The sequence below is a fragment of the Pseudomonas sp. SCPG-7 genome (genome assembly GCF_002156405.1).
GTDB classification, from domain to species: Bacteria; Pseudomonadota; Gammaproteobacteria; order Pseudomonadales; family Pseudomonadaceae; genus Aquipseudomonas; species Aquipseudomonas parakoreensis.
The window spans coordinates 57,429-113,169 of record NZ_MVOO01000003.1 but is presented as its reverse complement, the minus strand read 5'-3'; the positions used below and the strand labels follow the sequence as shown (position 1 = coordinate 113,169).

Below are 55,741 nucleotides of genomic sequence, written 5' to 3'. Positions count from 1 at the left end.
ATCTGGTTATCCAGGGTGACTGGAGAGCCGCCGATACGGACCCCAATGTTCCCGGTGATCAGCTTTCCTACGATGACTTGGGTAACGTTGTGCTGTTGCCAAATGTAAAACAGAGGAATAAGGCCGACGCACTTTACGGATCGCCCAAAGACGACGTCCTCCTTGGGCTTGGCGGCTCCGATCGACTGTTCGGACAAGCTGGAAACGATCGATTGTTTGGAGACAAACAGTCAACCCTGGAAAAAGCTCTGGCTGATGGTGTCGCCAAGGGGAAGGTCGGTCGTGGCGATTGGCTGGATGGTGGGCAGGGCGATGATCTGCTGGTGGGGACTGCCTCTGGAGACGTGCTGCTCGGTGGCAACGGTCGAGACACACTGGCTGGGGGGGCGGGTGATGACTTCTTGCACGGCGACGATACGACTGGGGTACTGGAGCAAAACTGGAAATATAAACGACATGAAGTCGTTCTTGCCCAAGGCGTCATCAGCTTGCGCACCACCTTCGACAAATCCTCCGTGACAGATGCATTGGAAGGAGGCAACGACGTTCTGTACGGCCAAGGCGGGAGAGATGTTCTCACGGGCGGTTGGGGCGAGGACGTGTTGGATGGCGGAACTGAAGATGATCAGCTGGGCGGCGACGGGGGCGATGACACCCTGACGGGTGGCAGCGGCAATGACACATTGTTCGGAGACAACCTTGATTGGGGTGGAGGACTCCCAAGCAAACACCATGGCAACGATCTGCTGGAGGGAGGCAGTGGCGACGACGCTCTCGCTGGCAACGGCGGTAGCGACGTCTTGTATGGCGGCTCCGGCAATGATGCCCTGAAGGGGGATGACGAGGTATTGGATGGTGTGGCGGGTGACGCTAGCCATTTCTTCGGACGTGACTTTCTGGACGGTGGTGCGGGCGATGACACCCTTTGGGGCGGCGGTGCTGATGATTTGCTGTTTGGTGGGGCAGGAAATGACGAGTTGGTTGGCGATTACTACGACCATCCGATTCGCCACCACGGTGATGATTTCCTTGATGGCGGTATGGGTGACGACACGCTTCAAGGATTGGGTGGCTCCGACACACTCATAGGCGGGCCGGGCGCTGATGCTCTGGATGGCGACCAGCCAAACTTGCCATCCGGCGGCACCAACGATGACCTCGTTCGAGGCGATGCCGGAAACGACACCCTTTGGGGGGGCTTGGGCGCCGATACGCTTTACGGCGGTGCTGACGATGACTTGATGTCTGGCGACTACGAGCAGACGCCTGAAGGCGAACAGGGTGCAGATTATCTGGACGGTGGTTCAGGCAATGACACGTTGCTGGGCGGCGGTGGAAACGACACGTTATTTGGCGGGGAGGGTGTGGACTACCTGCGCGGTGACTCAGGAAATAATGTGTTTGAGGGCGGAGCCGGTAACGACTACCTGGAAGCGGGGGACGGGGATGATATTTACTATTTCGGAGCCGGTGATGGGCTTGATGTAGTTGTAGACGCCGGTGGCAACAATGTCATGAAGTTTGGAGCCGGTTTTTTTGCGGATAATCTGAAAGTTGAAATTATCGATATTGAAATGGGTTTGGTATTGCGGCTGGCCAACGGAGTAGGTGACGCCGTTCTGATAAAAAATCACGAGACGTGGCGAGACTCAACTTTCAGTTTCAGTGATGGAGTGGTCTTGAGCTACCAGGATGTCATCAAGAAAATGCTTGCTCCGGTAGTTGTGATGGAACCGCCGGTAATGGAAGTGGTGGACAAGGCAGACATGGAAGAAACAGAAGACACGGGTGAAGACAGCGGTATTGCAAGCGTTCCCGTCCTGTCAGCCATTGATGTTTCGAGCGAAGGAAATGAGGCGGAATCGGGCAATGGCATTGAAGGGGTGGAAAAATTCCTTGGGGAAATTCAAGGAAGGCGTTCGAAAAACAGGCAAGCCACGGGGTTCACCCTCAATGATCAAGGTGTCTGGGTCAGAAATCAGATTGTCACGACTGATACGGGTTACATCACTTATACCGACTTGATTGATGAAAGCATCGAAAACGGATCCTTGTCTGACACCCCGCAGTGGATGAACGCTCCATCTGGCAGAGCTGTGTACAGCGACAGGCAGACGAGCTCTGCATCACACTCCTATTTCAAAAATACAAAGGCTGAGGGGGCAGCAAACCCATCGAACCACAAACCTCAATATTATCGATCTGGTTCGGGTGGCGGGTTTTCGTTTAAAGCAGGAGACGTGCTGGTAGAGGATAGAAACAAGTCAGGGACTATCGAAGGTTGGTACATCTATCCTGCAGCAAGCTTCAACGCTGGCGAAACTGTTCGTAAAGAATTTCGCCGAGATGTAAAGACCGAAACCATCAAGCACAAGACTGTGCAAGGTGACGCCGGCGGCGGACGAGTGAACCTGGAAGTTGGAAATACCTTTCATGGCGGTAAGGGTGATGACCTGATAGTCACTTATGCACGCTCACTGCTTGACTATGGCTCAGTGAATGACCGGATTCCTGGTGCTGTTTTATCGGCTGGGGCAGGCAACGATACACTGCTCGGATCCGAGGGGGCCGATTATTTAATCAGCGGTTCAGGGATTGATTGGCTCTACGGTGAAAATGGTGCCGACACCTACACTGTCCAAGCACACGCTGACGCAACGACCATTATTGCGGATGTACTGAGTCCTGTTTTTCACCGCCCGGAAGTGGGTGTGACGGGGTGGAAAGACGAGTATGGGCTGATTGATCAAGATGTTGTCATTCTTCCAGACGGGGCAAGGCTGGACGAGCTGCAATTAAGTTGGGGGGCGGCGTTGATTGAAACAGTCAATATCGAATTGGCCCCCAATCCGTCACGTGACAACTATCGCTACCCACCTCGGGCGAAGATGCTCTATTCGACCCTCGATATTAAATGGGGGACTCAGCAGGTTCGTATCGTTTTACCCAATGCAGGGAATCTCCAGGGCTCCGGGATCGAAGTCATAAGGTTTGCCGACGGCACAAGCGTCAGCCTTAAGACTCTTCTGGAGTCTAGTCAACTGGGCCCTGCCCCGGATACTTACCACAATGCCGTCGTCATTGATGATGCAACTACCGCCCAATCTCTTCGAGATGCTCAAACGCTGCCACTGGTGGGCGGTCACGGTAATGATTTGCTAACGGGTAGCTCTGGCGAGGATGTGCTGCTGGGTGGCCGAGGTAATGACACGTTGTCCGGCGGTGCGGGCGATGATGTTTATAAATATGATGGTCTTGGCAGGGACGTGATTGATAACTCGGGCGGCGGTATTGATGGTATCGATTTTTCAGATGTTGACTTGAATATCGGGCAATTGAAATTCCATCGCGAAGGTGATGATCTGGTAATCGTTGTGAATTACGGTATTTCACCGAAGGTGCGGGTTTCCAATCATTTTTCTGGAGGGGAAAGCGCCATCGGCTATATAAGAGTTAGAGGCGGAGGTAAAGCGACTCAGGACTATACTGCCACTGAAATTGCTGAACGTTTGCATCCTCTACCTCCGTTAAGGGATGTGGAGGATATCTTGATTAAGAATAACGAGGAATCGTCAATCGCTATTGCGGAAATAGTAAAGTTTTACGAGTTGAATAGTTAGGTTTAATAAGGTCAGTTAAAGCTCGCCCGCGACAGGCGACAAGCGGGGCTATCGCGGGCAGTTGCCAATTAATACTGCGACAGATCCGCCAACGGATGCCGACCTTCCCACACCTTGTGAAAATGCGCCTCGACCACCGCCTCCGGGACGTTATTGATGTCCGGCCAATGCCAGTGCGGCTTCTGATCCTTGTCGATCAGTCGCGCGCGAACCCCTTCACTGAACTCCGGATGCCGGCAGCAGTTGAGGCTCAGGGTGTATTCCATCTGAAAGACTTCGGCCAGCGACAGGTAGCGGGCGCGGAGGATCTGTTCCCAGACCAGATGCGCGGTCAGCGGCGAGCCTTCGCTCAGGGTTTTCGCGGCGCGGGCGATCAGCGGGTCGTTGCTGTCGCGTTGCAGGCTGATGGCTTTCCAGGCGCAGGTGACGTCGCTGACGTCGAGCAGTTCGTCGATCTGCTGGCGGCGCGGCAACCACTGCGCCTCGGGCATCTGCCCGACGGCTTCCTGTTGCAGGGCCTTGAGCAGACTGTTGAGTTGCATGTCGGTTTGCTCCTGCCAGTTGAGTTGCAGCAGGCCTTCGATCAGTTGCGGTTGCTGCTCTTCAAGCAGAAAGCGGTCGGCCAGATCCAGATCGATCGCATCACGCCCGTTCATGTGCGCACCGGTCAGACCGAGGAACAAGCCGAGCTTGCCCGGCAACCGGGAGAGAAACCAACTGGCCCCGACGTCCGGATACAGACCGATGGTGATCTCCGGCATCGCCAGGCGACTGCTTGGCGTAACGATCCGCGTGCTGGCGCCTTGCAACAGGCCCATGCCGCCGCCGAGCACGTAACCGTGGCCCCAGCAGATCAGCGGTTTGGGGTAGGTGTGCAGGCTGTAGTCCAGGCGGTATTCGGCGGCGAAAAACTGCGCGGCCAGTGGCGGGACTTCGCCGGGATGGGCGCGGCAGGCTTCCACCAGGCTGCGTACTTCGCCGCCGGCGCAGAATGCCTTGGCGCCATTGCCGCGCAATAGCACGCAGACGATTTGCGGATCCTTGGCCCAGGCGTTCAGTTTGTCGCTCAGGGCGTTGATCATCGGCAGGGACAGCGCGTTGAGCGACTTTTCAGCATCCAGGCTGGCGATACCGAGGCGGGCGCCGTCAGTGCCGGTGAGTTCTTCGAAGTGCAGATTCATCGTGACCTCGATCGGGAATTTGAACGATCAGTATGATCGCTGTGTGGGAAAGTGCCGGATCTGTGTCAGATCAATTGACAAGCGTGGTCGGCTTTCCTAGGGTTCGCCCCATTGTTTTTGCCGGGTATGACCATGACTGCTGACGACCGTATCAAACTCGAACCGAGCTGGAAGGAGGCACTGCGTGCTGAATTCGACCAGCCTTACATGGCAGAGTTGCGCAATTTTCTGCAGCAGGAGCGGGCGGCCGGCAAGGAGATCTATCCGCCGGGACCGCTGATTTTCAACGCGCTGAATTCGACGCCGCTGGATAAAGTCAAAGTGGTGATCCTCGGCCAGGACCCGTACCACGGCCCGGGCCAGGCCCATGGCTTGTGCTTCTCGGTGCAGCCGGGCGTGCCGGCGCCGCCATCGCTGGTTAACATCTACAAGGAGTTGAAACGCGACCTGAACATCGACATCCCCAATCACGGTTACCTGCAGAGTTGGGCCGATCAGGGCGTGTTGATGCTCAACACCACCATGACCGTCGAGCGCGCCAATGCCAATGCGCACAAGGACAAAGGCTGGCAGTTCTTCACCGACCGGATCATTGAGGTGGTCAGCGAACGTCAGCCGCATCTGGTGTTCATGCTGTGGGGCGCGCATGCGCAGAGCAAACAGAAGCTGATTGATGCGACCAAGCACCTGGTGCTGACCTCGGTGCACCCGTCGCCGTTATCGGCGTATCGTGGCTTCCTGGGCTGTGGGCATTTCAGCCGGACCAACAAGTTTCTTGAGCAGAATGGTGAAGCGCCGATCGAGTGGCGGTTGCCGCCGGTTTGACTGGCTGAGTAAATCTGTGGCGAGGGAGCTTGCTCCCGCTGGGCTGCGCAGCAGCCGCAAAACCTGTGATTTCGGTGTGCCGGAAGTACGCGGCTCAAGGATCTCGGGTCTGCTGCGCAGCCCAGCGGGAGCAAGCTCCCTCGCCACAGTGACTCGGTATCACTCGGGATTACGATTCCAATACTTGAACAACGGCTCCGCCAGAAACAGCACAAACAACAGCCGCATCACTTGCATCGCCGTCACCAGCGGCACAGACAGTTGCAGGGTTTCCGCCGTCAGACTCATTTCGGCAATGCCGCCGGGCATCATGCCCAACGTCAGCGAACGCAGATCCAGATGGGTCAGCGCACTCAAGCCCAGTGCCGCCAGGGTGGCGATCAACATGGTCAACGCCGTGCCGATCAACGTACGCCCCATGAATGACGGCGCGCGCCGGAAGAACTGCCGATTGAAGTGACAGCCCAGTCCGCTGCCGATCAGCCATTGGCCGATCTGGCTGCCTCCGTCCGGCAGGCCAATGTGCAAATCCCAGGTAATGCTCACCGTGGCACTGACCAGCAACGGGCCGAACAGCCACGGATTGGGCTGACGCAAACGCTGCCAGAGCCAGGCGAGCAGGGCGCCTGTGGGAAACAGAATCGCCAGCCAGCGCCAATCGACGCTGCCGGCGTGGGAAATCGGCGTGCCGTCACCCAGCAGATACTTGAACGCCGCCGGCACGCACAGCACCACCACCAGCACCCGCAGACTCTGCCCGGCCGCGACATGGCTGAGCAACGCACCATTGCGCGCGCCGAGATTGACCATCTCTCCGGACCCGCCGGGCATGCTCGAGAAAAACGCCGTGGCGCGATCTTCGCCGGTGCGGCGCATCAGCCACACGCCGACCACCGCCGACAGGCTGGTGACCAGCGCACCGAAGAAGATCAAACCGAAATGACTCAGCACCTGCTCCATCACCAGCGGGGTGAAGTGCAGGCCGATGCCGATGCCGACAATCCATTGGCCGCATTTGCGCCCGCCGGGGATTTCCGTAAGTTGCCACGGGGTCAGGCAGCGCACCAGGATGATCGCCAGCAACGAGCCGACCATCCACGGTAGCGGCCAGCCGATCTGGCTGGCGATAAAACCGCCAAGCAGACCGACCAGCGGGGTGGCCCACCAGCTTCTGAGGGACGTGCGATCAGACATCGGCGATGGCGCGTTGCGCTGCCGCACGTTTGCGCCAGATGCGGATGATCGGCATCAGCAGCATGATCCCTGTCAGTACCCAGACGCCGAGCGTGATCGGGCTCGACCAGAGGATTTCCAGCGCACCGTTGGAGATCGACAGGGCGCGACGCAGGTTCTGCTCCATCAGTTCGCCAAGAATGAAGCCCAGCAACAGCGGCGACAGCGGGAAGTCCAGCTTGCGCAGGATGTAGCCGAAGATGCCGATACCGATCATCAGGAACAGGTCGAACGTGGTGGCATGCACGGCATACACGCCAATCCCGGTGATGATGGCGATGACGGGCACCAACGCCCAGTTCGGCACGGCGAGGATGCGGGTGAAGATGCGGATCATCGGGATGTTGAGGATCACCAGCATGACGTTGGCGATGAACAACGAAGCGATCAGGCCCCAGACGATGTCCGGTTGCTGTTGGAACAGCAGCGGCCCCGGAGTGATGTTGTACAGCGACAGGGCGCCGATCATCACCGCCGTGGTGCCCGAACCGGGAACGCCGAGGGTCAGCATCGGCACCAGCGCACCGCAGGCCGCACCGCCAATAGCCGTTTCCGGCGCGGCGAGGCCTCGGGCATCACCTTCACCAAATTTGCCGCTGGTGCCGGCGATGCGTTTCTCGGTCATGTAGGCCACGGCACTGGCGAGGGTCGCGCCGGCACCCGGCAACACGCCCATGATGAAACCCAGCACGCCGCAGCGGACGTTGACCACGAATACCGAAGCCGCCTCCTTGAAGTTGAACATCATCCGGCCGGTGGCTTTCACCGCTTCCTGGCCGTGGTGGGTTTTTTCCAGCAGGAGGAGAATTTCGCTGATGGAAAACAGGCCCAGCACCAGCACCACGAACTGAATGCCGTCGGTCAGGTGAATGTTGTCGCCAGTGAAACGGTACACACCGCTGTTGGCGTCGATGCCCACGGTCGACAGGAACAGGCCGATCAACGCTGCTATAAACGTCTTCAGCGGACGATCACCGGCCATGCCGCCAAGGCAGACAATCGCGAACACCATCAGTACGAAGTATTCCGCCGGGCCGAAAGCAATCGCCCATTTCGCCAGCAGCGGGGCGAACAGCACCATGCCGCAGGTGGCAATGAATGCACCGATGAACGAACTCCATGCCGACAGCGACAGCGCCACACCGGCCAGACCTTTACGGGCCATCGGGTAACCATCGAGGGTGGTCATCACGGTGGAGGCTTCGCCTGGAATGTTCAGCAGGATCGAGCTGATCCGCCCGCCGTATTCGCAGCCCAGATACACCGCCGCCAACAGAATCAGCGCCGACTCCGGTGGCAGGCCGAGGGCGAATGCGATCGGGATCAGCAGTGCCACACCGTTGATCGGACCCAGGCCCGGCAACAGGCCGACAACAGTGCCGATCAATGTGCCGCACAGCGCGGTTACCAGGTTGTAGGGGCTCAGCGCAACGCCAAAACCCTGACCCAAATAGCCAAGAGTATCCATATCAGTTCTCCAGAACGCTGAGCAGGCCAAGGGGCAGCGGAACGTCCATCAAACGGTCGAACAGCAGGTAAAGACCGATGGCCATCAGGCTGATGATCGCCACGCTGGGCAACCAGCGACCGCCGTACAGGCGTGCCATCGGGATGCCGGTGATGACGCTGGCGATGATGAAACCCAGCGATTCAAATGTGCCGGCGAACACCAGCAGCAGGACGACGCAGATGCCGATCTTGATCAGGGTTTCGCGATCCAGCGGCGGTTCGTCCGCGCTGTGTTTGATGGGGGCCGGGCGGAACACCATGTACAGCAGCGCCAGGCCCATCAGGCCGAGCATCAGCAAGGGAAAGGCACGCGGGCCGACCGGTTCATAAGAAAAAGCCGCTTGATACGGCCACGCCATGAGCGCCAGGCCGACGCAGGCCAGCAACAGCACCGAGGCGAAAATGCGTTGTAAGAGCATGGGAAACTCCTGTGCCGAGGCCTCGATGCGCGAGGCCGCAGCCGCTAGACAGAGGCGATCACTGAATCAGGCCGAACTCTTTGGCCAGCACCTTGTAGTCCGCCACCTGCTTCTTCACGTAGGTGTCCAGCTCCGGGCCGGTCATGGCGAACGGGAACAGTTCACGCTGATCGCGCAGCTTGGCGAAGTCGTCCGAGGCCAGCAGTTTGTCGAAAGCGTCTTTCCACCAGGCGTAGTCTTCGTCGCTGACTTTTGGCCCGAGGTAGAAACCGCGAACCACTGGCCAGACGATGTCGTAACCCTGCTCGCGGGCGGTCGGGATGTCTTTCATTTCCGGCTCGTCGAGGCGTTTGTCGGCGAATACTGCCAACAGGCGCATGTCACCGCTCTGGATGTGCGGCATGGAGTCGGAAATGTCGGTGCTGCCGACCTGGATGTGCCCGCCAAGCAGCGCGGTGGCAATTTCGCCGCCACCTTCGAGGGCGACGTAACGCAGGTCACGCGGGTTGATCCCGGCAGCCTTGGCGATCAGGGCGGTTTGCATCCAGTCCTGGCTGCCGACGGTGCCGCCGGAGCCGATAACCACCGAGCTCGGATCTTTCTTCAAGGCTTTGACCAGATCGTCGAGGGTCTTGTAGGGCGAATCGCTTTTCACCGCGATGGCGCCGTAGCTGGTGCCGACGGCCGCGAGCCAGCGCACATTGGTCTCGTCGAAACGACCGAACTTGCCTTGCGCCAGATTCAGCAGCGAACCGCTAGACCACGCCACCAGCGTGCCCGCATCGGCCGGACGCTGAGCGACGACCGCGTTGTACGCCACCGCGCCGACACCGCCGGGCATGTAGGTCACACGCATCGGCTTGGTCAGCAGTTTTTCATTGACCAGCGCGCTCTGCGCCAGTTTGCAGGTCAGGTCGAAACCGCCGCCGGGGGAGGCCGGGGCGATGCATTCCGGGCGCTTCGGTTCGGCCATCAGTTGGCCGGCGAACAGCATGACGCCAGCGGCCAGAGCAACTTTACGCAGTGATAAGTTCATTGGTTTCTCCACGGTCTTCTTGTTGTAGGGCTTTTTGCAGGAGCTGCCGCAGGCTGCGATCTTTTGATCTTCCAACCCGCAGCATTTCAATCAATTACCAAAGGGCAACGCTATAGCTCACCAGCAGACGCACTTCATCGGCATCGCGAGCGGAGTAGTTGGAACGGTAGGTGGCATTACGCAGGCGTACGGCAACGTCCTTCAAGGCGCCGCTTTGTACTACATATTTGATCTCGGTGTTGCGCTCCCACTCTTTGCCTTCATCGCCATTCTTGAGCTTGATGTTGTCACCGCTCAGGTACCGACTCATGAACGACAGGCCGGGGATGCCGAGGCGCGCAAAGTCGAAGTCGTAACGCGCCTGCCACGAGCGTTCCTCGGCGCCGGCGAAGTCGTTGATCTGCACGAAGTTGACCAGGTACGGGTCGCTGCCATCGACATACGGGAAGGCGCTGTCGCCGGACATGTGCTGATAACCGGCGGTGAACTTGTGGCCGCTCAGGGCATAGCTGACCAGGCCATTGAGCGAGCGGTTGTCGATCTCGCCACCACGGGCCGCGCCCTGATCGTCACTGACGGCAAAGCGCAGGTCGGTGGCGAAGGTGCCCGGGCCCATCGGCCGCGAGGCGACCAGACCGAAGAAGTGCTGGTTATAGACTTCGTCGAGTTGGGCGAAATGGTAGCTGCCGGTGATCTTGTCGGTGAACTTGTAGTCCACGCCGGCAAAATCGAAATGCTTGCCGGCCACGGTGCCAGCGAAACGGCTGTTCTTGTTGTTGAGGGCAATGTCCTCGAAATCGGTGCTGTCGCGATCCTTGGCTTTCTCCAGACGCCCGCCGGTGAAGGTCAGGTTCTTGATCTCTTTGGAGGTCAGCAAACCGCCCTCGAAGGTCTGCGGCAGGATGCGCCCGTCGTTCGGTTTGAGGATCGGCAATTCAGGCATCAGGCTGCCGATTTTCAGTTCGGTGGCAGAGATTTTCACTTTGCCGGTCAGGCCGACCTTGGAATATTCGTCAGCGGCGCGCCCGTCATCGTGGGTCGGCAGCAGGCCGGTGCCGGTGCGATCCGGGCTCGAATCAAGTTTGACCCCCAACATGCCCAGCGCATCGACACCGAACCCCACGGTGCCGTCTGTGTAACCCGATTGCAGGTTGAGCATGAACCCTTGGGCCCATTCATCCCGCTTGCTTTGCTGGGCACTGGTGCCGTCGCGAAAGTCGCGGTTGAAGTACATGTTGCGGGTTTCGAAGGTGGCGGAACTGTCTTTGATGAAGTCGGCGTAGCTCAGCGGTGAAAAACCGGCGAGGGCGGCGGCACTGACGAGGGCGGTGTGGCTGAAACGCGAAGGGCGAGCGGGCGTGAAAGCCCTGGTCTGCAAGGACGGCATGCGCGGTGTACTCCGTTTATTGTTCTTATTGGTCGAAAACGCTTCGTGGCGTTTTTCGTAGCGCTGTGTGGCAGCAGCGACGGCAGTCGAAACTGTCCGTGACCGGACTCTAACGGCCCAACCTTTCGCTAACCTTTCAGCTGGATTTCGCGGTTTTCGGGCTTCACAGTGGCGGTTGCGGCTGTAAACTCCGCGGCAAAGAATGGCGTCGGCCATCCCTGAATGAGGTAAAGATCCATGCGTGTTCTGCTCGTCGAAGACCATTTGCAGTTGGCCGAAAGCGTCGCCCAGGCGCTCAAGAGCACCGGTCTGACCGTGGACGTGCTGCACGATGGCGTAGCCGCCGACCTGGCGCTGGGCAGCGAGGAATACGCGATGGCGATCCTCGATGTCGGCCTGCCGCGCATGGACGGGTTCGAGGTGCTGGCGCGCCTGCGCGCACGCGGCAAGAACCTGCCGGTGTTGATGCTGACGGCGCGCAGCGATGTGAAGGACCGCGTACACGGCTTGAATCTCGGCGCTGACGATTACCTCGCCAAACCGTTCGAACTGAGCGAGCTCGAAGCGCGGGTCAAAGCCCTGCTGCGACGCAGTGTGCTCGGCGGCGAACGCCAGCAGCGTTGCGGCGTGCTGGCCTATGATCTCGACACCCGACGTTTCAGCCTTGGCGAAGAATTGCTGACCCTGACCTCTCGCGAACAGGCCGTGCTCGAAGCATTGATCGCCCGCCCGGGACGGGTGATGAGCAAGGAGCAACTCGCCGCGCAAGTGTTCGGTCTCGACGAAGAAGCCAGCCCCGACGCCATCGAAATCTACGTGCATCGCCTGCGCAAGAAACTCGACGGCCAGCCTGTGGCGATCGTGACTTTCCGTGGCCTCGGTTACCTGCTGGAAAGCCGCGATGCATAAGCCCAGCAGCCTGCGCTGGCGGTTGCTGTGGAACCTCGCGTTGCTGCTGGTGGTGTTGATGCTCGCCAGTGGTCTGAGCGCGTACTGGAATGGTCGCGAAGCCGCCGACACGGCTTACGATCGAACCCTGCTGGCCTCGGCGCGAACCATCGCCGCCGGCCTCTCGCAGCGCGACGGCACGCTCAGCGCCGACGTGCCCTACGTAGCCCTGGACACCTTCGCTTACGACAGTGCCGGGCGGATTTACTACCAAGTCAACGACATCCACCAGAAGCTGATTTCCGGCTACGAAAACCTGCCCGGGCCGCCACCCGGTACGCCAAGAACCGACGATTACCCGGCGCTCGCGCGCTTCTACAACGCGACCTATCGCGGGCAGAACGTGCGCGTGGTCAGCCTGCTCAAAGCGGTCACCGAGCCGAACATGAACGGCATGGCGGAAATCCGCGTCGCCGAAACCGATGAGGCGCGCGTCGCTATGGCGCGCAGTCTGGCGGCCGATACGCTGTTGCGTCTGGGCATGCTCGCCATCGGCGCGTTGTTGCTGGTGTGGTTCGCGGTGAGTGCTGCGCTGCGCCCGCTGGAGCGTCTGCGCACGGCGGTGGAGGAGCGCCAGCCCGATGATTTGCGGCCGCTGCCGCTGGTGGAGGTGCAACATGAATTGTGGCCACTGGTGCGCGCGCTCAATCACTTCACCGAGCGCCTGCGTGGGCAGTTCGAGCGGCAGGCGCAGTTCATCGCCGATGCCGCTCACGAACTGCGCACGCCACTGGCAGCATTGAAGGCGCGGCTGGAGTTGGGGCTGCGTTCGAGCGAACCGGAAACCTGGCGCACAACCCTGGAGTCGTCGGCGCAAAGCACCGATCGCCTGACCCACCTGGCCAATCAACTGCTGTCGCTGGCACGGGTGGAAAACGGTGCCCGGGCGATTGCCGAGGGCGGCGCGCAATTATTGGATCTGAGTCAGTTGGCCCGCGAACTGGGCATGGCCATGGCGCCTCTGGCCCACGCGCGCGGCGTCGCACTGGCGCTGGAGGCGGATGAACCGGTGTGGCTGCGCGGTGAGCCGACGTTGCTCAATGAACTGTTGAGCAATCTGGTGGACAACGCACTGGCGCATACGCCACCGGGCGGCAACGTGATTCTGCGGGTCGCGGCACCGGCGGTGCTTGAGGTTGAAGATGACGGGCCGGGGATTCCGCTGGAGGAGCGTGATCGGGTGTTTGAACGCTTTTATCGGCGCAATCAGCAGGTCGCGGGGTCAGGGTTGGGTCTGGCGATTGTCGGAGAAATCTGCCGGGCGCATCTGGCGCAGATCACCTTGCATGATGGTGAGCAGGCCGGTTTGAAGGTTCGGGTGAGTTTTATTGCCGGATAGCAGCCGAGAGGGCTTTTGTGGCGAGGGCGCTTGCTCCCGCTCGGCTGCGCAGCAGTCGTGATCCCTGAGTGCAAGGTTTGTCTGATGAAGGGATGCCGTCTGGTTTGGGGCCGCTACGCAACCCAGCGGGAGCAAGCTCCCTCGCCACGGGTGTCAGTAAAACATCGTCCGCGATTCTTCCAGATCTGCGCACAATTGCTTGTTCTCCGGATCGATCCCAAGCTTTCTGAATGCCGGCACACTGAGCGGGTCAATCCGTGAAATCGGATGATCGCTGTCTTTGTGGCAGTACAGGCTCGCGACCTGCACCAGATCGACGTAATCGATCTGTGCCGAGTCGCGCTTGAAATCCAGGTACAGCCCAGGCAGCTCCACCAGTTGCTCGGGAAATTCCCAAACCCGCAACAGCTTGTCGCCCAGCAGCGGGTGAATGTGGTCGATCACATGATTGAGGCTGACCGGATCCGACAGCAGTTCGTAGTGATCTTCGGCGTAAGTCAGGATCGGCAGCACGCCGATCTGATGCACCAGTCCGCCCAGCGCTGCCTGATCAGGTTTGAGTTGGGTGTGGCGGCGGCACAGGGCGTAGCTGACGCCGGCGATTTCCAGGCTCTTGCGCCAGACTTCGCGCATCTTCTGTTCGACCACGTCGGAGCGGGCGTGGAAGATCTGTTCCATCACCAGCCCGATCGCCAGGTTGCTGCTGTAGTTCACCCCCAGCCGGGTGATCGCGGTGTGCAGGTCGGTGACTTCCTGGGTTGCACGCAGCAACGGGCTGTTGACTACTTTGATCAGGCGCGCCGACAGCGCCGTGTCGCGGCCAATGACTTTGCTCAGATCGCTGACGCTGATCTCCGGATCTTCGGCGGCCTTGCGAATTTGCAGGGCCACTTCCGGTAACGTTGGCAGAACCAGGTCATCGTTATCGATGGCCTCAACCAAATCCTGTTGGACCTTATCCGCCAGCTCGCTCATGTAGATTCTCTAGGGTGTTGCAACAAAAGCTGCGATCAGCGCTGGATTTCGCGGTCGCGATCCAGTTCGTAGGGCAGGTCGAGCAAATGCAGGGCTGGCCCTTCGAGGGTGCCCAGGTGCAGATCACCCGCTTCGGCAGCTTCGGCCTGCAACACCGCCAGCAGTTCAATCTTTTCTGCGGCGCGGGCGGCAATCACCACTTCGCCGATGGCGCTGCTGTGGCTTGGGGCGAACAGCGGGGTCCCCGGCTCCGGCAATTCGCTCGCGTCCAGTTGCACGCGATAGAGACGACGCTTGAGCTTGCCCAGGTACTGCATGCGCGCGACGATTTCCTGTCCGGTGTAACAACCTTTCTTGAAACTCACGCCGCCGACGGCCTGCAGGTTGAGCATCTGCGGGATGAACAGCTCGCGGGTGGTCGGCATGACCTGACCGATACCGGCGCGAATCTGCCCCAGCAGCCATTGGTTCAGCTCGCCTTCCGGCAGGGAGGCGACGAGTTTGGCCTTGATGGCATTGGCTTGATCGGCCGGTGTCCAGAGCTCGGCGCGATCCGCCGAGACGCGAATCGCGATCAGGCCTGCGTTGCGCACCACGCTGTCGGTTTCGCGCGGCAGGTCCAGACCCAGGCTGGCCAATGCGGCGTCGCCGTGCTCCAGGCCAAAACGCACCCAGGCGGCGCTTTCGTCGGTCAACTTGGATTTGGAGAATACTGCGTACTTTTTCAGATCTGCCAGTTGCGGCTCCAGCAGTTCGCTGGCCATCGCCAGCAGCACGCCATCACCTTCGAGCAGAATGCGGAAGCTTGACTGCATCCGGCCTTTTTGCGTGCAGCGTGCGCCAAGGCTGGCCTGGCTGTCGCTGAGGTAATTGATGTTGCAGGTCAATTGGCCTTGCAGGAATTTGCCGGCATCCGCGCCGCGAACCGCGAGTACGCCTTCATGAGACAGGGTGCAGAAAAAAGCAGAATCGGCCATGGTTCATCGCAGGGTAAAAAGTCTGGGGCACATCATAAGGGCGCGTTGTTGAAATGGGTAGTTGATAAAGGATCGGTGGTGCCCGACCAAAGCCGACTGTGCGACCCGCGCCGGGGCTGTATACTGCGCGCCTATTTGAGGAGGGCTCCATGGTCGAACAAGTTGAACTCAATCGCCTCTTCTGGCACAGCCGCCGCGGCATGCTGGAACTTGACGTGCTGCTGGTGCCGTTCGTGCAGGAGGTCTATCCGCACCTCAACCAGGTCGATCGCGACTTGTATGTCCGACTGCTGACCTGTGAAGACCAGGACATGTTCGGCTGGTTCATGGAGCGCAGCGAATCCGAAGACCCGGAACTGCAGCGCATGGTCCGGATGATCCTGGACCGTGTTCAGCCCAAGTAACACCTTCGAATGCCGCTGGCATGCCTCACGGCAGTTGCTGGCGGCGTATCTGTTGGCCCAGGCGTTCGCACTGGGTGTGTTGTTTCTCCTGTCGATTCCACTCTGGGCCTGTCTGCTCGGGGCTTTCGCCTGTCTGCTGCACGCCGCGTGGGTGTTGCCACGGCAGATTCTGCTGAAGCATCCGCAGGCTTTTTGCCGATTGCGCCGCGACGCCGATGGCTGGCAGTTGTGGAATCAGGCGGGCGGCTGGCAAGCGGCGCAGCTGCGGCCCGATAGCCTGGCGTCGCCGTTGATCGTGGTGTTGCGCTTTCGTCTGCGTGGGGAACGGCGAGTGCGTTCGATCTGCGTACCGCGAGACTCGCAGGCGGCGGATGTGCACCGACGCCTGCGAGTGCGGCTTAAATTCAGCCGGCGTAGGTGGGCGGCACCAGAATAGTGTCGAGCGCTTCGGGCAGCAGGTTCGGATAGTCGAGGGTGTAATGCAGGCCGCGACTTTCCTTGCGCTCCATGGCTGAGCAGATCATCAGCTCGGCGACTTGCGCGAGATTACGCAGCTCGATCAGGTCGCGGCTGACTTTATAGTTGCTGTAGAACTCGTCGATCTCGTCCAGCAGCAGGCGTACGCGGTGCTGCGCCCGTTGCAGGCGCTTGTTGGTGCGCACGATCCCCACGTAGTCCCACATAAAGCGGCGCAGCTCATCCCAGTTGTGGGCGATGATCACGTCTTCGTCGGAATCGGTTACCTGGCTGGCGTCCCACTCGGGCAGGGCGTTTGGCGCGGTGACGGCATCCAGTTGCGCAAGAATGTCCGCTGCCGCCGAGCGGGCATAAACGAAGCATTCGAGCAGCGAGTTGCTGGCCATGCGGTTGGCCCCGTGCAAACCCGTGAAGCTGGTTTCGCCGATGGCGTACAGCCCCGGCACGTCGGTGCGACCGTGTTGATCGACCATCACGCCACCACAGGTGTAGTGCGCCGCGGGTACGACCGGGATCGGTTGCCTGGTGATGTCGATGCCGAAACCCAGGCAGCGCTCATAAACTGTCGGGAAGTGGCTTTTGATGAAGGCTTCAGGCTTGTGGCTGATATCGAGATAGACGCAGTCGACACCCAGGCGCTTCATTTCATGGTCGATGGCACGGGCGACGATGTCGCGTGGTGCCAGTTCGGCACGTTTGTCGAAACGCGGCATGAACCGTTCGCCATTGGGCAGCTTCAGGTGCGCACCCTCGCCACGCAAGGCTTCAGTGATCAGGAAACTCTTGGCTTGCGGGTGATACAGGCAAGTGGGGTGGAACTGATTGAATTCCAGGTTTGCCACCCGGCAGCCCGAGCGCCAGGCCATGGCAATGCCATCACCGCAGGCGCCATCGGGGTTGCTGGTATAGAGGTAAACCTTGGCGGCGCCGCCGGACGCGAGGATCACGAAACGCGCGCCGTAGGTATCGACTTCGCCGGTCGCGCGATTCAGCACGTAGGCACCGAGGCAACGCTCGCCATCCAGACCCAGACGACGCTCGGTGATCAGATCAACGGCAACCCGTTGTTCCAGCAGCTCTATATTGCTGCGCTCTCTGGCCTGGGCGAGCAGGGTGGTGAAAATCGCTGCACCGGTTGCGTCGGCGGCGTGGATGATGCGCCGATGACTGTGACCGCCCTCGCGGGTCAGATGGAATTCGAAGCCGCCGTCTTCGGTGCCGGACTGTTCGTCGCGGGTGAATGGCACGCCCTGGTCGATCAACCACTGGATGGCTTCCCGACTGTGCTCGACGGTAAAGCGCACCGCGTCTTCATGGCACAGACCGCCGCCGGCATTCAGGGTGTCGTCGACATGGGATTCGACAGTGTCGGTATCGTCCAGCACGGCAGCGACGCCGCCCTGGGCCCAATAGGTCGAACCGTTGGCCAGATCACCTTTGCTCAATACGGCAATGCGCAAATGACCCGGCAGGGTCAGCGCGAGACTCAAACCGGCAGCGCCGCTGCCAATCACCAGAACATCGTGTTGAAACTGTTGGCTCATTTCAGGATTCCGCTCAAAGCGACCCGGATCGGGGTTGGCGCAAGACAGCTGGATCGGCGAGTCAAGACAGCCACACAGCCCACTAGTATATAGAGGGGTGGAGCGGCACAATAGCCGGGCTTGTATGGCATTGTGAAACTACTGTGACGACAAAAGCCTGACGTTTCGTCGGACGTTTTTTTCGGTCGTTTTGGGAAAAGGCGACTGTATCGAGGATGAAACAGGCTTTTTCAGCGCACGGTCGTTCAATGTCGCGCCAGCATGGCTATAAATAATTGGAACTTTTGCCAGAGGCCCAAGATCAATAGACAGTTGCCAGAAACACGGGACAGTGTCGGCTTCAATGCAGAACCTGCGATTGGGTTTTTGCTGGCGAACCGATGACAAGATTATTCGCGCAGCCGGTTTATCCCGCGCTGCGTTTTTCGTGCGTGCCAAATCAGAGCCCGCAGGAAACTTGCCTGGAGGGGGAGAACTTTTGCGAAAAGCCCGAGTCTATGTTTGCAAGTCTGGTCGTTTAGTTATGCAAGCCTCCTCCATGCTTATCGAGGAGTGTTCATGCTAACCCAGGAAGAGGATCAGCAGCTGGTCGAGCGCGTTCAGCGTGGCGACAAGCGAGCTTTCGATCTGCTGGTGCTGAAATATCAGCACAAAATTCTCGGGTTGATCGTGCGTTTCGTGCACGACACCCATGAAGCCCAGGATGTGGCTCAGGAAGCCTTTATCAAGGCGTACCGAGCATTAGGAAACTTTCGCGGAGACAGCGCGTTCTATACGTGGCTTTACCGCATTGCCATCAACACGGCAAAAAACTATCTGGTTTCACGCGGCCGCCGGCCGCCGGATAGCGATGTAAGTTCTGAAGACGCAGAGTTCTACGACGGCGATCATGGCCTCAAGGATCTCGAATCACCGGAACGCGCGTTGCTGAGGGATGAGATCGAAGGCACCGTCCATCGAACCATTCAGCAACTGCCAGAGGATTTGCGTACGGCGTTAACTTTACGTGAATTCGATGGTCTGAGTTACGAGGACATTGCGAGCGTCATGCAGTGTCCGGTGGGTACCGTGCGCTCCCGGATTTTCCGCGCTCGGGAGGCCATCGATAAAGCCCTGCAGCCGTTGTTGCAGGAAAACTGAGACAGCGGCGACAGCCAAGAGAGGAACGCCATGAGTCGTGAAGCCCTGCAGGAATCGCTGTCCGCAGTGATGGATAACGAAGCGGACGAATTGGAATTGCGTCGAGTGATCAATGCACTGGACGATGTTGAAACCCGTGAGACCTGGGCTCGTTACCAGATCGCCCGGGCAGCCATGCACAAGGACCTGCTGCTTCCGCGTCTGGACATCGCTGCGGCAGTCTCTGCTGCTCTGGAAGACGAGACGGCTCCAGCCAAAGTATCCCGTGGTCCATGGCGTAACCTCGGTCGTCTGGCCGTTGCTGCTTCGGTGACCGTTGCCGTTCTGGCCGGTGTTCGTCTGTACAACCAGGACGAAATCGCGGGTGTCGAGTTGGCTCAGCAATCCAATCAGCCTTCATTGGTAGCGCCGCAAGCCAAAGGCCCGGCAGTGCTGGCAGGCTATAAGGAAAGCTCGGAGACCACCGGTCCGATGGCCAATGGCGTTCTGCAAGGTCAGCCAGGCTGGCATGATCAGCGTCTGCCAGGTTATCTGCGCCAGCATGCCCAGCAGGCTGCGCTGAAAGGTACTGAAAGCGCCTTGCCTTATGCGCGTGCAGCAAGCATGGAAAACCGTTAAGGAGGATCATGCGCGCCATACCTTTACTTTCGCTTCTGCTCAGTGGCTGGTTCGTTGTTCCAGCCCACGCTGATGAGGCCCAGGACTGGTTGAACCGTCTGGGCCAGGCCGAACAGCAGCAAAGCTTTCAAGGCACCTTCGTTTACGAGCGTAACGGTAGTTTTTCTACCCATAACATCTGGCATCGTGTCCAGAACGGTCAGGTTCGCGAGCGTCTTGTTCAACTGGACGGCTCGGCGCAGGAAGTGGTGCGCATTGATGGGCATACTCAATGTGTCAGTGGCACTCTGATTGCGGGGTTGGGAGACTCTTCCAGCTCGACCGCTCGTGCGTTTGATCCCCAAAAGCTGAAAAACTGGTATGACCTTGCTGTCATCGGCAAGTCGCGCGTGGCCGGGCGGGATGCGGTTATCGTATCGCTGACGCCGCGAGACCAGCATCGCTATGGTTTCGAGCTTCATCTGGACAAGCAGACCGCCCTGCCGCTTAAGTCATTGCTGCTCAATGACAAGGGGCAGTTGCTCGAGCGTTTCCAGTTCACCAGTCTTGATACCGCTGATGTCCCGTCGGACAAAGATCTGCAAGCTGGCACCGAGTGCAAGGCCGTTACTATTGATAGTGACAAGGCCTCTGCCGTGAAGACGGCTCAGGTCTGGCATTCCGACTGGCTCCCTCCGGGTTTCGTGCTAACCAGCAGCACCTCGCACAAAGATCCGGAAACCAAGACTCAGGTCAACAGCCTGATGTATGACGACGGTCTGGCGCGTTTTTCGGTATTTCTTGAGCCGTTGAACGGTGCAACAGTGACCGATACCCGCACGCAGTTGGGGCCGACTGTTGCCGTTTCCCGCCGTCTCACTACGCCCGAGGGTGAAATGATGGTCACGGTGGTCGGTGAAATTCCAATCGGCACAGCTGAACGCATTGCTTTGTCGATGCGCAACGATGGCACTGCAACCAGCAAGCAGTGAGCTGATTTCAGTCATTTCCACCTCTTCGTCGAGACGTAGATGAAATGTTTGCTCAGCATTTTCATTTGCAAATCACCCGAAAGTTTTTTATAGGTCAGAGCCTCACGGCTCTGGCCTTGTCTGTTGTTCCCGGAACAAAAATACCGGCCCGCGGTTCCCGGTGTTCCTTGCTCCATATCGCTTAACCCTGCTCGTCGTAACGGGAGCTGTATGTCGATACTTAGCTTGAAGTCTTATCTCTCCATTTTCGCCACCGTGCTGGTGCTGGGTCAGGCTGTCCCCGCTGCCCAGGCGGCCGACCTGCCGGATTTCACCCAACTGGTTGAACAGGCCTCGCCTGCAGTGGTGAACATCAGTACCACGCAGAAGCTGCCGGACCGCAAGGTGAACCAGCAGATGCCTGACCTGGAAGGCTTGCCGCCGATGTTGCGCGAGTTCTTCGAGCGCGGCATGCCGCCTCAGCAGCGTTCGCCGCGCGGCGATCGTCAGCGTGAAGCGCAATCGCTCGGTTCGGGCTTCATCATTTCCTCCGATGGCTACATCCTGACCAACAACCATGTGATTGCCGATGCCGACGAAATCCTCGTGCGTCTGGCTGATCGCAGTGAAATGAAAGCCAAGCTGATCGGTACCGACCCTCGCTCCGACGTGGCCCTGCTGAAAATCGATGGCAAGGATCTGCCGGTGCTCAAGCTCGGCAAGTCCCAGGACCTGAAGGCGGGTCAGTGGGTCGTGGCAATCGGTTCTCCGTTCGGCTTTGACCACACTGTGACCCAAGGCATTGTCAGCGCCGTCGGCCGTAGCCTGCCGAACGAAAACTACGTGCCGTTCATCCAGACCGACGTGCCGATCAACCCGGGTAATTCCGGTGGCCCGCTGTTCAACCTGAACGGTGAAGTGGTCGGGATCAACTCGCAGATCTACACCCGTTCCGGTGGCTTCATGGGTGTGTCGTTCGCCATTCCGATCGACGTGGCGATGGACGTTTCCAATCAGCTGAAAAGCGGTGGCAAAGTCAGCCGCGGCTGGCTGGGCGTGGTCATCCAGGAAGTGAACAAGGATCTGGCCGAGTCGTTCGGTCTTGATAAGCCGGCCGGTGCGCTGGTTGCGCAGATTCAGGATGACGGTCCGGCAGCCAAGGGTGGCCTGCAAGTGGGTGACGTGATCCTGAGCATGAACGGTCAGCCGATCGTCATGTCCGCTGACTTGCCACATCTGGTCGGTGCGCTGAAAGCGGGCGCCAAAGCCAACCTTGAAGTGATTCGTGACGGCAAGCGCAAGAATGTCGAGCTGACTGTCGGTGCGATTCCGGACGAGGACAAAGAGCTGGCAGCGCTGCCGAAATCCGGCGCGGAAAGCAGCAGCAATCGCCTCGGTGTTTCGGTGGTCGAGTTGACCGCCGAGCAGAAGAAAACCTACGACCTCAAAGGCGGGGTAGTGATCAAGGAGGTTCAGGACGGTCCTGCGGCCCTGATCGGTCTGCAGCCGGGTGACGTGATCACTCACCTGAACAACCAGGCCATCGGCTCCACCAAGGAGTTCACCGAGATCGCCAAGGCACTGCCGAAGAATCGTTCGGTGTCGATGCGCGTACTGCGTCAAGGTCGCGCGAGCTTCATCACCTTCAAACTGGCTGAATAACCCGGTTGCGGTGAAATAAAAAACCGCCTCGAAAGAGGCGGTTTTTTTATGCCTGAAACTTTTATGTCGCTGATGAAACTTAGCCCATCATGTCCTTGATCATGCGCTCCTGCTCCATCAGTTCACGCTGGCGCGCATCGATCCTGGAGGACAGCGGGAAGTTGCTGCCCGCCTTGCGTTTGGCAAAATCGAGCTGCTGGATCGCCTGACGATAGTCCCCCACCAGCGCAAAGTATTCGGCGCGAGCCTGATGCAGACCAATGATATTGCCGGACAGGCCACGAGTTTCAGCGACCTGATACCACACGTCCGGATCGTTCGGACGAGATTTGAGCAAGCTGTCGAGGGCTTTTTCCGCGTCGGCGGTGCGATTCTGTTTCAGCAACAGATCGACACGAACCTGATTCAGCGGGTAATTGCCCGGATACTGCGTGAGCATCCGGTCAACCCGTGTTTGCGCATCCGGCAGACGGTTGTTGGTGATGTCCAGGTCGATCTGCGCGAGGTTGTAGATGATCTCGTTGGGCGACTTGGCCAGCAATTGTTTGAGGTTCTCCCGCGCTTCATTGAGCTGACCACCCTTGATCTGCGCGATTGCCAGGCCATAGCGCGCCACGTCGTTCTTCGGGTTCTCATCCAGTTGTGCGCGGAAGCGCTTGGCGCCCAGCCCCGGGGTTTCTTCGTAGATCAGCTGTACGCGGGCGCGGATCAGCTGATAGCGCATGCTGTCTTCGATGCCGCCCGCTGGCGCCTGTTCTGCGCGGTTACGGGTGTCGGCGATACGCGATTCGGTCACCGGGTGAGTCAGCAGAAATTCCGGCGGCTTGGCGTCGAAGCGGTATTGGCGCATCAGACGTTCGAACATGGTCGGCATTGAGCGCGGGTCGTATCCGGCCTTTTCCAGGTTTAGGATGCCAATACGGTCGGCTTCCTGTTCGTTCTGGCGCGAGAAGGTACGTTGCGATTGAATGGCTGCTGCTTGACTGCCGGCAATGGTCGCGATACCGGCATCACCACCACCGGCAGCGGCAATCACGATGCCAGCCAGCAGCGCCGCCATCATCGGTACCTGCATCCGTTGCGAAGCTTCGACGCCACGAGCAAAGTGACGTTGTGACAAGTGAGCCAGTTCGTGAGCCAGTACCGAGGCATATTCGCCTTCGGTCTGCGCATTGAGGAACAGCCCGCCGTTGACCCCGACCACGCCACCTGGCGCCGCGAAGGCGTTGAGCTGCGGGCTGTTGATCAGGATGAATTCCAGGCGGCGGTCAGTTACCTGGCTGGTTTCCACCAGCTTGTAGACGCTGGACTCGACGTAGTCCTTGAGTTGCGGATCGTTGAGTTGTGCAACCTGACTGCGCAACATCGCCAGCCAGGCGCGGCCCAGCTGATATTCCTGTTGCGGTGAGACAATGGCAGAACTGGCGTCGCCAAGTGACGGCAGATCGTCGGCAAAGCCCGGTGAGGCGAGCAGGCAAGCGAGCGTCAACAGGGTAGGGCGCAGAAATGTCATGCACAAAGCCTTAGAAGACAAAGACCTTACTGTAGCCGGACACCGGGCCCGCGACCAGATATTCTAGGCCGCTCGACCATCTGAACCGGAGTGACGCAATGACTGACGCTGTAGCCCATGATTGTGAACTGGACGCCAGTGGCCTGAATTGCCCGTTGCCGTTGCTCAAGGCCAAAATGGAACTCAACAAGCTGCCCAGCGGCGCCGTACTCAAGGTGATCGCCACGGACGCGGGCTCGCAGCGCGACTTCCGCACCTTTGCGCGTTTGGCCGGTCATACGCTGCTGCGCGAAGAAGACGAAGCGGGCGTTTACCGTTACTGGTTGAAAAAAGCCTGAAATCCACCGCGTAAAAGACCCAGGTATTATTGATGTTCAAAGTGTTACGCGACTGGATTCAGCGCTACTTTTCCGACGAAGAAGCGGTGGTGCTGGCAGTGCTGTTGTTTCTCGCCTTCACCGCAGTGCTCACGCTCGGTGGCATGCTCGCGCCGGTACTGGCGGGGATGGTGCTGGCGTACCTGATGCAGGGGCTGGTGCTTGCTCTTGAGCGTATGCGCGTGCCTGGTGCGGCGGCAGTGGGTCTGGTGTTTGCTCTGTTCATGGGCGTGTTGCTGGTGTTTATCGTGGTGGTGTTGCCGCTGCTCTGGCATCAGTTGATCACGTTGTTCAACGAGCTGCCGGGCATGCTCGCCAAATGGCAGTCGCTGCTGCTGTTGCTGCCCGAGCGCTATCCGCACCTGGTCTCCGATGAGCAGGTGCTGCAGGCCATCGAAGCCGCGCGTGGCGAAATCGGCAAGTTCGGGCAGTGGGCGCTGACCTTTTCGCTGTCGAGCCTGCCCCTGCTGGTCAACATCATGATCTATTTGGTGCTGGTGCCGATCCTGGTGTTTTTCTTTCTCAAGGACCGGGCCATGATCGGCGAGTGGGTGCGCGGCTATCTGCCTCGCGAGCGGGCGCTGATTACCCGGGTCGCGCAGGAAATGAACCGGCAGATTGCCAACTACATTCGCGGCAAGGTCATTGAAATCGTGATCTGCGGCGGCGTGACCTACATCGCTTTCGTCGCCCTCGGCCTCAACTATGCGGCGCTGCTGGCGTTGTTGGTCGGGGTGTCGGTGGTCGTGCCGTACGTCGGTGCGGTGGTGGTGACCGTACCGGTGCTGCTGATCGCGCTATTCCAATGGGGCTGGAGCGATCAGTTCATTTATCTGATGGCGGTCTACGGAATCATTCAGACGCTGGATGGCAACGTGCTGGTGCCTTTGCTGTTTTCCGAGGCGGTCAACCTGCACCCGGTGGCCATCATCTGCGCGGTGCTGTTGTTTGGCGGGTTGTGGGGCTTCTGGGGCGTGTTCTTTGCGATTCCGCTGGCGACGCTGTTCAAGGCAGTGCTGGATGCCTGGCCGCGCAAGGAGCCTGTAGTGGCTCCATTGCTATGAAAGTAAAAGATCGCAGCCTGCGGCAGCGCCTGCATTGGAATGCGTTTTCCTGTAGGAGCTGCCGCAGGCTGCGATCTTTTGATCTTTAGGCTTTATTCAGATCCTGAGCCGCAGCCAGCACCGCATCCACATGCCCCGGCACTTTCACACCGCGCCATTCCTGACGTAGCACACCGTTTTTGTCGATCAGGAACGTGCTGCGATCGACGCCCAGGTATTCCTTGCCGTACAGCTTCTTCAGCTTGATCACGTCGAACAGCTGGCAGACGGCTTCGTCCTTGTCGCTGATCAGCTCGAACGGAAATTCCTGCTTGCACTTGAAGTTCTCGTGGGACTTCAGGCTGTCGCGGGAAATACCGAAGATTTCCGTGTTGGCAGCCTGAAACGCCGCGTACTGGTCACGAAAACCCTGGCCTTCGGTGGTGCAGCCCGGGGTGCTGTCCTTCGGATAGAAGTAGATCACCACTTGCTTGCCCTTCAAGGCAGACAGGCTGACGGTCTGCCCGCTGGTGGCAGGTGCTTCGAAATCCGCAACGGGTTGGTCGATGACAACGGCCATGAAAGCTTCCTTACATTGGGTTTTGTGGGCGCCAAGGCTCGATGAGGGCATCCAGGTTCATCGCGTCGGCGAAATCCAGGAACTGGTCGCGCAGCCAGCTGATCTGGGTGCCGGCCGGCAGTGTCACGGTAAAGGTGGCGTTGAGCATGGTGCCGCCGGTCTGTGGGGCCTGGTAGGTATCGCAGGTCAGGTTTTCCAGCTCGACGTTGTGGTCCATGAAGAACTGGCACAGCTCATTGATGATGTCCGGGCGATACGCCGAGCTGACATAAGCTACATAAGGCAGCGCCTGCGGGCGATTTTCCAGCGCCGCACTGCGTACCACGTTGACGGTGAAGGCGTGGCGCTTGGCCAGGGTTGGCAGGCTGCCTTCGAGGCGGGCCAAGGCGTCCCAGCTACCGGAGATTTCCAGTACCAGGGCACTGCACTCGCCGTGGCGGGTCAGGCGGGAAGTGACGACGGCGCAGCGATTTTCATGGCTGGCGCGGCACAGGACGTTAGTCAGCTCCATGGGGTTGGCGCCAAGGGCACTGATGACAAGGAATTGTTCGCGAACTGTGGGGGTGGACATGCAGCATTCCTAAAGCGATGAGCGGTCGGTAGGTCGATGGGCGTTGGCCGTCGGGATGCGTCTGCGCGTGCCCGTTCAGAAAGCCCCGGACCCTGGCTCGCAATTCGCTCCAATAAAGGCGGAACGTGCAGCTGCGACACTGGAACGGGGCCTGGGAGGCCGAAAGGGGAGGCTGGAACCCGGCGTACAAGCTGATCTGTACCGATCAAAGTCTGAAGGGTAGCGAAAACCGACGCCAAGGGGAATGGCGGCGCAGTACTTCGCTTGTGCAAGCATCTTGGCGCCAGTACCATTACCGCTCTCTTTTTCCGGCAGGAGCGGTTTCATGATTGCGGGCAGTATGGTGGCACTGGTCACTCCCATGGATGCACAAGGGCGTCTTGACTGGGACAGCCTCAGCAAACTCGTGGACTTCCATCTCAAGAACGGCACCCATGCCATTGTCGCGGTCGGTACTACCGGCGAGTCGGCAACCCTTGATGTAGAAGAACACATCGCCGTCATCAAAGCCGTGGTCAAACAGGTCGCAGGCCGCATCCCGGTGATCGCCGGTACCGGTGCGAATTCGACCCGCGAAGCCGTCGAGCTGACCCGCAACGCCAAGGAAGCCGGCGCCGACGCCTGCCTGCTGGTCGTGCCGTACTACAACAAGCCGACCCAGGAAGGCCTGTACAAGCACTTCAAGCACATTGCCGAAGCCGTCGACATTCCACAGATTCTCTACAACGTTCCCGGCCGCACCTCCTGCGACATGCAGGCCGAGACAGTGATTCGCCTGTCCACCGTGCCGAACATCATCGGCATCAAGGAAGCCACCGGCGACCTGAAACGCGCCAAAGCCATCATCGACGGCGTGAGCAAGGACTTCATCGTGCTGTCCGGCGATGATCCGACTGCGGTCGAGCTGATCCTGCTGGGTGGCAAAGGCAACATCTCCGTAACAGCCAACGTCGCCCCGCGCGAAATGGCTGACCTGTGCGAGGCTGCGCTGAAAGGCGACGCCGAGACCGCACGGGCAATTAATGAAAAACTGATGCCGCTGCACAAGGACCTGTTCATCGAAGCCAACCCGATTCCGGTGAAGTGGGCTTTGGTTGAAATGGGCTTGATGCACGAAGGCATCCGCCTGCCGCTGACCTGGCTGAGCGCTCCTTGTCATGAAACGCTTCGCACGGCCCTGCGCCAGTGCAGCGTCCTGGTTTAATTGAGGAAGTACAACGCATGAAGCGAATGGCCGGACTTTCCGCACTTGCCTTGATTATCTCCAGCACCAGTGGCTGCGGATGGGTCTGGGGCCCGGAAGGTTATTTCCGTGACCGTGGTAGCGATTACCTGGAAGCGCAACAGACTGCACCGATGCAATTGCCACCGAATGTCAGCACCTCCAAGCGCCTCGACCCGCTGTTGCCGATCCCGCGCAACGTGGCCGATGACACTGCCAAGGGCGAATACGTGGTGCCGCGTCCACAACCGCTGACCGCGATTGCCGATGCAACCGACTACTCGCTGCAGAAGAGCGGTGACTCGCGTTGGGTCGTGGCCCAGCACCCACCGGCCGAAGTCTGGCCAGTGGCGGTGCAGTTTTTCCAGGACAACGGTTTCCGTCTGGATGAACAGCGTCCGCAAACCGGTGAATTCACTACCACCTGGCAGCATTCTGACGAGCTGTCCGCCGCCATGGCCAAGCGCCTGAGCGCAGCGGGTGTCGGCGCCGATAGCGAAACCCGCGTGCGGGTGCGCATCGAGCCGGGCGTGCAGCGCAACACCAGTGAAATCTACGTGGTCAGCGCCGAGCGTCCTGCCGGCAGCACCGCTGACGTCGATTTCACCAACCGTTCGGTCAACACTGGCCTGGACGCTGCGCTGGTCGACGACATGCTGGCGAGCATGAGCCGGACCTCCGAAAAGGGTGGTTCGGTGTCGATGCTGGCTTCGCGTGATTTCGATACCCCAAGCCGTGTCAGCCTTAGCGAAGACGGTAGCGGCAACCCAGTGTTGAACGTCGGTCCGGATCTGGATCGTGCCTGGTCGAGCGTCGGTCGTGCGCTGGAGCAAGGTCAGTGGCGCGTTGAAGACATCAACCGCAGCCTGGGCCTGTACTACATCAACCTGGCCGAAAAAGCCGAGAAGAAAGACGAGAAGCCTGGTTTCTTCAGCAGCCTGTTCGGCAGTGCGCCGACCAAAGAGGAAGTTGAAGCCCGCGCCGAGCGTTATCAGGTTCGCCTGAGCAAGGTCGGTGAAAACGTTCAGGTAACCGTCGAGAAGAACATCAACACCGTTGCGCCGGCCGATGTGGCCCGCAAAGTGTTGAGCGTGATTCAGGACAACCTGGGCTGATCACATGCGCTTTGCCGTTCTCGGCAGCGGTAGCCAAGGGAACGGCACGCTGATCGCCAGCGCTGATACGTATGTGCTGGTGGATTGTGGTTTTTCCCTGCGGGAAACCGAAAAACGCCTGTTGCGCCTGGGTGTGAACCCGGCGCAATTGAGCGCGATACTCGTAACCCACGAACATGCCGACCACGTGCATGGCGTGGGTTTGCTGTCTCGGCGCTACAATCTGCCGGTCTACCTCAGTCGCGGCACACTGCGCGGGATGCGCAAACCGATCGAACCCGCAGGCTTTCTGGCCGGCGGCGAGCAGTTGCAGATCGGCGCTCTGAACATCGGGGTCATTGCCGTGGCCCATGATGCGCAAGAGCCGACTCAGTATGTATTCAGTGACAACGAGCAGCGGCGCTTCGGCCTCCTGACCGACCTGGGTTCCTACTGCGAGCGGGTGCTGGACAGCTATCGGGATCTCGATGCATTGATGATCGAGTCCAACCATTGTCGCGACATGCTGGCACGTGGTCATTACCCGTACTTTCTCAAGCAGCGGGTGGGCGGCGAGCTGGGACATTTGAACAACCATCAGGCGGCATTCCTGGTGGCCGAGTTGGGGTGGCAGGGCTTGCAGCATCTGGTTCTCGCCCACCTGAGCAGCAAGAACAACCTGCCGCAGCTGGCCCGGCAATGTTTTGTCGACACCCTCGGGTGCGACCCGGACTGGCTGCAACTGGCCGATCAAGATTCAGGGCTCGACTGGCGCCATATCGCCTAGCCCATCTACTTAGCAAGCGGAGCCCATCATGGAAAAACGTGAAGAACTCTACCGCGGCAAAGCCAAATCGGTTTACAAGACCGATGACGCTGACCGCTTGATCCTGCTGTTTCGCAACGACACCTCGGCGTTCGACGGCAAGCGCATCGAGCAGCTCGACCGCAAAGGCATGGTGAACAACAAGTTCAACGCCTTCATCATGCAAAAGCTCGAAGCGGCCGGCATCCCGACCCAATTCGACAAGCTGCTGGGCGACAACGAGTGCCTGGTGAAGAAGCTGGACATGATTCCCGTCGAGTGCGTCGTGCGTAACTACGCCGCCGGCAGCCTGGTAAAACGTCTGGGTGTCGAAGAGGGCATGAAGCTCAATCCTTACACCTTCGAACTGTTCCTGAAGGACGATGCCAAGGGCGACCCGTTCATCAACGAATCCCACGTCGTGGCATTCGGCTGGGGCACCGCCGAGCAACTGGCGCGCATGAAAGAACTGTCGCTGAAGGTCAACGAAGTCCTGAGCAAACTGTTCGACGACGCAGGCCTCTTGCTGGTGGACTTCAAGCTTGAATTCGGCGTGTTCAGCGACGGTTCGATCGTCCTGGGCGACGAGTTCAGCCCGGACGGCTGCCGTCTGTGGGACAAGGACACCAAGAAGAAGATGGATAAAGACCGCTTCCGCCAGGGCCTCGGTGACGTCATCGAAGCTTACGAAGAAGTCGCCAATCGTCTGGGTGTACCGCTTTGATCGACGCAAGCATCTGATAGCACGAAGAAATTTTCGAAAGAGGGTTTGCTTTCGGTCAAAGTGTTGTTATGATGCGCGCCGTTGGAGAGATGCCAGAGTGGCCGAATGGGACGGATTCGAAATCCGTTGTACCTTCACCGGTACCTAGGGTTCGAATCCCTATCTCTCCGCCATTATTGAACAAGACGAAGCCCCCGTAATCATTGCTGATTACGGGGGCTTTTTCGTTTGTCGCGCTTCAGTCAGGGTATCTTCAGGTTCTTCACGGATTGCCGGGAAAGTCGCTCCTGATCTTCCTGAAAAGAATTCGCAGTCTCGGTAGCCGTAAGTCATCCGCTTGATGGTTATTGATACCCTCCAGTCGTACGGTGTGCACAGGCCACCGCACGCTGCTCAGGATGCCGCGCCAGCAGCGACAGCGTTGCTTGAAGATCTTGTGTGCAAGTTGGTCATGGCGCAGGCAGTTGGCCTCGGGGACCTGCACCCGGTTGGCAGCTCTGGATGAACGCTTCAGCCAGGCGGCGCGTCACCCGGGGATAGCGATCAAGCCAGCTCACGGTTTCCATTCGGTGACCGCGACTACTGCATCCAACCCGTCTGAGTTCGACGTTTAAACGAACTGCCCGCCCAAGGATGGGCAAGTCTGGGATGAGTGGCTGGCAGTATTCATGAGTGGTTGTGCTGGGCTCGCTGCAGGCTGGGCGTCGAAAATGCTTCGACGACCGACAAACACTATAAAAAGAGCATTCCCTTGACTGAGCATGGAACAGCACAGGCCACACGGGTCACGTTATCGCTGATTATTCCGGTTTTTAACGAGGAGGACAGTCTCGACGCGTTCATTCGGCGCATCGACGAAGTCTTCCGGCAGCAGACCTCGATTGCTCTGGAACTGGTGTTCGTCAATGACGGCAGTACCGATGCCACGCTTGAGGGGCTGCTGGAACGGCAACGGCACGACTCGCGTCTGCGTATCGTCGATCTGAGCCGTAACTTCGGAAAAGAGGCCGCCTTGTCCGCTGGCCTGCAGATTGCCACCGGGCAGATCGTTGTCCCCATCGATGCCGACCTGCAGGACCCGCCCGAAGTCATTCTGCAAATGATCGAGCGCTGGCGCGAAGGCTATGAAGTCGTGCTCGGCCACCGCATCAGCCGCCGCAGCGACACCTGGGCCAAGCAGACTTCGGCGCACTGGTTCTATCGCCTGCACAACAAGATCGCCGAGCAACCGCTGCCGGAAAACGTCGGTGATTTCCGCCTGATGGACCGTTGCGTGGTCGACGCCTTGCTGACCTTGCCCGAATCCCGGCGCTTCATGAAAGGCCTGTTTGCCTGGGTCGGGTTTCGCACCACCCATGTGGATTACGAGCGGCCCGAACGCGTGGCGGGGCAGAGCAAGTTCAACGGCTGGCGGCTGTGGAATTTTGCCCTGGAGGGCATCACCAGTTTCAGTACCGAACCGCTGCGAATCTGGACTTACATCGGCGCGGCGGTGTCGCTGGTCTCGTTTGCCTTCGCCATTTTTATTGTGGTGCGCACGCTGATCCACGGCGTCGACATGCCCGGTTATGCCTCGTTGATGGTGGCTGTGACGTTCCTCGGTGGCCTGCAGTTGATCGGCATCGGCGTACTCGGCGAGTACCTGGGGCGCACTTACATCGAATCCAAACGCCGGCCGGTTTTTCTGGTGCGTCGCGTCTATGACCCCAAGGACTGATACATGGATCTCAAGGAAACCGACATCCTCGGCGACAGCATCGGCGAGCATTGGTATTACTGCTCCAAAGCGGCGGCAACGCGTCGCCTGCTCGGTGAGGCACCGATCACGCGGATTCTCGACGTGGGCGCCGGATCGGGTTTTTTTTCGCATCATCTGTTGACCCAAACCTCGGCGCAGGAGGCGTGGTGCGTCGATATCAGCTACCCCGCCGATTCTGATGCGAGCACTGCCGGCAAACCGGTGCATTATCGCCGCGATATCGACGCCGTCGACGCGGATCTGGTGCTGCTGATGGACGTGCTCGAGCATGTCGACGACGACCTCGGCCTGCTCAAGGCTTACGTCGATAAAGTGCCGTCCGCCAGCCGTTTTCTGATGACTGTGCCGGCGTTTCAGTTTCTGTGGAGCGGGCATGACGACTTCCTCGAACACAAACGCCGCTACACCCTGGCGCAGTTTGAAGCCCTGACCCGTGACGCCGGTTTGACCGTGCAACGTGGTGCCTACTATTTCGGTGCGGTGTTTCCAATCGCGGCAGCGTTGCGTTTGCTGCCCCAAGGCCCGCAGGCCGCCGCGCCGCAGTCTCAACTCAAGCGTCATCATCCGTTGGTCAACGGCGTGCTCAAGACCCTCTGCCGCCTTGAACTGCCGCTGATGGGCATGAACCGTCTGGCCGGTCTGAGCGTGTTTGTGCTGGCGTGCAAACCGTGACTTCAGCCGATAGATCGGCGTTGATCCAGCGCGGCTTGCGCTTTGCCGTGACCGGGCTGTTCGTCACCGCTCTGCATGCGCTGGTGGCGGTGCTGTTCATCAACTTCGTGGCCCCGCAACCGCCGTTGGCCAACGGTGTGGCATTCGCTGTGGCGACGGTGGTGTCCTACGTGATCAACACCACCTGGAGTTTTTCCGCGCGGCTGCATGGCAGAACATTGGTGCGGTTCATGCTGGTGTCCTTCGGCGGGTTCTTGCTGGCGATGCTCGTTGCGTGGGCAGCGCAATTGGCTGGACTGCACTATTTGCTGGGCATCGGTGCCGTGGCACTGATCATTCCGGCGTTCACCTTTGTGCTACACAATTTCTGGACGTACCGATGAAAGGCTTGAACAAGCATCCGGCCTTGGCGCTGTTGCCAATCCTGCTGGGAGCGCTGGCGTTTTTCCTGGTGATCGGCCCGCGTGCCCTTGATCCGCAAAACATTGCCTGGCTCAAGGACGGCGACCCGGCGACGCATTACCTGGGCTGGGCGTTCTTTCGCCACTCGCCCTGGACCTTTCCGCTCGGGCTGAATCCGTCCTATGGAATGGAGTTGGGCAGTGCGATCATTTTTTCCGACTCCAATCCGCTGCTGGCGTTGCTGTTCAAGCCGTTCAGTGCGTGGCTGCCGGAAACATTCCAGTACTTCGGCATGTGGTTGTTGCTGTGTTTCGTTCTGCAGGCCTGGTTTGCCTGGAAGCTGCTCGGACTGATCACCGACAATCCCGTGTTGCGCTTGCTCGGCACCGGGCTGCTGGTATTTTCGCCGCCGATGTTTCTGCGCACCGGTGGTCATCTTTCGCTGGCCGGGCACTTTCTGATTCTTGCGGCGCTGTACCTGGCGTTGCATCCGGCACTGCAGCGGCGGCGTCTGGCATGGGGCATGTTGCTGGCCGCGACAGCGCTGGTGCATGCCTACCTGTTGGGGATGGTGGCGCTGATCTGGGTGGCTGATCTGCTTGGCAAGCTGCGGGGCGGCAAGCTGATCCGCCGTCAGGTCCTGATCGAGCTGGGCAGTTTGTTCGCACTGGTGAGCGTGTGCTGCTGGCAGGCGGGTTATTTCAGTATTTCCGGTGGCGCGGTGAGCGGTGGTTTCGGCTTTTATCGAATGAACCTGCTGTCGCTGGTGGATGCGGACGGTTGGTCTTACATTTTGACTAACATTCCCACGGCCGGCGGCGATTACGAAGGCTTCAATTATCTAGGGCTTGGCGTGCTGTTGCTGGTGCCCTTGGCCTTGATTGGCGGGTACCGCAGCGGCATTTCGCTGAAGGCACTGGTGAGCCGTCGTCCGTTGCTGTTCTGGGCGTTGATCGGGTTGACCTTGTTCGCGCTGTCGAACCATATCGGCGTCGGCCTGCAGACCTTCAGTTACCCGTTACCGAAGTTTGTGGTGAAGCTTTCGAATATTTTTCGTGCCTCGGGTCGGATGTTCTGGCCGGTGTTTTACGTCATCGTGATATTGCTGACTTATCTGGTGGTGCGCGGCTATCGAACGCGAGTCGCCATGGGGCTGCTGGCGCTGGCGTTAATGGTGCAAGTCACCGACACCCGGATTGCCTGGGCAGGTTTGAGAGCAGCGAAAATGCTGCCCGAAGCGTCGGCCTGGGCCAGCCCGATGCATGATCCGTTCTGGGCCAGTGCGGCGGCGCACTACAAGAGCATCCGTGCCGTGATGCCGAAAAATCAACCGGACCAGTGGCAGGCGATTGCCGATTTCGCCGCCACCCATGGGCTGAAAACCGATGCCGCCTACCTGGGGCGTACGAGCCCCAAAGCCCTGGAAAAGCTGCAGCGCACGACGCAAAGTCAACTTGCCAGTGGCCAGTACGACCCCGACTCGCTGTACATCCTTGATGACGATGCGCTGATGCTGGCGGTAAAAAGCATTCGCAGCGACAGCGATCTGTTGACCCGGGTCGACGACTTTGTCGTGCTGGCTCCTGGCTGGAAACACTGTGATCAATGCCTGGCGATGGTCGATCAGGGGCGAGCGCTGTCGCCGATACCCTTGAGCCAGCCGGGGCTGGTGCAGACGTTCAACCGCAGTACTCGACAACTGGTCAAAGGCTGGTCCACGCCGGAAGCCTGGGGCACCTGGAGTGACGCACAGGATGCGCAACTGCTGCTGCGCGTGGCCCCCGGGTCGCATGCGCTGGTGATTGAGGCGCTGGCGTTTGCCATGCCGCCGAACCTCAGTCAGCGGGTGATCGTCAGCATCAATGGCGTCGAGGCGTTGTCGACGCGTCTGACCCAGGTGCAGGGCAATCGGCTGGAAATTCCGCTCAGCGCGGCGCAGGTCGCCGAGGAGTATCTGAATGTCCAGCTGCATCTGCCAGATGCGGTCAGCCCGAAAAAGCTCGGCTTCAATGACGATGCGCGAGTCATGGGGCTGGGATTGCAAACCCTGACGGTGCAGTGAAATTGTCGAACAAACCGCCAATCGTCTGATAGACGCCGATCCCAAGGACTTCATACACTGCCAGCAGTCTGGGGATCGGGGGCAATGGATGAATCGAAATGAACTACGCAAGGCCGACATCAACCTGATGGTGGTGTTCGAGACCTTGATGCTCGAACGCAACGTGACCCGGGCGGCGGAGAAGCTGTTTCTCGGCCAGCCGACCATCAGTTCGGCGCTCAATCGCTTGCGCGCGATGTTCAATGACCCGCTGTTCATCCGCGTCGGCCATCGCATGGAACCGACCGCCCGCGCCGAAGAGTTGTTCAGGTATCTGTCGCCGGCGCTCGACTCACTGTCGGTGGCGCTGAGCCTGACCCACGACTTCGACCCCGCCGTGAGCAACATGACGTTCCGTATCGGCCTGTCCGATGATGTCGAGTTCGGCCTGTTGCCGCCGCTGTTGCGGGCATTGCGCCAGGAGGCGCCGAGCGTGGTGTTCGTGGTGCAACACGTCGACTACTGGCGCATTCCCGATCTGCTGGCTGCCGGCGACATTACCGTCGGCATCAGCCAGACCCGTGGCTTGCCGGCCAATGCCAAACGCAAGCTGCTGCGGCATATCCAGCCGAGCATCCTGCGTGCCGATGCTTCGGACTCACCGCTGACCCTCGACGAATACTGTTCACGCCCACACGTACTGGTGTCGCACACGGCGAACATCAGCGGCTATGCCGATGAGTGGCTGGCGGAAATCGGTCGCACCCGGCATGTGGTGTTGTCGGTGCCGCAATACAGTGCGCTGCCAGCGTTGCTCGCCGGTACCGACCTGATCGCCAGCCTGCCGGACTACACCGCCGAAGCCATGGCGGCTTCTGGTCGATTGTTCAAAGAACCGTTCCCGTTCAAGACCCCGATGCTGGATCTGTCGATGGTCTGGCTCAGCCATGTCGACAGCGATCCGGCCGAACGCTGGCTGCGTTCGCGGCTTGAGGCATTCATGAGCGAACGGCCACTGACCGCGCCCTGAATTCCACCACAAATCTCCCGTGTAGGAGCGAGCCTGCTCGCGAAAGTGCAGTATCAGACAATATTGATTTGACTGAGACGTCCTCATCGCGAGCAGGCAAAAAGCCGCACGGGAGCAGGGCAATGCTGTGGTATATGTACGACCTTTCTGCCGACTGACTGGAGCACCCCATGCCACATCTGCACATGGAATACACCGCCAACCTGCCGCAATTGAACGCGGATGTGGCGTTGATCCGGCTCAACAACACGCTGGTGGGTTCCGGTCAGTTCGCGGCGGAGTTCGATATCAAAAGCCGGGCGGTGAAGGTCGAGACTTTCAAGGTGGGCACCGGCATGGGCGAACGCGCCTTTGTCCACGTGAAGCTGGCGCTGCTCAGCGGTCGTTCGCCGCAAATCAAGAAGCAGCTCTCGGAAAGTCTGTTGGCGGTGTTGCAGGATCTGTGCGAGTGGCCGGCTGGGGTTGAAGTGCAGCTCTGTGTGGAGTTGCTCGATATCGATCGCGATTCCTACACCAAGACCGCCATCGGCGTGTAGGACTCAAGCCGCTTCCAGCTCACTGCAGACCTTGATCACCTGCTCGCGCAGCCAGACGTTGGCGCTGTCCTGATCGGCGTTCTGGCTCCATTGCATGTCGAGGGTGAACCCCGGCAGGCCGTTCGGCGCTTCGCAGTGATTGAACACCGCGTCGTTGGTCAGCAGACGCTGGATGCGCCGGGGCAGGGTGAGGATGAAATCGGTGCCGGTGATCATCTTCAATGCCGCGCTGTAGCTGTTGGAACGCGCGACGATCTGCCGTTTCTGCGCCTGACGCGCCAGCCAGCCATCGACCATGTTGGTGGTGGAAGTCCACGGTGTCGGGAACACATGGCGCCGCTCGGTGAAGGCCTGCAGGCTCAGGCGCGGTTCCAGCGGCGTGGCGCGTTTGTCGAAGACGCAGACCAGATCGTCTTCCAGCAGCATTCGCGACTTGAGGTCGGTGTGGCTGCGGTGGAAGTTGGGGCCGAAACAGATGACCAGATCGAGGCTGCCGTCGCGCAGTTCGTCGGCGGGCACATCGGTCTCGAACTTGTGCATGTTGACCACCACCGGCAAATCGTCGAAGTCGAAACGCTTCAACAGGCGCGGCAACACCAGTTGCTCGAAGTATTCCGGCGCACAGATGTTGAAGGTTTTCGCTTGGTGGGTCGGGTCGAAGGCCGGGGCACCGGCGTGGCACAGGTTGATGCTTTCGAGAATTTTCTGCACATGGCCGTACATGGTGCCGGCCTTGTAGGTGGGGCGCATGCCTGTGCGGGTGTTGATGAACAGATCGTCTTCGAAACTGGTGCGCAATTTTTTCAGGCAGTAGCTGACAGTGGACTGGCTGACGCACAGCGTCTCCGAGACATCCGTGACGCTGCTTTGCTCATACACGGCGATAAACACCATGAGGTCCTGCATGTCGAGCTTTCGAAGCAAGTTACTGTTCAGCATCCGTTCCGTCTCGCTGTGCTCCTTGCGCTGAATCCGCGCAAACGTGTGCGCATGATCGTAACGGAACGATGGTGCCAGGACAAAGCCTTGTAGGACGATTCAATGTCAGTTGTGGGACAGAAAGTTTTAGCAACACGACGTCGCCAGATAAACCGCAAAAAGATGGCAAGAAGCCTCTAGCCCGGCGATGGTATCTGGCTTCAACGGATATGTCGGGCGTACTGCCGAGGGTCGAAACGCAGCACGATCAGCAACATCACCATCATTACCGCAGTCAGCGACCACCAGGCCCATTCGAAGCTGCCGAGCCGGTCGCGGATCATTCCGGCCAGCAGCGGCGAAAGCCCGGCGATCAAGTAGCCGATACCTTGCACGAATGCGGTCAGGCTGCCGGCGCGCTGCGGGTTGTCGAGGTGATCGAGCGAGACGATCAGGCTCATCGGGAACAAGCCGCCGATGCCCAGCCCCAACAGGCACGGCCACAGCAGGCTGAGGTGTTGCGGACTGAGGATCAACCCGCAGAAGCCTGTGATGATCAGCAGCAGTAAGGCTGCCAAGACCGCGCGACGATCGCGGCTGCGGTTGGCGATGGCCGGCGTCAGCAGCCCGGAAATGACCTCCATGGCGGTCAGAAAACCCAGCAGTAGCCCGGCATCCTGTTCGTTCCAGCCTTGTTCCACGTAATACGGCGCCAGCCACGCGAGTACGCAGGTGTAGGACGCCGTGCCGAGGCCGAAGAAGATGGCGAGCAGCCAGGCACGGGTATTACGCGCGAAGGATTCTTTTCCTGCAGCGGTGTTCTGGATGGATGACGAGGGCGACTGTGTCCGCCAGACCAGCAACGCGAGCAAGGCCAGTGCCGCCCAGATCGCCAGCCCGATGCGCCAGCTGCCGGTCTGTCCCAGCACCAGCGGCGAAAATGAGGCGGCCAGCGCGGCGCCGCCCATGATCGACGTGACATACAGGCCCATGCACAGCGCTACATGATCGGGGAAGCGTGACTTGATCAGCGCCGGCATCAACGCCTGAATCAAAGCAATGCCAATCCCCGCCAGCACCGCGCTGCCAATCAACGGCGGCGCCGAATCGAGCCACAGCCGCGACAGCGTCGCCAGTCCGATAATCAGCAGCGACAGGATCACCGCGCGTTGCTCGCCCAAACGTCGACTGATGCCAATACCGAAAAACATCGCCAGTCCCATCGCCATCACCGGCAGCATGGTCAGCAGCGAAGCCAGGCTGAAACTCAGTGCAATGTCGCCGCGTATGGCCGACAGCAAGGGACCGACGGCGGCCATGGACGGGCGCAGATTCAGCGCGACGAGGATGATCCCGAACATCAGCCAGACAGCGGGGCGGGTGGTGCGGACGTGTTCCATCGGCAGACTCTGGATTGCGGAGGCTGCTGATTAGGCGGTGCGGCGCATCTATCGGCAAATCAGATTTCCCGAGCATTATTTAAAAACTAAATATCACTCTCCCCGTGTAGGAGCTGCAGAAGGCTGCGATCTTTTGATCTTGATCTTGAAAAACAAAATCAAAAGATCGCAGCCTGCGGCAGCTCCTACAGGATGAGGTTCGGATTCATCTTGTTGATCACGCTGTCAGACTATTCTTTATCTCTGGCAGGATATTTCGTTACAGCTCTGGTCCTGCGCAGGCGCGTAAAACGCCGGCGGCGATATATACTGCGCGCCATTCTTCAAGGGAGAGCCGTGTGGCCATCGATATTCACTGGATTCGCGACAACGAAAGCCTCGCGCAGCTTTGCGCCGAGTGGCAGCAACTGCCGTTCGTTGCCCTCGATACCGAATTCATGCGGGTCGACACCTTCTACCCGATTGCCGGTTTGCTGCAGGTCGGTGACGGCAAACGCGCCTACCTGATCGATCCGCTGACCATCGACGCCTGGCAACCGCTGGCAGCGCTGCTGGAAAACCCGGCGGTGCTCAAAGTCCTGCATGCCTGCAGCGAAGACCTCGAAGTGCTGTTGCGTCTGACCGGCAGCTTGCCGGCGCCGTTGTTCGACACTCAATTGGCCGCGGCCTATCTGAACCTCGGGTTCTCGATGGGCTATTCGCGGCTGGTGCAGGAGGTGCTCGGTATCGAGCTGCCCAAGGGCGAAACCCGTTCCGACTGGTTACAGCGTCCGCTGTCCGACACGCAGATCAGCTACGCCGCCGAAGACGCGGTGCATCTGGCGGAAGTTTTCGTACAACTGCGGCCGAAACTGTCTGACGATAAGTTCGCTTGGGTGCTGGAGGACGGCGCCGAACTGGTGGCCAACCTGCGCCGTGAAACCGACCCGTACGAGGTCTATCGCGAAGCCAAGTTGGCGTGGAAACTGTCTCGTGCGCAATTGGCGGTGCTGCGTGAGTTGTGCGCCTGGCGTGAAAAAGAAGCCCGCGCCCGTGATCTGCCGCGCAACCGTATCGTCCGTGAACACTCGCTGTGGCCGCTGGCCCGCACGCAACCGGACAACCTCGCCGCGCTGGGCAAGATCGAAGACATGCACCCGCGTACCGTGCGTCAGGACGGCCAGTTTCTGCTTGATCTGATCAAGCGCTCTGGCAGTGTGGGGCCTGATCAATGGCCGCCGGCGGTGCCGGAGCCGTTGCCGGTCGAAGCCGCTGCGCTGATCAAGCAACTGCGCGCCCTCGGCCAGGTCGAAGCCGAGCGTCTGGGCATCGCGCCGGAACTGATGCTGCGCAAGAAAACCCTCGAAGCGCTGGTTAAAAGCGGCTTCCCCGAGGGCCCTTATCAATTGCCTGAGTCGCTGCGTGGCTGGCGCCGCGAACTCATGGGCCAGAAGCTGCTCGACAGCCTGGCCACCGCCGGAGAACAGCCTTGAAACGTATTTGCTCCATTTACCAAAGTTCGAAGAAACCCGGGATGTATCTTTATGTGCTCAAGAGCGATGCGCTTGAGCGCGTGCCCGAGGCGCTGATGGCGGCCTTCGGCAAGGCGAAGCATTCCTTTGACCTGGTACTGACCCCCGAGCGCACACTGGCGCGCGAGGACATCACCGTGGTCCTGGAGAACCTCGACAAGCAGGGCTATCACCTGCAGATGCCACCGGCCGAGGACGAGTACATCGAACACCTGCCCGAAGAGTTGCTGCGACGCAACGACCCGGTCTGATCTGCGAGGCCCTGTTCTGGGCCTCTTGCCACCCTGGAACTGATTTTACGGCGACGACCGCCACGAAGGAGCACGGCTCTTTCGGCGGTTGCCTGCACGGTTTGCGAAAGGTTTGAAGATGCGCGTTCTGATTGCTGAACACGACCACGCGGTGTACGCCCGGCTACTGCGCCAGATGGCCCCCGAACTTGAAGTCCTGACCAGTGGCGACTCTGCCGAACTGGCGCGTCAGGCTGCCGATTGCCCGGTGTGGCTGGGGCAGCCGGACCTGTTGGCGACCCTGCTGCGTCAGGGCCACCAGCCGCAATGGCTGCAATCGACCTGGGCCGGCATCACGCCGCTGCTCGCTGATGGTCTGCGCCGCGATTACCGCCTGACCCGCGCGGTGGGGATCTTCGGTCAGGTGATGGCCGAATACGTACTGACCTACATGCTCGGTCACGAACGGGAAGTGCTCGCGCGCCTCGTGAGCCAGGTCGAGCGCAAGTGGGATAACCGCACCGGCCAGAGTCTGGTCGGGCGCAAGGTGCTGATCGTCGGGACCGGCGATATCGGTCAGAGTGTGGCGCAGTTCCTGCTGCCGTTTGGCGTCGAGTTGTACGGCATTGCCAGCAGCGCGCGTGAGCAGGCGCCGTTCATCGAAGTCGGTTCGATGGCCGATCTGCCACGGCTGGTGGGCGCGGTCGATTACGTGGTCAACCTGCTGCCGAACACTGCGCACACCCACGATATCTACGATGCGGCGCTGTTCAAGCAGTTCAAGCCGACCGGGTTGTTCATCAACGTCGGACGCGGCGTGGCGGTGGTGGATGCGGATCTGGTGGAAGCCTTGAAGGAAGGGCATCTGGCCGGTGCGGTGATCGACGTTTGCCGTCAGGAGCCGTTGCCGCAACGCCATCCGTTCTGGACTGCCTGGGGCCTGCTGCTGACTGGACACAGCTCGGCGCCGACGTCGCCGGCGTTGATGGTGCAGTTGTTCGTCGAGAATCTGAAGGCGTATCAGGCGGGAGAAGCGTTGCGCGGGGAAGTGGATTTCAACCGCGGTTACTGAATGTTCGCCAAATAAACTGTGGGAGCGAGCCTGCTCGCGAAGGGGAGTGTCAGCCAACATCATCGTTGTCTGATACACCGCTTTCGCGAGCAGGCTCGCTCCCACATTTGTTTTTGTACTGGCTTAGAGGGTGAAGTTCCCTTCCGCCGCCAGCTCGCTCAGTGGACGACGCGGGCTCGGCTCTTCACGGGCCTGCAGGTACTCGGCCAGGGTCGCCTTGTCACCCAGCTTGCCGACAGCGACCGCCGCGTGCAGTGCATAACCTTCAGGAATATTCAGTTCCTTGCGGGCCAGCTCCTGATCGAAACCGGCCATGCCGTGAGTGTGCCAGCCGCTGATGCTCGCCTGCAGCGCCAGGTGGCCCCAAGCGGAGCCGGTGTCGAAGGTGTGCCACAGCGCCGGGGTCTCTTCGCTGGCACCGGGTGCGGTGAAGGTGGTTTTCGAAATCACGATCACCAGCGCCGACGCGTGTTGCGCCCAGCTGCGGTTGAATTCATTCAGCAGCCCCAGGAAGCGCTCCCAGTTCGGCGTATCACGACGCGCATACAGAAAACGCCACGGCTGCGAGTTGTACGCCGAAGGCGCCCAGCGTGCGGCTTCGAAAAAACTCAGCAGGGTTTCTTCCGGGATCGCTTCGCCGGTGAAGGCGCGGGGCGACCAGCGGTCGGTGAACTGCGGGTGAATGGCGTAATCGGCGACGCGAGGGTTGGCACTCATCGAAAGATTCCTTGCTGTGTTTGAGTCATGAATTCGTGGCAAAACCCTACTGGGCGGCGATTCGGCTGACAAGCGCGATTTACCGACAGTCGCCAGCGCTTGGCCCGCAAGGCCTTGGGCACTAGACTGGCGGCCTTTTCACCACCTGATGTTGATGCTTGAGCCATGGCCGCCAAAGTCGAACCGTTCTGGAAACGCAAAACCCTCGAGCAACTGGATCACGAGGAATGGGAATCGCTGTGCGACGGCTGCGGTCTGTGTTGCCTGCAGAAACTCGAAGATGAAGAAGACAACAGCGTCTACTACACGCGCATCGCCTGCAAACTGCTGGACCTGAAGACCTGCCAGTGCAGCGACTACCCGAATCGCATCAAGTTTGTCCCGGACTGCATTCAGCTCACTCCGGGCCAGGCCGAATCATTCAAATGGCTGCCGCCGACTTGCGGTTATCGCCTGGTCAGCGAAGGCAAGGATCTGCCGCTGTGGCACCACTTGGTGTGTGGCGATCGTGACGCTGTGCACCACGAACGGATTTCCCAGTCCGGACGCATGCTCGCCGAAGGCAGCGTGCCGGAGGATGACTGGGAAGATCACCTGATTTTCCGCGCCGGTTAAGCACCAAGGGTTTCCAGGATTCAACAAGGAGTGTGTATGGCTGGGGGATTGCTGCGGGCATTGCTGATCGCCCCGCTGGCGCTAAGCGCACCGGTGTGGGCGGCAAAGAAAGTCGATCTGGATTACCACGTGCGCCTGCTGCCGCAAAGCGATCAGGCCGAAGTGCGCCTGACCGTGGCCAAGGGCGAAGCGGTACGCAGCCTCGACTTTGACCTCGGTGATGGCAGCCATTACAGCGACTTCAAGGCCGACGGCCAATGGCAACTGACCCCGGGCAAACAGACCCGTGGCCTCTGGCACCCGAACGGCGACAAGCCCAGCCTGACTTACCGCGTCAGCATCAGCCACGGCCGCAAGAGCGGCAGCTTCGACACGCGCATGACCCCGAGCTGGGCGCTGCTGCGCGGTGATGATCTGGTGCCGCCGGCCCGGCTCGATCAGCAGGATGGCGTCGAGCTGGTGTCACGTCTGCAATTCGAACTGCCCAACGGCTGGCAAAGCGTCGAAACCGCCTGGCCGCGCATCGGCAAAAACACATTTCGCATCGACAACCCTTCACGCCTGTTCGACCGCCCGACCGGCTGGATGCTTGCCGGTCACCTCGGCAGCCGCCGCACACGCCTGGGTGAAACCGAAGTCACCGTGGCCTCACCGCGAGGGCAGGGCATGCGCCGCATGGATGTACTGACGCTGCTGACGTTCGTCTGGCCGCAGGTGCAAGCGGTCTATCCCCGGCATCCGAAAAAACTGCTGATTGTCGGCGCCAACGACCCGATGTGGCGCGGCAGTCTCGGCGCGCATGAATCGATCTATCTGAATACGCGCTTGCCGCTGGTCAGCGAGAGCGGCAGCAGTGCGCTGGTGCGTGAACTGGCGCAGGTGTTCGGGCTCATCAACGATGAACATCGCAGCGACTGGATCAGTGAAGGCTTTGCCGAGTATTACGCGATCGAATTGGTACGGCGTGCCGGTGGCATGAGCGATCAGCGTTATCAGGCGCTGCAGGCGAAATTGACCAGAGACAGTCAGAAGGTGACGACGTTACGCGGCGAACAGATCAGCCCGGCGCAGCTTGCAAAGGCGGTGATGGTGTTGCAGGAACTGGATCGCGAAATTCGTCTGAAGACGCGCAACAAGCGCTCGTTGGATGATGTGTTGCGCGGGGCGATGCATCTGGGGGCGGTGAGTACCAAGGAGTTTTTGCAACTGGCCGAGAGTGTTCTGGGTGAGTCTTCCAAAGTCCTCGATACCGTGTTACTCCAGTAAAGATCAAAAGATCGCAGCCTGCGGCAGCTCCTGCACCAATCTCTGTAGGAGCCGCCGCAGGCTGCGATTTTTTGTTTTAAACCCCGGCTTTCGGCGATTTCACCGAATCATTGCCGGTCACTGTCGCGGTGCTGGTCGCCGCCTCGGCATTGGCCTTGAGCTGGCTCAGTTCTTCACCGGCGCGCTCGATCTTGGCACGCACGTTGTTCATGTCCTGACGGCTTTTTTCCAGCAGGCTCTTCACCGAGCTGTGCCCGGTGATGCCACGGGCCATCGCCACGCCGCCAATCGCCACTTGAATCAGACCGAACACGCCGCCACGGCGCAGGCCCTTGCCGACCATGATCACGCCACCGGCCAGCGAGCCGATGCGCTCCCAGCCCTGGACGTTCTGCTCGGTCGGGCTCTGGAACGGGGTGGAATCGATACGTTGGACGCGTTTGAGTTCGGTCATGATCTGTCTCCCAGGCAATGTGCAATAGATAGATAAGCTGACTGCCGCAGCGCCCGGCTCGTTCCATCGGATGTGCGACGTTTCAGCGGAATTTCGGCCCCGAGCGGGTGTTCAGGCCTTTGGCCATGCGGTCGTAGAGCACCACGTTGACTGTCGCTGCCAGATTCATGCAGCCGGTGGTCGGGATGTACACAACGTCTTCGCACCAGTCGCGGATCTCTTTATCCAGCGAGCCGTCTTCCGGGCCAAAGATGTATAGCGCGCGATCCGGGTGGGTGTATTCCGGCAGCGGGCGGGCGCCCTCGACCAGTTCCACGGCGACCGGGACGCAGTTGAGCGGGAGGATCTTTTTCAGGTCGTCGATGCCGATCAGCGGGATGTCGTAGTGCACACGCTTGGTGTCGGTGACGAAGTCGGCGGCGCGTTCATAACGCTTGCCGGTGTAGAACACCGACGCCACGCCGTAACAGCCTGCGGCGCGCATCACCGAACCGACGTTCTCCGGTGACTTGGGGTTGTACAAACCAATGCAGCTGTAACGTTTGTCTGCCACGAGCGGGGTGCCTTCGGGAAAAAGAGGGCGATTATACGGGGATTGGGGGAGGGCGGGCAGATTCGAGATCTGTGGTGTCTGGTCTGGCCTCATCGCTGGCAAGCCAGCTCCCACAGGTATCTCGGGTGTTCACAAAATTTGTGAGCGACCAAAATCATTGTGGGAGCTGGCTTGCCAGCGATGGGGCCAGTAATGGCAATGAAGATCAGTCTTCTTTTTTCATCAGGCCGGCGAGGGCGGCAAACGGATTATGCGTGGCCTTGGCGATTTTCGGTGTGCTCAGCGAGCCGTCGCCGAAATACTGCTGGTCGGTGTAGCGCGAGTGCTCATTGTCGTGGCAATACAGGCACAACAGTTCCCAGTTCGAGCCGTCCTGCGGGTTGTTGTCGTGGTTGTGATCGCGGTGGTGTACGGTCAGTTCGCTCAGGCGCTTGCCGGAAAACTCACGGGCGCAGCGGCCGCAGACGTGCGGGTACATCTTCAGGGCCTTGTCGCGGTAGCCCATTTCCTTGTCGCGCTGGTTGTCGGCAAGAATGCGATCGAGCTTCGACGTGTTGGTTGGGGTGGACGAACTCATGGGTTCACCTTAGTAAAAAGACTAATGACGGTTATGTGCAGAGTTTAGCTCAGCCCTTGAGCTTCTCGGCAATCCAGATCGTGTGGCGGGTGCCCTTGTTGCCGTGGGCGAACACCTGGACTTCCTCGGCCTTGAAACCGGCCTTCTTCAATTTGTCGGAAAACTGCCGGTCAGCGCTGGCCGACCACACCGCCAGCACGCCCTTGGGCCGCAGGGCCTTGGCGCAAGCGTTCAGACCGGCGGCGGAATACAGCCAGCTGTTGGCCTTCTGGGTCAGGCCTTCAGGACCGTTGTCGACGTCGAGCATGATTGCGTCGAAGCCGTTCGGCTCGCTTTGCAGGACCTTGGCGACGTCGTCCTGGCGGATCACCGTGCGCGGATCGAGCAGCGGGCGCCCGGACTTTTCCCCGAGCGGGCCGCGGTTCCACTCGACCACGCCGGGCACCAGCTCGGCGACCACCACTTCGGCGCTCTTGCCCAGATGCTTGAGCGCCGAGGCGAGGGTGAAGCCCATGCCCAGACCGCCAATCAGCACCCGTGAATTCGGCCGTCCGGCCACCTTGCGGCAAGGAATCTCGGCCAGCGCATCTTCCGAACCGTGCATGCGCGTGTTCATCAATTGCCCGCCGTCGCCGCCCTGGATCTTGATGACGAAATCCTCGCCATACTCGAACAGGCACAGGGCGCCGCCGCTATCAGGGATCGGCGTGGTGTCGAGCAGAACGAAACGTTTCATGGAAATCTCTACAAGGGGGGAAGGCAAGCAGGCCCGTTGGGAGTAGCCTGAACGCAGACTAGAGGCCAAACGGAGCCCTTGATGAAGCGCACCATTCTAACGGCCATTGCCCTGGCCGCGCTCGCGATTACTGCAGTGCAGGCGCAGCAGACCATTCCGGTCAGCCCGACGCCGCAACCCGGCTCGCCGGGTACCGCCACGCCAACGCCGTATCCGCAAATCACCCCGATCAGCGCACCGAAGGCCGGCGCCGGCAGTGGCAGCCCGCCGCTGGTGCCAATCGAAATGCCCAGCCCGCCAAGCAAGGATCAACCGGTGCCGGGCATCGAGCCGAACAGCACCAAGGCCAAATCCCCCGGCGGTTAAACCTGTTGCGCCGCCAGTTGGCCGTCGGCCATGCGCAGGCGTTTGGAAAGGGACACGGCGAGGGCGCGAATGATCTTGGCGGCGATCTTCGGCGCGTCGTTGAGCATCTTTTCCAGTGAGTCCTTGCCCAGGTTGAGCAGTTGGCAGTTGCTCGCCGCGACGCAGGTCGCCGAACGGCGCTCACCATCGAGCACGGCCATTTCGCCGAACGCCCGACCGCTGCGCAGGGTGGCCATGGTGATGACCTGGCCGTCAGGGCCAGTTTTCTGCACCGCGACCTGACCGGTGTGGAGGATGCACATGAAACTGCCGGCATCGCCCTCACGGAAAATCGCTTCACCTTCAGCCACGGTGCTGATGCTGAAGTAGCCCGAGGCTGCGGCGAAGTCCGCCAGTTGCAATTGATCGAACAGGCCACAGTCCATCAGCCAGTCGCGGATTTCGTTGTTCAGTAAGGTCGGTTCTGACATGTCGTTGCGGTCTTTATTGTTTTCACGGTTTTCAGGCACTACACGATCCCCTGTAGGAGCTGCCGAAGGCTGCGATCTTTTGATTTTGAAAGGCAAGATCAAAAGATCGTCCGATCGCGGCCCGAGCCTTCGGCAGCTCCTACACGGGTTCATGAGTATCGGCCTCCTGGGTCTGGAGTTAAGACCCAAGTGACCGATGGAGTTCCTCAGGCCAGGCCCAAAACCTTGAACACAAATGCATATTCGAGCGCTACGTCACGTAATCCCTGATAACGCCCGCTCATGCCGCCATGCCCGGCGCCGAGTTCGGTCTTGAGCAGCAGCACGTTGTCGTCGGTCTTGGTCGCGCGCAGTTTCGCCACCCACTTGGCGGCTTCCCAGTACTGCACGCGGCTGTCGTTGTAGCCGGCGATCACCAGCATTGCCGGGTAAGCCTGCGCGGTGACGTTTTCGTACGGCGCGTACGCTTTGATCCGCTCGTAGACGTCCGGCTCTGCGGGGTTGCCCCACTCGTCGTACTCGGTGACGGTCAGCGGCAAGTCCGGGTCGAGCATGGTGTTGAGCACGTCGACAAACGGCACTTCGGCAATCGCCACGCCGAACAGGTCCGGACGCTGATTGAGCACCGCACCAATCAACAAGCCGCCAGCGCTGCCACCGCTGATCGCCAGTTTTTCAGCGGTGGTGATGCCGTTGAGGATCAGAAATTCGGCGCAGGCAATGAAGTCGCTGAAGGTGTTGTGCTTGTGTTCCTGTTTGCCTGCGCGATACCACGCTTCGCCCAGCTCACCGCCGCCACGCACGTGGGCGATGGCGAACGCCATGCCGCGATCCAGCAGGCTCAGGCGCGCGTGGGAGAACCACGGGTCGAGGCTGGAGCCGTAGGCGCCATAACCATACAGATACAGCGGCACCGGTTTGCCGACCATTTCGCGTTTCATCACCAGACTGATCGGCACCTGCGTGCCGTCCGGCGCGGTGGCCCACAGGCGTTGGCTGACGTAAGCGTCGGCGTCGAACGGGCCGAGCACCGGGGTTTCTTTCAGGACGGTTTGTTCGCCGCTGTCCAGCAGCAACTGCCGCACCTGCGCCGGACGGTTCAATGCCTCGTAGCGCAGACGGATGCGGTCGCTTTCGAACTCCAGGCTGTTCTGCACATAGAGGCTGTAAGCCGCGTCCGGCAATTGCACGCGATACGGCGTCTGGCCCTGTGGATGAACTTCAATGATCGGCAGACCGCCTTCGCGCAGGCTCAGGGTCATGGCCGCCGTGTTCAGTGTCACGCCGTCGAGCATCACTGTGTCGCTGTGCGGGATCAGGTTCTGCCAGTCGGCCTCGCTCGGCACCACACCGGTGTCCGGCGCCTGATACAGGGCGAAGTTGATGCCGTCGCGGTTGGTGCGGATGAACCAGGTCCACGCGCCATCCAGCGCGCCGTGGTCGACATCGTATTCGTGATCCTCGACCCGGGGCGCCAGGCAGGTGAAGGGCAGGTGCGGCTGATGCGCGTCCAGGGCCCAGACTTCGCTGGTGGTCTTGCTGCCCAGGGTCAGCAACAATTGCTGCTCGGAACTGGAGCGGTAGCAATGCAGGAAGAAACGTCCGTCCGGCTCATGGAACACTTCTTCGGCAGCGGTGCCGTCGAGGCGATAGCGAAACAGCTTGTGCGGGCGATGGGTGTCGTCGAGCACGCCGAAGAACAAGGTCAGGCTGTCGTTGGCCCAGGTCATGCTGCCGTCGCAGTCCTGGAATTCCAGCTCGCTGACCTTGTCGCTGGCCAGTTCCTTGACGAACAGCGTGTAGATCTCGTCGCCCGAAGCATCGACGCTGTAGGCCAGGCGCTGGTGATCCGGGCTGATGCTGAACGCGCCGAGCGAGAAAAAGCCGCCGTTGGCCAGCACGTTGGGGTCGAGCAGCAGTTGCTCGCGGCTCTCGTCGAGGGTCAGGCTGTCGTCGGCCGGACGCGGGCAGCGGTAATGCCGGGCGTATTCGTCACCCGCCGTGGTGCGCGTGTAATACAGATACGGCCCCCACGGCGAGGGCAGGGACAGGTCGGTTTCGAGGATCCGGCCCTTGATCTCTTCGAACAGACTTTCGCGCAGGGCGGCCTGATCGGCGGTCTGTGCTTCCTGATAGGCGTTTTCAGCCTTGAGGTAGTCGAGCACCGCGTCGGTGTCGCGTTCCTGCAGCCAGGCATACGGGTCGACACCGGCAGCCTTGTGGGCGATCGGGGCGCGGATGACGTGGGCGGATTCGGGCATGGAAGGCTCTCGGACAATATTCGGAATAATGGTTTTCGCAGCTCTTGAAACCATCGCACTCTCCTGTGGGAGCGAGCTTGCTCGCGAAGGCGTCCTGTCAGATGACATTTGTTTCACTGACCCGACGCTTTCGCGAGCAAGCTCGCTCCCACAGGGTTTGCTGTTGGCCGTCTGGCATTGGGACAAGCCTGACAGGCGAAAAGTCGTTACTATAAGCGCCTCTTTGCCTGCCTTGCCATGGACACCATGACCGAGAACGACTATCTGATCGCCTGGGGCCTCTACGCCTTCGCCGCTGTGGGCTGCCTGTTGGTATGGATGCGCCTGACCCGCTGGATGTGGCGCTGGCTGCGCGAGCCGCTGCGGGTGCTGATGGCGGTGTTGCTGTTCAGCCCGACCATCATTGATCCGGTGAAAGCCAAGGTTGCACCGTCGATCGCCATTACTGCGCTGGATCTGGCCTTCAAGGTCGGCAACAACGCCTGGCGGGCGATTTCCGACCTGTTCATGTACGGCATGATTGCGTTCGGCATCTACCTGATTTTCGTGCTGATCCGCTTCCCGATCGAACGCGCCTCACGCGCCCGTCGCGAGCAGGCCGAAGCCGCCAAGGCCGCGGCGCGTGCCGATGATCGCGACGACGATCAGCCGTTCGGCGCTGCCGGTGATGACCGCTACGGTCGCCCGCCATTGCCGAACAATCCGCAGCGCATGCGCGTCGAGCCGCGTCTGTAATCACGAGGTCAGCACATGTGTGAACTACTGGGCATGAGTGCCAACGTGCCGACCGATATCGTGTTCAGCTTCACCGGCTTGATGCAGCGCGGCGGGCGTACCGGCCCGCACCGCGACGGCTGGGGCATCGCCTTCTATGAAGGGCGCGGTCTGCGCCTGTTTCAGGACCCGGCCGCCAGCAGCGAGTCGGAAGTCGCCAATCTGGTGCAGCGCTATCCGATCAAGAGCGAAGTGGTCATCGGCCACATTCGTCAGGCCAACGTCGGCAAGGTCTGCCTGTCCAACACCCACCCGTTCGTCCGCGAACTGTGGGGCCGTAACTGGTGTTTCGCGCACAACGGCCAGCTCGCCGATTTCACCCCGATCAAGAGCTTCTACCGCCCGGTGGGCGACACCGACAGCGAAGCGGCGTTCTGCGATTTGCTCAACCGCGTGCGTGCAGCCTTCCCGGAACCGGTCGATATAGAAGTGCTGCTGCCGGATCTGGTTGCTGCCTGCGCTGAATACCGCAGCAAAGGCGTGTTCAACTGCCTGCTCAGCGACGGCGACTGGCTGTTCTGCTATTGCTCGACCAAACTGGCACAGATCACCCGGCGCGCACCGTTCGGCCCGGCGCGACTCAAGGATGTCGATGTGATCGTCGATTTCCAGGCAGAAACCACGCCCAATGACGTGGTCACGGTGATCGCCACCGAGCCTTTGACCGAAAACGAAACCTGGACCCGTTACCAACCGGGCCAATGGAGCCTGTGGCGACGCGGCGAATGCGTCAGCCAGGGCACGACCGAATAAAGGATCTCTCCTCGATGTTGCTCAGTTATCTACGGCTGGTGTTGTTTGCGGCGGGCCTGTTGATCGGTGTCCAGGTGCCGGGGTTCATCAACGATTATGCCAAACGCGTCGAAGCCCATCTGATCGAAGCGCAGACCGCTCTGCGCGGTTTTCAAGGCACCGCCGAGCAGTTCTTCAAGGGCGATTTGCAGGCGCTGGTCGCGCATTACCGCGCCAGTGACGACCCGGTATTTCGCAGCGATGCCGACAGCCTGAGCACCTTGCTCATCCGCCAGACAGCGCTGGATAAACAATTCCAGGCGATGCAGGGCCCGTGGTACATCCGCTTCCTGCAAGTGGTGCTGGCCGCCGACCCGGATATTCGCAAGGAAACCTGGAACGGCTACAGCTACCAGATCCTGCTGACTCCGGAAGCGATGATCTGGGGCATGAGCGGCGCGTTGCTGCTGTCGTTCGGCATCGAGTGCCTGATTCGTCTGATTGACTGGGTGGTGCTCGGTGGGCGGCGTCTGCGCCAGAGCCGGCCGATTGAAGACCGCGATGTGCGCGGCTTGTAAAAGGTCAAGAGCAAAAGATCGCAGCCTGCGGCAGCTCCTACACGGGAATATGCGTTTCCCTGTAGGAGCTGCCGCAGGCTGCGATCTTTTGCTTTTCAGCTACTCAAGACAATGTACTTTTCACCGACCTTGCGCGCATACCCCGCCAGCACCTGCTGACACAACGTCACCATCTCCTCGACCCACTCAACGCCCACCCGCCACGACACCACCACCTGCAGATTCGGCGGTCGCTGGTCGATGTCGAGCAAGGTCAGTTCACCCCGCGCCAGTTCCTCGGCCACCAGCACCGGCGGCAATACGCCGATGCCGAATCCATCACCTAACAACCGGGTAATCGCCGACACTGAATTCACGCAGTTCAGGCGTGGCGCGAGCACGCCGTTGGCCTGCATCAACGCCAGCAGGTCCTGGTGCGGTCGGGAGTTTTTCGAATAAGTGATGATCCGTTCCTGCGCCAGCTCACCAAGGTCGGCGTACTCGCGGTTGTAGATCGAGTTGCTGGCGACGATCCAGCCCAGCGGATGGCTGGCCAGCTCGAGGCTGCGCACGCTTTCGTGGCGCACCAGATCGGTTTGCAGAACGATGTCGAGAAAGCCTTTTTGCAGCTGATCGCAGAGATTCAGCGAGGTATCCGCCACCAGCTCGATTTCCACCCGCGGATACCGTTCGGTCATCTGCGCCACCAACGGGCTGAGCCAGGTGTGGATTACCGTGTCCATCACGCCGATGCGCACCCGGCCGACCTTGCTCGAACGGGTCTCGATTGATTGCTTGAGCGCCGACATCGTATCGAGCATCTGCTCGGCGTAATCCAGCACCTTCAGACCTTCGGGCGTCAGGCTGACGCCCCGTGAGTCGCGCAGAAACAGCTTCACCCCCAGCTCGCCTTCGAGCACCGCGATGCGGCTGGAAATCGACGCCTGGGTGGTGAACAGCTTGTCGGCGGTCAGGCGAAAACTCTTCAGCCGGGCGACCCAGACAAAGGTCTCGAGAAACTTCAGGTTCATGGCAACGGCTCGGGTGACAAATTTTTCTTATGCCTAAGGCGGGTTTTTATTCGTTGGACGCAGCAGGGCCGGGCGACGAAAAATCGGCGCATCCGGTTCCCACGATAGGCGTCGTCGGAACTTCGAACAAGACCAATAAAAGCCTGCGGAGACTTGCCATGCGTGCGCCCGACACCCTCGACCTCCCCAAGAGCACGGCCCGTCCAGGACCGTTCGACTGGTATCGCAATATCAATCAGCAAGAGCGTCGCACCTTCTGGAGCTGCAAGATCGGCTATGGCCTGGACGGCATGGACACGCAGATGCTCAGCTTCGTGGTGCCGACCCTGATTGCCATGTGGGGCATCACCACCGGGCAGGCCGGGCTGATTCACACCAGCACCTTGATTGCCTCGGCCATCGGCGGCTGGGTCGCGGGGATTCTCTCCGACCGCATCGGCCGCGTGCGCACCCTGCAACTGACGGTGCTGTGGTTCGCCTTCTTCACCTTCCTTTGCGGTTTTGCGCAGAACTACGAACAGCTGCTGATCGCCCGCACCCTGATGGGCTTCGGTTTCGGCGGTGAATGGACCGCCGGCGCGGTGCTGATCGGTGAAGTGATCCGCGCCAAGGATCGCGGCAAAGCGGTGGGCATGGTGCAATCCGGATGGGCGCTGGGGTGGGGGCTGACGGCGATTCTGTATGCGTTGCTGTTCTCGGTGTTGCCGCCGGAAGAGGCCTGGCGGGCGCTGTTCATTCTCGGCATCGTCCCGGCGATTTTTGTGATTTTCGTCCGTCGGCTGGTGAAAGACCCGGAAATCTACCGCGAAGCCAAGGCGGCGCAAACCCCGGAAAACCCGGCGAAGTTCTACGAGATCTTTGCCCCGGGCATGCTGTTCACCACGTTCCGCGCCTCCTTGCTGACCACCGGTGCACTCGGCGGTTACTACGCGATCACTTCGTGGCTGCCGACCTTCCTCAAGAACGAGCGCGGTTTGAGCGTGCTCGGCACTGGCGGGTATCTGGCGATGGTGATTGTCGGCTCCTACGTCGGCTATGTGATCAGCGCTTATCTGACTGATCTGCTCGGGCGAAAAAAGAACTTCATCCTGTTCGCGGTCGGCTCGTTCACCATCGTCTTGCTGTACACGCAAATGCCGGTCAGCAATGGCGTGATGCTGTGGTTGGGCTTTCCACTGGGCTTCTTCGCCTCGGGGATTTTCAGCGGCATGGGCGCGTTTCTCACCGAGTTGTTTCCGACGCGGATTCGCGGTTCGGGGCAGGGTTTCTGCTACAACATCGGCCGGGCGCTGGCGGCTCTGTTCCCGCTGCTGATTGGCCTGCTCAGCCAGAAGGTGCCGCTGAGCGTGGGGATCGGTGCGTTTGCGGCGGTGTCCTACGGCGTGGTGATTCTGGCCGCGTTGAGCCTGCCGGAAACCCGTGGCAAGCAACTGGATGCGCAGTAACTGATAACCTGCCGGGCAAGTGTCCTACAGATAAAAAGACCAGAAGCTACAGGAGTGTTCACCGTGAGCCGCCTGCTATTGAACTGTGACATCGGCGAGAGTTTCGGCAGCTGGACCATGGGTCTGGACGCCGAAGTCATGCCCTTCATCGACTGCGCCAACGTGGCCTGCGGCTTCCATGCCGGTGACCCGGGCATCATGCGCAAGACCGTCAGTCTGGCCCTGAGCCACGGCGTGCAGATCGGCGCACATCCGGCCTATCAGGATCTGGTTGGCTTCGGTCGGCGTTCCATGGCTTATTCCGCGCAAGAGCTGCAAGACATCCTGCATTACCAGATCGGCGCGCTCGACGGCATTTGCCGCGCGCAGGGCGGGCGAGTCAGTTACGTCAAACCCCACGGCGCGATGTATAACGACATGATGGCCAACCCGGCACAGTTGCGTGCGGTGATTCAGGCCGTCGCTGCTTACGATCGCAGTTTGCCGCTGATGTTGATGGCCACCCGCGACAACGCGGCGGCGCAACAGCTCGGCGACGAATATGGCGTGACCCTGTGGTTCGAAGCCTTCGCCGACCGCGCCTACGACAGCGCCGGCAAACTGGTTTCACGGCAACTGCCGGGCGCGGTGCATCACGAACCAGAAACAATCATCGAACAGGCCCTGACCATCGCCCGTGGCGGTGAACTCGTCGCCAGCGACGGCAGTGCGCTGCATCTGCAGGCCAACACCTTGTGCGTGCATGGCGACAACGCCAGTTCGGTGGCCGCCGTGCGGCGCATTCGCGAGGCCCTGAATCAGCAGAGTGCGCCATGAACCCACGGATTGAAGTGGTGGCGGTGGATTGCCTGATGCTGCGCCTGTTCGATGAAATCGCCGAAGCCAACATGCCGTGGATGCTCGCCGCCAGTGAGCGCTTGCGTGCGGTGTTTGGCGCGCAGTTGTTCGATCTGGTGCCGTCTTACACCACGTTGATGGTGCATTACGACCTGACCGCGCTGAGCCCGAGTCAGGCCCGTGAATTGATCGCTGAAGCGTTGATCGATCTGTCGCCGAACGCTCGAACCAGCGGCCAGTGCCATGTGTTGCCGGTCTGGTACGACCTGAGTGTCGGCCCCGAACTGAGCCTGTTGGCGCAGCGCAGCGGGTTGGCGGTGCAGGAGGTGATTCGTCGGCACAGCGCTCGCGAATATCAGGTGTTCGCCCTCGGCTTCGCACCGGGATTCGCCTTCATGGGGCTGGTGGAAGAAATCCTTGCGGCGCCACGTCTGGACACCCCGCGCAAAAAAGTCGCGGCCGGCAGCGTCGGCATCGCCGAACGGCAGACCGCGGCTTATCCGGTGGTGTCCCCCGGCGGCTGGAATCTGATCGGCCGTACCCCGGCGAAACTGTTCGACCGTCATCGCGACGGCTACAGCCTGATGCAACCCGGCGACACCGTGC

56 protein-coding genes and 1 tRNA gene (2 of these 57 only partly in view) are annotated in these 55,741 nt (G+C 60.1%); 35 read left to right on the top strand and 22 right to left on the bottom strand.

All coding sequences use genetic code 11. The features are described from left to right. Positions 1 to 3,620, top strand: the 3' portion of a protein-coding gene (locus tag B1722_RS07370; protein ID WP_086792029.1) for a calcium-binding protein. The gene continues 1,900 nt to the left of window position 1, outside the view; 3,620 of the gene's 5,520 nt are visible here — the last part of the coding sequence; the start codon falls outside the window, past its left edge; its stop codon occupies positions 3,618 to 3,620. Positions 3,621 to 3,688: 68 nt separating this feature from the next. Here the strand turns inward: B1722_RS07370 and B1722_RS07365 are convergent, their stop codons facing one another. Continuing rightward, entirely contained in the window at positions 3,689 to 4,801 is a 1,113-nt protein-coding gene (locus B1722_RS07365) for an enoyl-CoA hydratase/isomerase family protein (RefSeq protein WP_041070402.1), read from the bottom strand. Between the two features lie 132 nt (positions 4,802 to 4,933). Between B1722_RS07365 and ung the strand changes: the two genes are divergently transcribed. Next, the gene (gene ung / locus B1722_RS07360) at positions 4,934 to 5,626 is read left to right on the top strand and encodes a uracil-DNA glycosylase (protein ID WP_086792240.1); all 693 of its coding nucleotides are present in this window, start codon (positions 4,934 to 4,936) and stop codon (positions 5,624 to 5,626) included. 159 nt (positions 5,627 to 5,785) lie between these two features. Here ung and B1722_RS07355 read toward each other — a convergent pair whose 3' ends face one another. The 5 genes from B1722_RS07355 to B1722_RS07335 form a co-directional block, all read right to left on the bottom strand. After that, on the bottom strand, positions 5,786 to 6,820 hold the full coding sequence (locus tag B1722_RS07355; RefSeq protein WP_086792027.1) for an AbrB family transcriptional regulator: 1,035 nt from the start codon (positions 6,818 to 6,820) through the stop codon (positions 5,786 to 5,788). Then, positions 6,813 to 8,327, bottom strand: coding sequence for a tripartite tricarboxylate transporter permease (locus B1722_RS07350; RefSeq protein ID WP_041070400.1), 1,515 nt, complete (start codon positions 8,325 to 8,327; stop codon positions 6,813 to 6,815). The genes B1722_RS07355 and B1722_RS07350 overlap by 8 nt, the downstream gene beginning before the upstream one ends. Before the next feature lies 1 nt (position 8,328). Further along, positions 8,329 to 8,787: a tripartite tricarboxylate transporter TctB family protein gene (locus tag B1722_RS07345; protein ID WP_041070398.1), complete on the bottom strand. Its 459-nt coding sequence runs from the start codon at positions 8,785 to 8,787 to the stop codon at positions 8,329 to 8,331. Positions 8,788 to 8,845: 58 nt separating this feature from the next. Further along, a complete protein-coding gene (locus B1722_RS07340) occupies positions 8,846 to 9,823 on the bottom strand; it encodes a tripartite tricarboxylate transporter substrate binding protein (protein ID WP_041070529.1) in 978 nt (325 codons plus the stop codon). A gap of 94 nt (positions 9,824 to 9,917) precedes the next feature. Continuing rightward, on the bottom strand, positions 9,918 to 11,210 hold the full coding sequence (locus B1722_RS07335; protein ID WP_041070396.1) for an OprD family porin: 1,293 nt from the start codon (positions 11,208 to 11,210) through the stop codon (positions 9,918 to 9,920). Positions 11,211 to 11,447: 237 nt separating this feature from the next. Between B1722_RS07335 and B1722_RS07330 the strand changes: the two genes are divergently transcribed. After that, on the top strand, positions 11,448 to 12,119 hold the full coding sequence (locus B1722_RS07330) for a response regulator (RefSeq protein ID WP_041070394.1): 672 nt from the start codon (positions 11,448 to 11,450) through the stop codon (positions 12,117 to 12,119). Next, a complete protein-coding gene (locus B1722_RS07325; RefSeq protein WP_086792025.1) occupies positions 12,112 to 13,497 on the top strand; it encodes a sensor histidine kinase in 1,386 nt (461 codons plus the stop codon). The genes B1722_RS07330 and B1722_RS07325 overlap by 8 nt, the downstream gene beginning before the upstream one ends. Positions 13,498 to 13,650: 153 nt before the next feature. Here B1722_RS07325 and B1722_RS07320 read toward each other — a convergent pair whose 3' ends face one another. After that, positions 13,651 to 14,472 carry an HDOD domain-containing protein gene (locus tag B1722_RS07320; RefSeq protein WP_086792023.1) on the bottom strand — a complete coding sequence of 274 codons (822 nt, stop codon included), beginning with the start codon at positions 14,470 to 14,472 and terminating at the stop codon, positions 13,651 to 13,653. A 35-nt stretch (positions 14,473 to 14,507) separates the two neighbouring features. Continuing rightward, the gene (locus B1722_RS07315; protein WP_086792021.1) at positions 14,508 to 15,449 is read right to left on the bottom strand and encodes a folate-binding protein YgfZ; all 942 of its coding nucleotides are present in this window, start codon (positions 15,447 to 15,449) and stop codon (positions 14,508 to 14,510) included. 149 nt (positions 15,450 to 15,598) lie between these two features. Here B1722_RS07315 and B1722_RS07310 point away from each other — a divergent pair, with 149 nt between their 5' ends. Then, positions 15,599 to 15,853, top strand: a complete 255-nt coding sequence (locus B1722_RS07310; RefSeq protein ID WP_007963266.1) for a succinate dehydrogenase assembly factor 2 — start codon at positions 15,599 to 15,601, stop codon at positions 15,851 to 15,853. Then, positions 15,837 to 16,289, top strand: a complete 453-nt coding sequence (locus tag B1722_RS07305; protein WP_086792019.1) for a protein YgfX — start codon at positions 15,837 to 15,839, stop codon at positions 16,287 to 16,289. The genes B1722_RS07310 and B1722_RS07305 overlap by 17 nt, the downstream gene beginning before the upstream one ends. On the opposite strand, the gene nadB is transcribed toward B1722_RS07305, so the two are convergent. Next, complete coding sequence (gene nadB, locus B1722_RS07300) at positions 16,258 to 17,874, bottom strand: L-aspartate oxidase (RefSeq protein WP_086792017.1); 1,617 nt, start codon at positions 17,872 to 17,874, stop codon at positions 16,258 to 16,260. The genes B1722_RS07305 and nadB overlap by 32 nt on opposite strands. A 558-nt stretch (positions 17,875 to 18,432) precedes the next feature. Here nadB and rpoE point away from each other — a divergent pair. The 4 genes from rpoE (at position 18,433) to B1722_RS07280 (ending at position 22,244) form a co-directional block, all read left to right on the top strand. After that, entirely contained in the window at positions 18,433 to 19,014 is a 582-nt protein-coding gene (gene rpoE, locus B1722_RS07295) for an RNA polymerase sigma factor RpoE (protein ID WP_003172477.1), read from the top strand. 30 nt (positions 19,015 to 19,044) lie between these two features. Then, the gene (locus tag B1722_RS07290; protein ID WP_041070379.1) at positions 19,045 to 19,632 is read left to right on the top strand and encodes a sigma-E factor negative regulatory protein; all 588 of its coding nucleotides are present in this window, start codon (positions 19,045 to 19,047) and stop codon (positions 19,630 to 19,632) included. Positions 19,633 to 19,640: 8 nt separating this feature from the next. Then, positions 19,641 to 20,603 (top strand): MucB/RseB C-terminal domain-containing protein, encoded by a 963-nt coding sequence (locus B1722_RS07285; RefSeq protein ID WP_041070377.1) that lies wholly within the window; start codon positions 19,641 to 19,643, stop codon positions 20,601 to 20,603. A 210-nt stretch (positions 20,604 to 20,813) separates the two neighbouring features. Beyond that, positions 20,814 to 22,244 carry a DegQ family serine endoprotease gene (locus B1722_RS07280; protein ID WP_041070375.1) on the top strand — a complete coding sequence of 477 codons (1,431 nt, stop codon included), beginning with the start codon at positions 20,814 to 20,816 and terminating at the stop codon, positions 22,242 to 22,244. A 79-nt stretch (positions 22,245 to 22,323) separates the two neighbouring features. On the opposite strand, the gene B1722_RS07275 is transcribed toward B1722_RS07280, so the two are convergent. Further along, positions 22,324 to 23,757 (bottom strand): M48 family metalloprotease, encoded by a 1,434-nt coding sequence (locus B1722_RS07275; RefSeq protein WP_041070373.1) that lies wholly within the window; start codon positions 23,755 to 23,757, stop codon positions 22,324 to 22,326. A gap of 98 nt (positions 23,758 to 23,855) precedes the next feature. Here B1722_RS07275 and B1722_RS07270 point away from each other — a divergent pair, with 98 nt between their 5' ends. After that, a complete protein-coding gene (locus B1722_RS07270) occupies positions 23,856 to 24,095 on the top strand; it encodes a sulfurtransferase TusA family protein (RefSeq protein WP_007963279.1) in 240 nt (79 codons plus the stop codon). 32 nt (positions 24,096 to 24,127) lie between these two features. Next, positions 24,128 to 25,198, top strand: a complete 1,071-nt coding sequence (locus B1722_RS07265; RefSeq protein WP_027614463.1) for an AI-2E family transporter — start codon at positions 24,128 to 24,130, stop codon at positions 25,196 to 25,198. A gap of 85 nt (positions 25,199 to 25,283) precedes the next feature. Here the strand turns inward: B1722_RS07265 and B1722_RS07260 are convergent, their stop codons facing one another. Then, the gene (locus B1722_RS07260; RefSeq protein WP_041070370.1) at positions 25,284 to 25,757 is read right to left on the bottom strand and encodes a peroxiredoxin; all 474 of its coding nucleotides are present in this window, start codon (positions 25,755 to 25,757) and stop codon (positions 25,284 to 25,286) included. Positions 25,758 to 25,767: 10 nt separating this feature from the next. Further along, complete coding sequence (locus B1722_RS07255; protein ID WP_007963284.1) at positions 25,768 to 26,328, bottom strand: glycine cleavage system protein R; 561 nt, start codon at positions 26,326 to 26,328, stop codon at positions 25,768 to 25,770. 325 nt (positions 26,329 to 26,653) lie between these two features. Between B1722_RS07255 and dapA the strand changes: the two genes are divergently transcribed. The 11 genes from dapA (at position 26,654) to B1722_RS07190 (ending at position 36,613) form a co-directional block, all read left to right on the top strand. Further along, a complete protein-coding gene (gene dapA / locus B1722_RS07245; protein WP_086792015.1) occupies positions 26,654 to 27,532 on the top strand; it encodes a 4-hydroxy-tetrahydrodipicolinate synthase in 879 nt (292 codons plus the stop codon). Positions 27,533 to 27,549: 17 nt separating this feature from the next. Beyond that, a complete protein-coding gene (gene bamC, locus B1722_RS07240; protein ID WP_041070366.1) occupies positions 27,550 to 28,665 on the top strand; it encodes an outer membrane protein assembly factor BamC in 1,116 nt (371 codons plus the stop codon). Positions 28,666 to 28,669: 4 nt separating this feature from the next. Then, positions 28,670 to 29,431: an MBL fold metallo-hydrolase gene (locus tag B1722_RS07235; protein WP_041070364.1), complete on the top strand. Its 762-nt coding sequence runs from the start codon at positions 28,670 to 28,672 to the stop codon at positions 29,429 to 29,431. A 28-nt stretch (positions 29,432 to 29,459) separates the two neighbouring features. Beyond that, a complete protein-coding gene (gene purC, locus B1722_RS07230) occupies positions 29,460 to 30,173 on the top strand; it encodes a phosphoribosylaminoimidazolesuccinocarboxamide synthase (RefSeq protein WP_007963288.1) in 714 nt (237 codons plus the stop codon). An 83-nt stretch (positions 30,174 to 30,256) separates the two neighbouring features. Next, positions 30,257 to 30,346 (top strand) — tRNA-Ser (locus B1722_RS07225). A gap of 578 nt (positions 30,347 to 30,924) precedes the next feature. After that, positions 30,925 to 31,890 (top strand): glycosyltransferase family 2 protein, encoded by a 966-nt coding sequence (locus B1722_RS07215; RefSeq protein ID WP_041070358.1) that lies wholly within the window; start codon positions 30,925 to 30,927, stop codon positions 31,888 to 31,890. Positions 31,891 to 31,893: 3 nt separating this feature from the next. Then, complete coding sequence (locus B1722_RS07210) at positions 31,894 to 32,604, top strand: bifunctional 2-polyprenyl-6-hydroxyphenol methylase/3-demethylubiquinol 3-O-methyltransferase UbiG (RefSeq protein WP_086792013.1); 711 nt, start codon at positions 31,894 to 31,896, stop codon at positions 32,602 to 32,604. Next, on the top strand, positions 32,601 to 32,987 hold the full coding sequence (locus B1722_RS07205) for a GtrA family protein (protein WP_041070527.1): 387 nt from the start codon (positions 32,601 to 32,603) through the stop codon (positions 32,985 to 32,987). The genes B1722_RS07210 and B1722_RS07205 overlap by 4 nt, the downstream gene beginning before the upstream one ends. Beyond that, positions 32,984 to 35,068: a DUF6311 domain-containing protein gene (locus B1722_RS07200; RefSeq protein WP_086792011.1), complete on the top strand. Its 2,085-nt coding sequence runs from the start codon at positions 32,984 to 32,986 to the stop codon at positions 35,066 to 35,068. Before B1722_RS07205 ends, B1722_RS07200 begins: the two co-directional genes overlap by 4 nt. 88 nt (positions 35,069 to 35,156) lie before the next feature. Continuing rightward, positions 35,157 to 36,077 (top strand): LysR substrate-binding domain-containing protein, encoded by a 921-nt coding sequence (locus tag B1722_RS07195; protein ID WP_041070352.1) that lies wholly within the window; start codon positions 35,157 to 35,159, stop codon positions 36,075 to 36,077. A gap of 170 nt (positions 36,078 to 36,247) precedes the next feature. Further along, positions 36,248 to 36,613 carry a 5-carboxymethyl-2-hydroxymuconate Delta-isomerase gene (locus tag B1722_RS07190; RefSeq protein ID WP_041070350.1) on the top strand — a complete coding sequence of 122 codons (366 nt, stop codon included), beginning with the start codon at positions 36,248 to 36,250 and terminating at the stop codon, positions 36,611 to 36,613. A gap of 3 nt (positions 36,614 to 36,616) precedes the next feature. Here the strand turns inward: B1722_RS07190 and B1722_RS07185 are convergent, their stop codons facing one another. Next, entirely contained in the window at positions 36,617 to 37,552 is a 936-nt protein-coding gene (locus B1722_RS07185; protein ID WP_086792009.1) for a LysR family transcriptional regulator, read from the bottom strand. Between the two features lie 200 nt (positions 37,553 to 37,752). Further along, positions 37,753 to 38,931 carry a cyanate transporter gene (locus tag B1722_RS07180; protein ID WP_086792007.1) on the bottom strand — a complete coding sequence of 393 codons (1,179 nt, stop codon included), beginning with the start codon at positions 38,929 to 38,931 and terminating at the stop codon, positions 37,753 to 37,755. A gap of 338 nt (positions 38,932 to 39,269) precedes the next feature. On the opposite strand from B1722_RS07180, the gene rnd reads away from it, so the two are divergent. The 3 genes from rnd to B1722_RS07165 all read left to right on the top strand — a co-directional run bounded on the left by rnd (position 39,270) and on the right by B1722_RS07165 (position 41,744). Then, entirely contained in the window at positions 39,270 to 40,403 is a 1,134-nt protein-coding gene (gene rnd / locus B1722_RS07175) for a ribonuclease D (RefSeq protein ID WP_041070344.1), read from the top strand. Further along, positions 40,400 to 40,693 carry a YcgL domain-containing protein gene (locus tag B1722_RS07170; RefSeq protein WP_003222599.1) on the top strand — a complete coding sequence of 98 codons (294 nt, stop codon included), beginning with the start codon at positions 40,400 to 40,402 and terminating at the stop codon, positions 40,691 to 40,693. Before rnd ends, B1722_RS07170 begins: the two co-directional genes overlap by 4 nt. Positions 40,694 to 40,811: 118 nt before the next feature. Then, the gene (locus B1722_RS07165) at positions 40,812 to 41,744 is read left to right on the top strand and encodes a D-2-hydroxyacid dehydrogenase (RefSeq protein ID WP_041070342.1); all 933 of its coding nucleotides are present in this window, start codon (positions 40,812 to 40,814) and stop codon (positions 41,742 to 41,744) included. A gap of 123 nt (positions 41,745 to 41,867) precedes the next feature. Here the strand turns inward: B1722_RS07165 and B1722_RS07160 are convergent, their stop codons facing one another. Continuing rightward, complete coding sequence (locus B1722_RS07160; RefSeq protein ID WP_041070340.1) at positions 41,868 to 42,461, bottom strand: nitroreductase family protein; 594 nt, start codon at positions 42,459 to 42,461, stop codon at positions 41,868 to 41,870. A 165-nt stretch (positions 42,462 to 42,626) separates the two neighbouring features. On the opposite strand from B1722_RS07160, the gene B1722_RS07155 reads away from it, so the two are divergent. Beyond that, positions 42,627 to 43,076 (top strand): YcgN family cysteine cluster protein, encoded by a 450-nt coding sequence (locus B1722_RS07155; protein WP_086792005.1) that lies wholly within the window; start codon positions 42,627 to 42,629, stop codon positions 43,074 to 43,076. 36 nt (positions 43,077 to 43,112) lie between these two features. Further along, positions 43,113 to 44,342, top strand: a complete 1,230-nt coding sequence (locus B1722_RS07150; protein WP_086792003.1) for a hypothetical protein — start codon at positions 43,113 to 43,115, stop codon at positions 44,340 to 44,342. Positions 44,343 to 44,418: 76 nt separating this feature from the next. Here B1722_RS07150 and B1722_RS07145 read toward each other — a convergent pair whose 3' ends face one another. The 4 genes from B1722_RS07145 to B1722_RS07125 form a co-directional block, all read right to left on the bottom strand. Further along, entirely contained in the window at positions 44,419 to 44,796 is a 378-nt protein-coding gene (locus B1722_RS07145) for a DUF2892 domain-containing protein (RefSeq protein ID WP_041070334.1), read from the bottom strand. A gap of 82 nt (positions 44,797 to 44,878) precedes the next feature. Then, positions 44,879 to 45,349, bottom strand: coding sequence for an RNA methyltransferase (locus B1722_RS07140; protein ID WP_007911337.1), 471 nt, complete (start codon positions 45,347 to 45,349; stop codon positions 44,879 to 44,881). Between the two features lie 205 nt (positions 45,350 to 45,554). Further along, a complete protein-coding gene (locus tag B1722_RS07130) occupies positions 45,555 to 45,926 on the bottom strand; it encodes a YajD family HNH nuclease (RefSeq protein ID WP_003222612.1) in 372 nt (123 codons plus the stop codon). Positions 45,927 to 45,975: 49 nt separating this feature from the next. Beyond that, complete coding sequence (locus B1722_RS07125; protein ID WP_041070327.1) at positions 45,976 to 46,662, bottom strand: spermidine synthase; 687 nt, start codon at positions 46,660 to 46,662, stop codon at positions 45,976 to 45,978. A gap of 81 nt (positions 46,663 to 46,743) precedes the next feature. Here B1722_RS07125 and B1722_RS07120 point away from each other — a divergent pair, with 81 nt between their 5' ends. Further along, complete coding sequence (locus tag B1722_RS07120; RefSeq protein ID WP_041070325.1) at positions 46,744 to 47,028, top strand: hypothetical protein; 285 nt, start codon at positions 46,744 to 46,746, stop codon at positions 47,026 to 47,028. Here B1722_RS07120 and B1722_RS07115 read toward each other — a convergent pair. Beyond that, complete coding sequence (locus tag B1722_RS07115; RefSeq protein WP_041070525.1) at positions 47,025 to 47,498, bottom strand: cyclic nucleotide-binding domain-containing protein; 474 nt, start codon at positions 47,496 to 47,498, stop codon at positions 47,025 to 47,027. The genes B1722_RS07120 and B1722_RS07115 overlap by 4 nt on opposite strands. A gap of 206 nt (positions 47,499 to 47,704) precedes the next feature. Beyond that, positions 47,705 to 49,759 carry a S9 family peptidase gene (locus tag B1722_RS07110; RefSeq protein ID WP_086792001.1) on the bottom strand — a complete coding sequence of 685 codons (2,055 nt, stop codon included), beginning with the start codon at positions 49,757 to 49,759 and terminating at the stop codon, positions 47,705 to 47,707. A gap of 237 nt (positions 49,760 to 49,996) precedes the next feature. Here B1722_RS07110 and B1722_RS07105 point away from each other — a divergent pair, with 237 nt between their 5' ends. The 3 genes from B1722_RS07105 to B1722_RS07095 are packed head-to-tail and all read left to right on the top strand — an operon-like array spanning position 49,997 to position 51,843. Continuing rightward, positions 49,997 to 50,494, top strand: coding sequence for an MFS transporter (locus B1722_RS07105; protein WP_086791999.1), 498 nt, complete (start codon positions 49,997 to 49,999; stop codon positions 50,492 to 50,494). Between the two features lie 15 nt (positions 50,495 to 50,509). After that, on the top strand, positions 50,510 to 51,286 hold the full coding sequence (locus B1722_RS07100; protein ID WP_007969599.1) for a class II glutamine amidotransferase: 777 nt from the start codon (positions 50,510 to 50,512) through the stop codon (positions 51,284 to 51,286). Positions 51,287 to 51,300: 14 nt separating this feature from the next. After that, positions 51,301 to 51,843, top strand: a complete 543-nt coding sequence (locus B1722_RS07095) for a DUF2937 family protein (RefSeq protein ID WP_041070318.1) — start codon at positions 51,301 to 51,303, stop codon at positions 51,841 to 51,843. A gap of 95 nt (positions 51,844 to 51,938) precedes the next feature. Here B1722_RS07095 and B1722_RS07090 read toward each other — a convergent pair whose 3' ends face one another. Then, a complete protein-coding gene (locus B1722_RS07090; protein WP_086791997.1) occupies positions 51,939 to 52,853 on the bottom strand; it encodes a LysR family transcriptional regulator in 915 nt (304 codons plus the stop codon). Between the two features lie 158 nt (positions 52,854 to 53,011). Here B1722_RS07090 and B1722_RS07085 point away from each other — a divergent pair, with 158 nt between their 5' ends. From B1722_RS07085 to B1722_RS07075, 3 genes are all read left to right on the top strand, one after another. Beyond that, positions 53,012 to 54,298, top strand: coding sequence for an MFS transporter (locus tag B1722_RS07085; RefSeq protein WP_041070314.1), 1,287 nt, complete (start codon positions 53,012 to 53,014; stop codon positions 54,296 to 54,298). A gap of 63 nt (positions 54,299 to 54,361) precedes the next feature. Then, positions 54,362 to 55,114, top strand: a complete 753-nt coding sequence (locus B1722_RS07080; protein WP_086791995.1) for a 5-oxoprolinase subunit PxpA — start codon at positions 54,362 to 54,364, stop codon at positions 55,112 to 55,114. After that, positions 55,111 to 55,741, top strand: partial view of an allophanate hydrolase subunit 1 gene (locus tag B1722_RS07075; RefSeq protein ID WP_086791993.1) — the 5' portion only. It continues 74 nt past the right edge of the window; only the first 631 of its 705 coding nucleotides appear in the window; its start codon is at positions 55,111 to 55,113; its stop codon lies off the right edge, out of view. Before B1722_RS07080 ends, B1722_RS07075 begins: the two co-directional genes overlap by 4 nt.

Excerpts from the sequence above, each read along its gene's own strand:
- B1722_RS07365 (WP_041070402.1), bottom strand. The coding sequence starts at position 4,801 with ATGAATCTGCACTTCGAAGAACTCACCGGCACTGACGGCGCCCGCCTC.
- ung (WP_086792240.1), top strand. The coding sequence starts at position 4,934 with ATGACTGCTGACGACCGTATCAAACTCGAACCGAGCTGGAAGGAGGCA.
- B1722_RS07355 (WP_086792027.1), bottom strand. The coding sequence starts at position 6,820 with ATGTCTGATCGCACGTCCCTCAGAAGCTGGTGGGCCACCCCGCTGGTC.
- B1722_RS07350 (WP_041070400.1), bottom strand. The coding sequence starts at position 8,327 with ATGGATACTCTTGGCTATTTGGGTCAGGGTTTTGGCGTTGCGCTGAGC.
- B1722_RS07345 (WP_041070398.1), bottom strand. The coding sequence starts at position 8,787 with ATGCTCTTACAACGCATTTTCGCCTCGGTGCTGTTGCTGGCCTGCGTC.
- B1722_RS07340 (WP_041070529.1), bottom strand. The coding sequence starts at position 9,823 with ATGAACTTATCACTGCGTAAAGTTGCTCTGGCCGCTGGCGTCATGCTG.
- B1722_RS07335 (WP_041070396.1), bottom strand. The coding sequence starts at position 11,210 with ATGCCGTCCTTGCAGACCAGGGCTTTCACGCCCGCTCGCCCTTCGCGT.
- B1722_RS07330 (WP_041070394.1), top strand. The coding sequence starts at position 11,448 with ATGCGTGTTCTGCTCGTCGAAGACCATTTGCAGTTGGCCGAAAGCGTC.
- B1722_RS07325 (WP_086792025.1), top strand. The coding sequence starts at position 12,112 with ATGCATAAGCCCAGCAGCCTGCGCTGGCGGTTGCTGTGGAACCTCGCG.
- B1722_RS07320 (WP_086792023.1), bottom strand. The coding sequence starts at position 14,472 with ATGAGCGAGCTGGCGGATAAGGTCCAACAGGATTTGGTTGAGGCCATC.
- B1722_RS07315 (WP_086792021.1), bottom strand. The coding sequence starts at position 15,449 with ATGGCCGATTCTGCTTTTTTCTGCACCCTGTCTCATGAAGGCGTACTC.
- B1722_RS07310 (WP_007963266.1), top strand. The coding sequence starts at position 15,599 with ATGGTCGAACAAGTTGAACTCAATCGCCTCTTCTGGCACAGCCGCCGC.
- nadB (WP_086792017.1), bottom strand. The coding sequence starts at position 17,874 with ATGAGCCAACAGTTTCAACACGATGTTCTGGTGATTGGCAGCGGCGCT.
- rpoE (WP_003172477.1), top strand. The coding sequence starts at position 18,433 with ATGCTAACCCAGGAAGAGGATCAGCAGCTGGTCGAGCGCGTTCAGCGT.
- B1722_RS07290 (WP_041070379.1), top strand. The coding sequence starts at position 19,045 with ATGAGTCGTGAAGCCCTGCAGGAATCGCTGTCCGCAGTGATGGATAAC.
- B1722_RS07285 (WP_041070377.1), top strand. The coding sequence starts at position 19,641 with ATGCGCGCCATACCTTTACTTTCGCTTCTGCTCAGTGGCTGGTTCGTT.
- B1722_RS07280 (WP_041070375.1), top strand. The coding sequence starts at position 20,814 with ATGTCGATACTTAGCTTGAAGTCTTATCTCTCCATTTTCGCCACCGTG.
- B1722_RS07275 (WP_041070373.1), bottom strand. The coding sequence starts at position 23,757 with ATGACATTTCTGCGCCCTACCCTGTTGACGCTCGCTTGCCTGCTCGCC.
- B1722_RS07270 (WP_007963279.1), top strand. The coding sequence starts at position 23,856 with ATGACTGACGCTGTAGCCCATGATTGTGAACTGGACGCCAGTGGCCTG.
- B1722_RS07265 (WP_027614463.1), top strand. The coding sequence starts at position 24,128 with ATGTTCAAAGTGTTACGCGACTGGATTCAGCGCTACTTTTCCGACGAA.
- B1722_RS07260 (WP_041070370.1), bottom strand. The coding sequence starts at position 25,757 with ATGGCCGTTGTCATCGACCAACCCGTTGCGGATTTCGAAGCACCTGCC.
- B1722_RS07255 (WP_007963284.1), bottom strand. The coding sequence starts at position 26,328 with ATGTCCACCCCCACAGTTCGCGAACAATTCCTTGTCATCAGTGCCCTT.
- dapA (WP_086792015.1), top strand. The coding sequence starts at position 26,654 with ATGATTGCGGGCAGTATGGTGGCACTGGTCACTCCCATGGATGCACAA.
- bamC (WP_041070366.1), top strand. The coding sequence starts at position 27,550 with ATGAAGCGAATGGCCGGACTTTCCGCACTTGCCTTGATTATCTCCAGC.
- B1722_RS07235 (WP_041070364.1), top strand. The coding sequence starts at position 28,670 with ATGCGCTTTGCCGTTCTCGGCAGCGGTAGCCAAGGGAACGGCACGCTG.
- purC (WP_007963288.1), top strand. The coding sequence starts at position 29,460 with ATGGAAAAACGTGAAGAACTCTACCGCGGCAAAGCCAAATCGGTTTAC.
- B1722_RS07210 (WP_086792013.1), top strand. The coding sequence starts at position 31,894 with ATGGATCTCAAGGAAACCGACATCCTCGGCGACAGCATCGGCGAGCAT.
- B1722_RS07200 (WP_086792011.1), top strand. The coding sequence starts at position 32,984 with ATGAAAGGCTTGAACAAGCATCCGGCCTTGGCGCTGTTGCCAATCCTG.
- B1722_RS07195 (WP_041070352.1), top strand. The coding sequence starts at position 35,157 with ATGAATCGAAATGAACTACGCAAGGCCGACATCAACCTGATGGTGGTG.
- B1722_RS07190 (WP_041070350.1), top strand. The coding sequence starts at position 36,248 with ATGCCACATCTGCACATGGAATACACCGCCAACCTGCCGCAATTGAAC.
- B1722_RS07185 (WP_086792009.1), bottom strand. The coding sequence starts at position 37,552 with ATGCTGAACAGTAACTTGCTTCGAAAGCTCGACATGCAGGACCTCATG.
- B1722_RS07180 (WP_086792007.1), bottom strand. The coding sequence starts at position 38,931 with ATGGAACACGTCCGCACCACCCGCCCCGCTGTCTGGCTGATGTTCGGG.
- B1722_RS07165 (WP_041070342.1), top strand. The coding sequence starts at position 40,812 with ATGCGCGTTCTGATTGCTGAACACGACCACGCGGTGTACGCCCGGCTA.
- B1722_RS07160 (WP_041070340.1), bottom strand. The coding sequence starts at position 42,461 with ATGAGTGCCAACCCTCGCGTCGCCGATTACGCCATTCACCCGCAGTTC.
- B1722_RS07155 (WP_086792005.1), top strand. The coding sequence starts at position 42,627 with ATGGCCGCCAAAGTCGAACCGTTCTGGAAACGCAAAACCCTCGAGCAA.
- B1722_RS07150 (WP_086792003.1), top strand. The coding sequence starts at position 43,113 with ATGGCTGGGGGATTGCTGCGGGCATTGCTGATCGCCCCGCTGGCGCTA.
- B1722_RS07145 (WP_041070334.1), bottom strand. The coding sequence starts at position 44,796 with ATGACCGAACTCAAACGCGTCCAACGTATCGATTCCACCCCGTTCCAG.
- B1722_RS07130 (WP_003222612.1), bottom strand. The coding sequence starts at position 45,926 with ATGAGTTCGTCCACCCCAACCAACACGTCGAAGCTCGATCGCATTCTT.
- B1722_RS07125 (WP_041070327.1), bottom strand. The coding sequence starts at position 46,662 with ATGAAACGTTTCGTTCTGCTCGACACCACGCCGATCCCTGATAGCGGC.
- B1722_RS07120 (WP_041070325.1), top strand. The coding sequence starts at position 46,744 with ATGAAGCGCACCATTCTAACGGCCATTGCCCTGGCCGCGCTCGCGATT.
- B1722_RS07115 (WP_041070525.1), bottom strand. The coding sequence starts at position 47,498 with ATGTCAGAACCGACCTTACTGAACAACGAAATCCGCGACTGGCTGATG.
- B1722_RS07110 (WP_086792001.1), bottom strand. The coding sequence starts at position 49,759 with ATGCCCGAATCCGCCCACGTCATCCGCGCCCCGATCGCCCACAAGGCT.
- B1722_RS07105 (WP_086791999.1), top strand. The coding sequence starts at position 49,997 with ATGGACACCATGACCGAGAACGACTATCTGATCGCCTGGGGCCTCTAC.
- B1722_RS07100 (WP_007969599.1), top strand. The coding sequence starts at position 50,510 with ATGTGTGAACTACTGGGCATGAGTGCCAACGTGCCGACCGATATCGTG.
- B1722_RS07095 (WP_041070318.1), top strand. The coding sequence starts at position 51,301 with ATGTTGCTCAGTTATCTACGGCTGGTGTTGTTTGCGGCGGGCCTGTTG.
- B1722_RS07090 (WP_086791997.1), bottom strand. The coding sequence starts at position 52,853 with ATGAACCTGAAGTTTCTCGAGACCTTTGTCTGGGTCGCCCGGCTGAAG.
- B1722_RS07085 (WP_041070314.1), top strand. The coding sequence starts at position 53,012 with ATGCGTGCGCCCGACACCCTCGACCTCCCCAAGAGCACGGCCCGTCCA.